The 57,671-nt window shown below is 45.4% G+C and carries 49 protein-coding genes (2 of these 49 running past the window's edge); 34 read left to right on the top strand and 15 right to left on the bottom strand.

The window, feature by feature from the left end:
- The 3 genes from ACUTVW_RS10090 to ACUTVW_RS10100 all read left to right on the top strand — a co-directional run.
- On the top strand, nucleotides 1–1,294 hold the 3' end of the coding sequence (locus ACUTVW_RS10090; protein WP_445645666.1) for a GNAT family N-acetyltransferase. Its footprint begins 1,904 nt before the window's first position; 1,294 of the gene's 3,198 nt are visible here — the last part of the coding sequence; its start codon lies off the left edge, out of view; its stop codon occupies nucleotides 1,292–1,294.
- Nucleotides 1,281–2,156, top strand: coding sequence for an amidohydrolase family protein (locus ACUTVW_RS10095; protein WP_445645667.1), 876 nt, complete (start codon nucleotides 1,281–1,283; stop codon nucleotides 2,154–2,156). Before ACUTVW_RS10090 ends, ACUTVW_RS10095 begins: the two co-directional genes overlap by 14 nt.
- A gap of 236 nt (nucleotides 2,157–2,392) precedes the next feature.
- The gene (locus ACUTVW_RS10100; protein WP_445645668.1) at nucleotides 2,393–4,456 is read left to right on the top strand and encodes a methyl-accepting chemotaxis protein; all 2,064 of its coding nucleotides are present in this window, start codon (nucleotides 2,393–2,395) and stop codon (nucleotides 4,454–4,456) included.
- A 146-nt stretch (nucleotides 4,457–4,602) separates the two neighbouring features.
- On the opposite strand, the gene ACUTVW_RS10105 is transcribed toward ACUTVW_RS10100, so the two are convergent.
- The 3 genes from ACUTVW_RS10105 to ACUTVW_RS10115 all read right to left on the bottom strand — a co-directional run bounded on the left by ACUTVW_RS10105 (nucleotide 4,603) and on the right by ACUTVW_RS10115 (nucleotide 7,117).
- Nucleotides 4,603–5,466, bottom strand: coding sequence for a hypothetical protein (locus ACUTVW_RS10105; RefSeq protein ID WP_445645669.1), 864 nt, complete (start codon nucleotides 5,464–5,466; stop codon nucleotides 4,603–4,605).
- Between the two features lie 271 nt (nucleotides 5,467–5,737).
- Nucleotides 5,738–6,529, bottom strand: coding sequence for a hypothetical protein (locus ACUTVW_RS10110; RefSeq protein WP_445645670.1), 792 nt, complete (start codon nucleotides 6,527–6,529; stop codon nucleotides 5,738–5,740).
- Between the two features lie 225 nt (nucleotides 6,530–6,754).
- Nucleotides 6,755–7,117, bottom strand: coding sequence for an iron-sulfur cluster biosynthesis family protein (locus tag ACUTVW_RS10115; protein ID WP_445645671.1), 363 nt, complete (start codon nucleotides 7,115–7,117; stop codon nucleotides 6,755–6,757).
- Between the two features lie 110 nt (nucleotides 7,118–7,227).
- Between ACUTVW_RS10115 and ACUTVW_RS10120 the strand changes: the two genes are divergently transcribed.
- The 10 genes from ACUTVW_RS10120 to ACUTVW_RS10165 all read left to right on the top strand — a co-directional run bounded on the left by ACUTVW_RS10120 (nucleotide 7,228) and on the right by ACUTVW_RS10165 (nucleotide 21,839).
- Nucleotides 7,228–8,100, top strand: a complete 873-nt coding sequence (locus ACUTVW_RS10120; protein ID WP_445645672.1) for a metallophosphoesterase family protein — start codon at nucleotides 7,228–7,230, stop codon at nucleotides 8,098–8,100.
- A gap of 90 nt (nucleotides 8,101–8,190) precedes the next feature.
- Nucleotides 8,191–9,219, top strand: a complete 1,029-nt coding sequence (locus tag ACUTVW_RS10125) for a LacI family DNA-binding transcriptional regulator (protein ID WP_445645673.1) — start codon at nucleotides 8,191–8,193, stop codon at nucleotides 9,217–9,219.
- 222 nt (nucleotides 9,220–9,441) lie between these two features.
- Nucleotides 9,442–10,938 (top strand): glycoside hydrolase family 30 protein, encoded by a 1,497-nt coding sequence (locus ACUTVW_RS10130; protein ID WP_445645674.1) that lies wholly within the window; start codon nucleotides 9,442–9,444, stop codon nucleotides 10,936–10,938.
- A gap of 113 nt (nucleotides 10,939–11,051) precedes the next feature.
- Complete coding sequence (locus ACUTVW_RS10135; protein WP_445645675.1) at nucleotides 11,052–14,111, top strand: beta-galactosidase; 3,060 nt, start codon at nucleotides 11,052–11,054, stop codon at nucleotides 14,109–14,111.
- 386 nt (nucleotides 14,112–14,497) lie between these two features.
- Nucleotides 14,498–15,835 (top strand): AbfB domain-containing protein, encoded by a 1,338-nt coding sequence (locus ACUTVW_RS10140; protein ID WP_445645676.1) that lies wholly within the window; start codon nucleotides 14,498–14,500, stop codon nucleotides 15,833–15,835.
- Between the two features lie 111 nt (nucleotides 15,836–15,946).
- Nucleotides 15,947–17,791: an RICIN domain-containing protein gene (locus ACUTVW_RS10145; protein WP_445645677.1), complete on the top strand. Its 1,845-nt coding sequence runs from the start codon at nucleotides 15,947–15,949 to the stop codon at nucleotides 17,789–17,791.
- A 289-nt stretch (nucleotides 17,792–18,080) separates the two neighbouring features.
- Complete coding sequence (locus tag ACUTVW_RS10150) at nucleotides 18,081–18,638, top strand: GNAT family N-acetyltransferase (RefSeq protein ID WP_445645678.1); 558 nt, start codon at nucleotides 18,081–18,083, stop codon at nucleotides 18,636–18,638.
- Between the two features lie 121 nt (nucleotides 18,639–18,759).
- Entirely contained in the window at nucleotides 18,760–19,515 is a 756-nt protein-coding gene (locus tag ACUTVW_RS10155) for an exodeoxyribonuclease III (RefSeq protein ID WP_445645679.1), read from the top strand.
- Nucleotides 19,516–20,053: 538 nt separating this feature from the next.
- Nucleotides 20,054–20,629 carry a hypothetical protein gene (locus ACUTVW_RS10160; RefSeq protein WP_445645680.1) on the top strand — a complete coding sequence of 192 codons (576 nt, stop codon included), beginning with the start codon at nucleotides 20,054–20,056 and terminating at the stop codon, nucleotides 20,627–20,629.
- 232 nt (nucleotides 20,630–20,861) lie between these two features.
- Complete coding sequence (locus ACUTVW_RS10165) at nucleotides 20,862–21,839, top strand: diaminopimelate dehydrogenase (protein WP_445645681.1); 978 nt, start codon at nucleotides 20,862–20,864, stop codon at nucleotides 21,837–21,839.
- 85 nt (nucleotides 21,840–21,924) lie between these two features.
- On the opposite strand, the gene ACUTVW_RS10170 is transcribed toward ACUTVW_RS10165, so the two are convergent.
- Nucleotides 21,925–22,785 (bottom strand): pentapeptide repeat-containing protein, encoded by an 861-nt coding sequence (locus ACUTVW_RS10170; protein WP_445645682.1) that lies wholly within the window; start codon nucleotides 22,783–22,785, stop codon nucleotides 21,925–21,927.
- Between the two features lie 218 nt (nucleotides 22,786–23,003).
- On the opposite strand from ACUTVW_RS10170, the gene ACUTVW_RS10175 reads away from it, so the two are divergent.
- Nucleotides 23,004–23,468, top strand: coding sequence for a GNAT family N-acetyltransferase (locus ACUTVW_RS10175; RefSeq protein ID WP_445645683.1), 465 nt, complete (start codon nucleotides 23,004–23,006; stop codon nucleotides 23,466–23,468).
- A gap of 114 nt (nucleotides 23,469–23,582) precedes the next feature.
- Here the strand turns inward: ACUTVW_RS10175 and gdhA are convergent, their stop codons facing one another.
- Nucleotides 23,583–24,971: an NADP-specific glutamate dehydrogenase gene (gene gdhA, locus ACUTVW_RS10180; RefSeq protein ID WP_445645684.1), complete on the bottom strand. Its 1,389-nt coding sequence runs from the start codon at nucleotides 24,969–24,971 to the stop codon at nucleotides 23,583–23,585.
- A 390-nt stretch (nucleotides 24,972–25,361) separates the two neighbouring features.
- Here gdhA and ACUTVW_RS10185 point away from each other — a divergent pair, with 390 nt between their 5' ends.
- The 5 genes from ACUTVW_RS10185 (at nucleotide 25,362) to ACUTVW_RS10205 (ending at nucleotide 29,564) form a co-directional block, all read left to right on the top strand.
- Nucleotides 25,362–25,889: a GreA/GreB family elongation factor gene (locus ACUTVW_RS10185; protein WP_445645685.1), complete on the top strand. Its 528-nt coding sequence runs from the start codon at nucleotides 25,362–25,364 to the stop codon at nucleotides 25,887–25,889.
- A complete protein-coding gene (locus tag ACUTVW_RS10190) occupies nucleotides 25,879–26,385 on the top strand; it encodes a cation:proton antiporter regulatory subunit (protein WP_434749919.1) in 507 nt (168 codons plus the stop codon). Before ACUTVW_RS10185 ends, ACUTVW_RS10190 begins: the two co-directional genes overlap by 11 nt.
- 3 nt (nucleotides 26,386–26,388) lie before the next feature.
- Complete coding sequence (locus tag ACUTVW_RS10195) at nucleotides 26,389–27,594, top strand: cation:proton antiporter (protein WP_445645686.1); 1,206 nt, start codon at nucleotides 26,389–26,391, stop codon at nucleotides 27,592–27,594.
- A 212-nt stretch (nucleotides 27,595–27,806) separates the two neighbouring features.
- Entirely contained in the window at nucleotides 27,807–28,523 is a 717-nt protein-coding gene (locus tag ACUTVW_RS10200) for an expansin EXLX1 family cellulose-binding protein (RefSeq protein ID WP_445645687.1), read from the top strand.
- Nucleotides 28,524–28,616: 93 nt separating this feature from the next.
- Complete coding sequence (locus ACUTVW_RS10205) at nucleotides 28,617–29,564, top strand: alpha/beta hydrolase (RefSeq protein ID WP_445645688.1); 948 nt, start codon at nucleotides 28,617–28,619, stop codon at nucleotides 29,562–29,564.
- A 99-nt stretch (nucleotides 29,565–29,663) separates the two neighbouring features.
- Here the strand turns inward: ACUTVW_RS10205 and ACUTVW_RS10210 are convergent, their stop codons facing one another.
- Nucleotides 29,664–30,542, bottom strand: coding sequence for a PhzF family phenazine biosynthesis protein (locus ACUTVW_RS10210; protein ID WP_445645689.1), 879 nt, complete (start codon nucleotides 30,540–30,542; stop codon nucleotides 29,664–29,666).
- A 210-nt stretch (nucleotides 30,543–30,752) separates the two neighbouring features.
- On the opposite strand from ACUTVW_RS10210, the gene ACUTVW_RS10215 reads away from it, so the two are divergent.
- Together ACUTVW_RS10215 and ACUTVW_RS10220 are read left to right on the top strand one after the other, a co-directional pair.
- On the top strand, nucleotides 30,753–31,679 hold the full coding sequence (locus tag ACUTVW_RS10215; RefSeq protein WP_445645690.1) for an NADP-dependent oxidoreductase: 927 nt from the start codon (nucleotides 30,753–30,755) through the stop codon (nucleotides 31,677–31,679).
- A gap of 525 nt (nucleotides 31,680–32,204) precedes the next feature.
- The gene (locus tag ACUTVW_RS10220; protein WP_445645691.1) at nucleotides 32,205–32,801 is read left to right on the top strand and encodes a hypothetical protein; all 597 of its coding nucleotides are present in this window, start codon (nucleotides 32,205–32,207) and stop codon (nucleotides 32,799–32,801) included.
- Between the two features lie 53 nt (nucleotides 32,802–32,854).
- Here ACUTVW_RS10220 and ACUTVW_RS10225 read toward each other — a convergent pair whose 3' ends face one another.
- The 3 genes from ACUTVW_RS10225 to ACUTVW_RS10235 all read right to left on the bottom strand — a co-directional run bounded on the left by ACUTVW_RS10225 (nucleotide 32,855) and on the right by ACUTVW_RS10235 (nucleotide 34,352).
- Nucleotides 32,855–33,457, bottom strand: coding sequence for a lysozyme (locus ACUTVW_RS10225; RefSeq protein ID WP_221790292.1), 603 nt, complete (start codon nucleotides 33,455–33,457; stop codon nucleotides 32,855–32,857).
- A 342-nt stretch (nucleotides 33,458–33,799) separates the two neighbouring features.
- Nucleotides 33,800–33,955, bottom strand: a complete 156-nt coding sequence (locus tag ACUTVW_RS10230) for a YvrJ family protein (RefSeq protein ID WP_221790291.1) — start codon at nucleotides 33,953–33,955, stop codon at nucleotides 33,800–33,802.
- Nucleotides 33,942–34,352 (bottom strand): sigma-70 family RNA polymerase sigma factor, encoded by a 411-nt coding sequence (locus ACUTVW_RS10235; protein WP_221790290.1) that lies wholly within the window; start codon nucleotides 34,350–34,352, stop codon nucleotides 33,942–33,944. Before ACUTVW_RS10235 ends, ACUTVW_RS10230 begins: the two co-directional genes overlap by 14 nt.
- Nucleotides 34,353–35,037: 685 nt before the next feature.
- Between ACUTVW_RS10235 and ACUTVW_RS10240 the strand changes: the two genes are divergently transcribed.
- Nucleotides 35,038–35,775, top strand: a complete 738-nt coding sequence (locus ACUTVW_RS10240) for a cyclase family protein (protein WP_445645692.1) — start codon at nucleotides 35,038–35,040, stop codon at nucleotides 35,773–35,775.
- 105 nt (nucleotides 35,776–35,880) lie between these two features.
- On the opposite strand, the gene ACUTVW_RS10245 is transcribed toward ACUTVW_RS10240, so the two are convergent.
- Entirely contained in the window at nucleotides 35,881–36,081 is a 201-nt protein-coding gene (locus ACUTVW_RS10245) for a hypothetical protein (protein ID WP_154887772.1), read from the bottom strand.
- 215 nt (nucleotides 36,082–36,296) lie between these two features.
- On the opposite strand from ACUTVW_RS10245, the gene ACUTVW_RS10250 reads away from it, so the two are divergent.
- The 5 genes from ACUTVW_RS10250 (at nucleotide 36,297) to ACUTVW_RS10270 (ending at nucleotide 41,019) form a co-directional block, all read left to right on the top strand.
- Entirely contained in the window at nucleotides 36,297–36,776 is a 480-nt protein-coding gene (locus ACUTVW_RS10250; protein WP_445645693.1) for a hypothetical protein, read from the top strand.
- A gap of 151 nt (nucleotides 36,777–36,927) precedes the next feature.
- Complete coding sequence (locus ACUTVW_RS10255) at nucleotides 36,928–38,130, top strand: MFS transporter (protein WP_445645694.1); 1,203 nt, start codon at nucleotides 36,928–36,930, stop codon at nucleotides 38,128–38,130.
- Between the two features lie 232 nt (nucleotides 38,131–38,362).
- A complete protein-coding gene (locus ACUTVW_RS10260; protein WP_445645695.1) occupies nucleotides 38,363–39,370 on the top strand; it encodes an ROK family protein in 1,008 nt (335 codons plus the stop codon).
- Between the two features lie 183 nt (nucleotides 39,371–39,553).
- Nucleotides 39,554–40,357, top strand: a complete 804-nt coding sequence (locus ACUTVW_RS10265; protein ID WP_445645696.1) for an HAD-IIB family hydrolase — start codon at nucleotides 39,554–39,556, stop codon at nucleotides 40,355–40,357.
- A 23-nt stretch (nucleotides 40,358–40,380) separates the two neighbouring features.
- On the top strand, nucleotides 40,381–41,019 hold the full coding sequence (locus tag ACUTVW_RS10270; RefSeq protein ID WP_445645697.1) for a sugar O-acetyltransferase: 639 nt from the start codon (nucleotides 40,381–40,383) through the stop codon (nucleotides 41,017–41,019).
- A gap of 67 nt (nucleotides 41,020–41,086) precedes the next feature.
- On the opposite strand, the gene ACUTVW_RS10275 is transcribed toward ACUTVW_RS10270, so the two are convergent.
- The 3 genes from ACUTVW_RS10275 to ACUTVW_RS10285 all read right to left on the bottom strand — a co-directional run bounded on the left by ACUTVW_RS10275 (nucleotide 41,087) and on the right by ACUTVW_RS10285 (nucleotide 46,050).
- Nucleotides 41,087–42,907 carry an ABC transporter substrate-binding protein gene (locus ACUTVW_RS10275; protein ID WP_445645698.1) on the bottom strand — a complete coding sequence of 607 codons (1,821 nt, stop codon included), beginning with the start codon at nucleotides 42,905–42,907 and terminating at the stop codon, nucleotides 41,087–41,089.
- Between the two features lie 242 nt (nucleotides 42,908–43,149).
- Entirely contained in the window at nucleotides 43,150–44,661 is a 1,512-nt protein-coding gene (locus ACUTVW_RS10280; RefSeq protein ID WP_445645699.1) for an ABC transporter permease, read from the bottom strand.
- Nucleotides 44,662–44,673: 12 nt separating this feature from the next.
- Entirely contained in the window at nucleotides 44,674–46,050 is a 1,377-nt protein-coding gene (locus ACUTVW_RS10285; protein WP_445645872.1) for an ABC transporter permease, read from the bottom strand.
- 212 nt (nucleotides 46,051–46,262) lie between these two features.
- On the opposite strand from ACUTVW_RS10285, the gene ACUTVW_RS10290 reads away from it, so the two are divergent.
- Nucleotides 46,263–48,014, top strand: a complete 1,752-nt coding sequence (locus ACUTVW_RS10290) for an ABC transporter ATP-binding protein (RefSeq protein ID WP_445645700.1) — start codon at nucleotides 46,263–46,265, stop codon at nucleotides 48,012–48,014.
- Between the two features lie 55 nt (nucleotides 48,015–48,069).
- Here ACUTVW_RS10290 and ACUTVW_RS10295 read toward each other — a convergent pair whose 3' ends face one another.
- Together ACUTVW_RS10295 and ACUTVW_RS10300 are read right to left on the bottom strand one after the other, a co-directional pair.
- Nucleotides 48,070–48,849 carry a hypothetical protein gene (locus ACUTVW_RS10295; protein ID WP_445645701.1) on the bottom strand — a complete coding sequence of 260 codons (780 nt, stop codon included), beginning with the start codon at nucleotides 48,847–48,849 and terminating at the stop codon, nucleotides 48,070–48,072.
- A 162-nt stretch (nucleotides 48,850–49,011) separates the two neighbouring features.
- Nucleotides 49,012–50,076, bottom strand: a complete 1,065-nt coding sequence (locus ACUTVW_RS10300; protein WP_445645702.1) for a suppressor of fused domain protein — start codon at nucleotides 50,074–50,076, stop codon at nucleotides 49,012–49,014.
- A gap of 147 nt (nucleotides 50,077–50,223) precedes the next feature.
- On the opposite strand from ACUTVW_RS10300, the gene ACUTVW_RS10305 reads away from it, so the two are divergent.
- The 6 genes from ACUTVW_RS10305 to ACUTVW_RS10330 all read left to right on the top strand — a co-directional run.
- Nucleotides 50,224–50,517 (top strand): antitoxin Xre/MbcA/ParS toxin-binding domain-containing protein, encoded by a 294-nt coding sequence (locus ACUTVW_RS10305; protein ID WP_445645703.1) that lies wholly within the window; start codon nucleotides 50,224–50,226, stop codon nucleotides 50,515–50,517.
- Nucleotides 50,518–50,849: 332 nt separating this feature from the next.
- Nucleotides 50,850–52,307 carry a glycoside hydrolase family 1 protein gene (locus ACUTVW_RS10310; RefSeq protein WP_445645704.1) on the top strand — a complete coding sequence of 486 codons (1,458 nt, stop codon included), beginning with the start codon at nucleotides 50,850–50,852 and terminating at the stop codon, nucleotides 52,305–52,307.
- Nucleotides 52,308–52,487: 180 nt separating this feature from the next.
- Entirely contained in the window at nucleotides 52,488–54,167 is a 1,680-nt protein-coding gene (locus tag ACUTVW_RS10315) for an S-layer homology domain-containing protein (protein WP_445645705.1), read from the top strand.
- Nucleotides 54,168–54,244: 77 nt separating this feature from the next.
- Nucleotides 54,245–55,669 carry a glycoside hydrolase family 1 protein gene (locus ACUTVW_RS10320; RefSeq protein ID WP_445645706.1) on the top strand — a complete coding sequence of 475 codons (1,425 nt, stop codon included), beginning with the start codon at nucleotides 54,245–54,247 and terminating at the stop codon, nucleotides 55,667–55,669.
- A 230-nt stretch (nucleotides 55,670–55,899) separates the two neighbouring features.
- Nucleotides 55,900–56,751 carry a BglG family transcription antiterminator LicT gene (gene licT / locus ACUTVW_RS10325; protein WP_445645707.1) on the top strand — a complete coding sequence of 284 codons (852 nt, stop codon included), beginning with the start codon at nucleotides 55,900–55,902 and terminating at the stop codon, nucleotides 56,749–56,751.
- A 128-nt stretch (nucleotides 56,752–56,879) separates the two neighbouring features.
- Nucleotides 56,880–57,671 carry the beginning of a beta-glucoside-specific PTS transporter subunit IIABC gene (locus ACUTVW_RS10330; RefSeq protein ID WP_445645708.1) on the top strand. Its footprint extends 1,116 nt past the window's final position, so the window shows 792 of its 1,908 coding nt (coding positions 1–792); the start codon lies at nucleotides 56,880–56,882; the stop codon falls past the right edge of the window.

Raw genomic sequence — 57,671 nt, forward strand, 5'->3', positions numbered from 1 at the left:
GGAAGCCGGGGCTTCGGTAACCACGAAGGAAACGGTATTTGCGCTCAACACGTTTGCCAAATGGTCGGATTTCCGTGCATTTGCTCGTAAACAACCTAATGGAGTTATTCCGATGTTGGATCGTCATCTGGATTTGACGCTGAATGGTGGTAATCCATTTGCTGCGGATGTGCTTCAGGCTGAATTAGTCGAGCGTAAACTTGTTCCGCTTGCAGGTACGCTGGAACTGCATGTACAGCGGGGGGATGAATCGGAGACTAAGGCAGGTACGATGGTATTTGATGCGACGGAGCATCTGGACGCCGTTAAGCTGGAGTTTTCGCCTGAGGACACCGGAATGGGAACAGCAGACGAGTTAGACAAGGCGGAGAGCGGCTGGAAAGTCCGTGGTGTGTATCAAGGAGAAGACCGGATTCAAGAGCGAACCGGACTTTGGTTCCCGCAGACACGATCCGAGGTGCAGCTGCGGATGGAAGAGGGAGCAGAAGGGTCAGGGACGTTATATACCGTAAACAATGGTGTGTTATCGATCACAGCTGATCCGGCATTTGCTGGTGTTATACACTCTCTGAAAGTTCAGGGAGAAGAGTGGCTGGACAGCTCATACCCTGAACCTGCTGCTCGTTCGTGGTGGAATCCTTGGTATGGCGGGATGGCTGTCGATATTCCAGGCATGAACGGATTTAGCCGTCAATTGGAGCATACGAGGTTATCGTGGTCGGAGCAGAAGGATCAATTCGGCAATGTGTGGAAAGGCTTGAAGGTGACCACCCGCATCGAGGAACATGAAGCGAACCGGGGAATAACGGTTCAACAGCATGATCTGATGCTGCCTGGCGTTCCCGTACTTTGCACCTTACTTGCTGTGACCAACAAGAGCGGTCTGACACGGACTAATTATGTTCTTACAGAAGGTCGTTTCTTCAAGCCTTCGGAAGTATATACAGAAGGCTGGATCGAGCAACCGGGTCAAGATCGTTTTCCGCTCGGCAAAGTAGACATTGGCTTGCCTTTGAAGCAGATTTTCCGAATAGGGTCGCTATCTCGTCAAAACATGCTGCATGCGGTGAATCGTTACCCGAACCAGAATGCCTGGGCGTTTGCCAACAATCTGGTAACAGGACATCATGTATCACATGAGCTCACGATAAAAGATGGCGAGACCGTCTGGACGGAGCCGACCTATCTTGTTCTGGGGCCGATCCCGCTCCATGCGGCGGATGTTCATGATCTGTTGAAGTTGAATTTTGTAACCACCAGAAGCGAAGAGGAGGCCGACGATGCCCATCATTGATATTCACATCCATCTATCGGACATCGACAGCTTTCACCGTACTGCGATTGACCTGTCCAAAGTAGACTACAGCGCGGCGGGTCTCAAGGCAGAATTTGACCGCAATGACGTTATTCTTGGCATCGGCATGGGCGTAAGCGAGCAGACGAAAGGGGCTTTCCCGGATTCCAGTTCCCCTAACCCGATGGGGTTAGACTTGGAAGAGCAGGTTCCATCGTTTCTAATGGAATGTGTAGGCATTAACCCTAACCGACTTGATGGTGAACAAGCTCAAGACGAGCTGGACCGGATCGAAGCCAGATTGCAATCGCCCGAAGTTGCGGGAATCAAGCTGTATGCCGGTTATTATCACCACTATGTGTATGACAAAATCTATACCCCGGTCTATGAGCTGGCGGGAAAATACAATCTGCCTGTAGTCATCCATACGGGAGATACCTACTCGATGAACGGACTGCTCAAATATTCGCATCCGCTCACGGTGGACGAGCTTGCCTTGCAACAGCGCGGGGTAAACTTCATGATCTGCCATCTCGGGGATCCCTGGGTGATGGATGCAGCCGAGGTGGTGGCGAAGAATCCTAACGTATACGCAGATTTATCGGGGCTTGTGGTCGGGGATCGTCCACACTTCGAACGGTTTATGAACGAACCGCTGTTTATGGATCACTTCCGCCGGGCTTTGGTTTACTCGGATCATTATGAGAAAATGCTGTTCGGCACCGACTGGCCGCTTGCGCCGATCGATCTGTATGCCGAATTTGTCCGCAGACTTGTGCCAGAGCAGCATCACGAGAAGGTGTTTTACGAAAACGCATTTAGCCTGTTTCCACGTATTCGTCAGCGTATTGCAAAGCCGTAGCAACCCCAAACAAGCTCTTGCTTCTGCTGGCAGGAGCTTGTTTTCTTTTGGAATCAGAGAGACCGCTGTTCATTGAGTTCACTACCATTACTTCAAATTTGTAATAAATTTAGATCATTAAAAATTTTTTTGTGCAAATGCTCCATTCCCTGTCAGATTATTGGATTCATGCCGATATTAAAATATCAAACATTATATGGGCTCATACAAAATCAGGACGGATGGTGGAGGTATTCATGTTTTTTGCAAAAGCAGGACAGCGCCTAAGGAATATGTCTTTTCGAATCAAATTACCATTAATGATCAGTCTTCTCGTGTGTATCGTACTGACCGTAACGGCTGTGCTGTGTTATAAGATAGCTGAAGGTATTACACAGGATAAAAGTAAAGATGAGATTCATGCCAATTCGGATCGGATTGGATCGGGGCTGCTTACCTCCCTGCAGTTATCCAAACAAGCCGCATATTTAATAACGAAACATAAAGCCTTTGAGCAGTTGTTAGCGGTTCGAAGTGCAAATAACGGGCAGGATGCCAAGGCTTTTTTTACTGAGAACCAAGCCCTGGTCAATGAATCGAGTGATATATTAGCTAAAAGTTTAGAAGGCATAGAGGGTGCCGTTGTACTCATGCTAATTGACAAGAATGGCACGGTTGTCGCGGCGAATGATCCGAAGTCATTGGGAGGAGATCGAGCGGATCGAGCGTATTTTAAAGAAGCGATTCAAGGTCGTCAGGTCATCAGTGAAGGCATCATTTCCAAAACGCTGGGTACGCTCGGTACAGTCTTTGCCTCCCCAATGTATGATGAGAATGAGCAAATAAACGGAATTGTTATTGCTACGATATCCACTTCATTTTTCACGAATCAACTGGAGGACGTCAAAATTAACGACGAAGGTAAAGTGATTGTTCTGGATCGGGTGGGTAAAGTGATGTATCACTCGGCAGATGCTAAACTGGCAGGGAAACCGCTGGAATCAGGAGAGTACAAGTCTCTTGTGGATCTGGCTCCAAGTGATGAATTGCAACAGGGCGAAGTAAGTACAGAGGAGAAAGTCGCGTTTTATTCCAAAATCCCACAAGCGGATTGGACGATTATTGTTGAAGATTCCTATGTAGACGTCAATCAGCCGTTAACGAGCATGGCGAATAAAATGTACATCGTTCTATTCAGCTCAATAGCGTTCTCGGTCCTTGTTGGCATTCTACTCTCACGAGTGATGACCAGGCCAGTCACGTCCATTACTACGTTGTTTAAACAACTGGCGGGGGGCGACTTGACAGTACAAGCGAAGGATAAATATAGCGGAGAATTCAGTGAACTGGCGGATAGCTTCAACACTATGGCTGAAGGAAACAGACAACTGATTGCCAGCATGAACGCTTCTATCGGTGTCTTGAATAAAAGTACTGCGGAACTGGATCGGTCTGCGCAGCAGACATCTACATCGATAACGGATACGACAGCCACTGCACTTGAGATATCACGGGCGATGGAATCGCAGGCGAATGATACCGAGGCAATCGTGGATCAATTTATGAGCGTGGGTAGCAAAATTGTGAATGTCAACGAGATGTCTCAGTCCGTCATGGCTCAGGCTGATGAAATCACGGATGCATTCCAAAACAATCATGAAGTGATCGATGCCCTTATTGCCGTTAATGATCGGAATGAAGCAGAGGTTCATAACATCTCCAAGATCACCGTTCAACTTGCAGAGAGCTCATCTGGTATTCAGCAGATTACAAGTACCATTACCGAGATCGCGAATCAGACCAAATTACTTGCGCTCAATGCATCTATTGAAGCGGCACGGGCAGGGGAACAGGGGCGTGGATTTGCCGTGGTGGCCTCCGAAATACGCAAGCTGGCAGAACAGACAACGGCACAATCCGAAGACATTAATCGCATCGTTATGCAAACGATTGAACATGTGGAGCAAAATAATCAGAGTGTGCGAGCTATTGAGGCCATTGCGGAGCAGCACAAGAGCAGCGTGATGCAAACCAAAGAAACCTTTAACTTTGCAACCCGGAACATGCAAGATATGATGAATCAGGTGCAGGCCATCGCCTCCGAGATTGAGTCTATTGAACGGGACAAAGACGAAGTCCTGGGTGCTGCACAGAACTTGTCCGCTTCAGGTGAGGAAGTGTCCGCATCCATTGAAGAAGTCACCGCCACGATGGAGGAGCAATCTTCAATGACCGGGCATTTGGCGGAGCTGGTGCAGACCATCGATGCTTTGACCAACAAGCTGGCTGCGGAATCGGCACGGTTCAAAACGGGTTCGTAAGGATTGATTGAAGCGAACCTAATTTCAAAAATTCAATGATCTCATTAAAAACATTAAACCTCCTATCCCAAATAGTGGATTGGGAGGTTTTTATGTGTTGATGCTCACACGGCAAGAATATTTATTATTGTTAAAGGGAGATATTATTATTTTTTGCCTGGCTCCGATATCAGCGTGAAGTTATTAATGAACCCTTCTTTTTGCAGAAAAACAGTCTCTATCTCATCCGTTTTCATATCATAATAATAGATACCTCGTGCGGTGCTTCCATTTCCTTTTTCCCCAAGAAAATAACATCCGTTACCGTTTTTATCCAAAAATAATTCACTACTGGCCTTGATCGGCAGATGAAGTTCCTTCCTTTGTCCTGTCTTCAGATCCACTAGACTGTATCCGATGGGCATTTTGTTAATGTATTTGGCAGTTGCTATGAGAAGCAGGTTTCCTCTGGCGGATAAAGTGAGAATCTGTTCATCTTTGAGTCTGATGATTGTACGAGTTTGCTTCGTTACGGGATCAACTTCAATAATCGTATGACTCGGTGGAACCATCGGTTTTTGGGTCTGATTTGATTTTTCCATCTGCTCGTATTGTTCTTCCTCAGAGTATTGGATCGCGTAGGCTTTTTCTGTTTCTGGATCATAAGCGATGTCCCATGTGGTCGTATCTGAATCTTGCTCATTTAATATCGAGATTTTTTGTGCTGCTTTATCCAGAAACATGACTTTGACAGGGCGTTCTCCTTTTTGCACAGCAGCCATCATTAGTGTATTCTCAGTGACATCCGGGATAATTGCATTAATCGCAAATAAATTAGAGCTTAATTGCTGTGCCTGATGAGTTTCCATATCATAAGCGAATAACTGGTCCCCTTTATTTTTACCTTCGCCCGAATAATACGTAGTGTCTTCCGCCAACGAAACTACGGTCAACGGATATTGAGAGTTATATGGCAAGTCAGTCATTTTGTTGAGAGTTTTGGACTGTAGATCATAAGTATATACATTCATTTTCATTCCATCATTGGAATCCGTTCCATTGACGTATTCGGTATTAGTAATGGAAAGGTATTCGCGGGGCTGTTCAACCGGTTTTTTTATGTCGACAGAATGTTCTTTGAACTTTGTTGACTCATTACTGCATCCAGAAATTATAATGAGTAAAATAAACAAGAAGAGAAAAAAATTATTTTTGACGAATGATTCTTGCATAAATAATCACCCTTTTTAGAAATTCAGTAAGGAGGCGAAGAATTTCGCCTCCTTTATTAGTACGTTAAATTTAGAATGAGTAGAAGTATCTACCTTTAAATGAAAGAGAAGAAGACCATTTTAAATCAAATAGTTCTACACCTGTTTTCCAGATATCTAGTGTGGCATCAGGGAGTGCTCCGTTATCTCTTTTGGTGACATTAGCGAATACGTTATTATCCAAGTTTCGAGCATCCAGCACTTGTTCATATTTCGGATTGTCTATATCTCCTCTCGTTGCAGCATCGCCCTTTTTGAGAGTGTTGCTGTTTTCTCCAGTCGTATCTGTAAAATTAGTAAAACGACCTTCTCCAAGAACAGTACTTGATGTAACTGTAATTTTATTATTGTTACTACCATAAGTATAAGTACCTGCTGCTTTTCTAGTACCTCTAGGTAGCGCTTTATATGCTGCCAAAGCAAAGGTGGTTTCCTGAGGGTATATAAATTCCTTTATGTAACCTTCAGCATCGTATAAAACTCTCAATCCTGGTTGAGGAAGAGGATTTTCTATTTTGTATACAGGCAGATTTTGAGCTTCTTCTTTGATATTTTTAACAAATTCTTCTTCTGATTTTAGTTGTTCGGCATCTACATTTGAGGACTTGAATTGTGTTACTGTACTTTGATATACAGAAGGAAGTGTTACTAGTTTACCTTGGTCTATAATAATCATTTGGTTGGATTCATCATATTCTACTACTGATCCGGGATTCATTTTAGTAGGAATTGTATTTGAAGAATCTATAGAAGCTGCAAAAGATGAAACACTACCTAAAAATAAGGATGCTGTAACCAATAAAGTTGTAACTACTTTTTTCATTGTATACTTCCCTTCAAATTTTAATATATTTGAAAGCTGGCCAGCTACTCAAAACGATGTTTCACGAAAGGAATAATTCTATGTGTTAAATAATACATTTTAATTCCAATATAAGTAAATATGTATACATATTATAATTTATATATGTAAAAATTACCCCATTCCTCGATGTTTAGAATGGGGTAATTTTACATACTCGTGACTCCTGATTAAGGAGCAAACTGACTATTGAATAGACCAATCTGCAGATTCAGGCGTTACGTTGGTCACATCCCGCAGATCATGCACTTTAATGTTGCTTCCGTAAATCATCGAATCACTGCTCAGACGGAAGGAAGGGAAGTTATTTTCGGATTGCAGACGTAAACAGGGTTCAAAGTAAGTCTGTTGCTGTTTATTAATCACAAACGGAAGCGAACCCGCCTCAACAGACACGTCCTCACTGTCCCGCTCATTTAAGATCAAAAGTACCGTAATTCCGTCACAGCCGCAACCATCCGTATCATAAAATAATTTGAAAAAGCCAGGCCGGTCATCCAGTTGTTCAACCAGTCTGGCTTCTGCCTGCGGACTCACTTGAATGATCATGGCGTCGTCACGCTCCTTTGCTTCCCAATGAATTCGCTTACAATTTAATATATGGACCATAATTGCCGATTAGAAGGTAAGATCATATATAAGGAAAGGAGAGATGCAATTTGGAAATACGGCTACTGAACGATGAACTCATTGAACAATATCCATATTTGAATGTGATTCCTGGCGGTGAGGTCATTCAAGCTCAGCTTCCAATTTATCATGGTACACTAGCTGGATTGCCAGAAGGCATCGATGCACTGATTGTCACGTCAGATTTGCAGGGAATTGTACCTGTAATGGAGAAGGAGTCTGGTGCCGCATCTGACACGGAATCTGTGGATAAGCTTTTGGGTGAGATGTTGCCTGACTATATTCGCCTTTTGATGGAGGTGGAGTGGCCTGAGCTTGATCCGCAGAAGACGGGTGTGCTGTTATGTGGAGATATGTATGCCCTGCGCGGGAAAAGGGGAGCAAGCGGCAATCCGGTTCCCGTCTGGCTTGCCTTCAGGGCAGCCTTCGGCTGGGTTGCCGGTGTCCACGGCAACCACGATCTCACCGATGACGCAGACGCTCATCGGTTGCACCGCAGCGAGGGCATCCATTGCATGGATGGCCCAGCTGCGATCATTAGCGCTGGCCGCCCGCCGGGTGGCCTTGCGCCCCATGCCGCAAGGCTCGGGCAGCTGCGCATCGCGGGCCTTGGCGGCATCATCGGCAGGCCGGACAAGCCGAACCGGCTGCCGGCAGAGCCGTACCTGCAATCCGTACGCAAGCTGCTGAAGCAGCAGCCGGATTGCTTGCTTTTGCACCAAAGCCCGGGCATAGCCGAGCTTGGGCTTAGAGGGGAACCGCTCATCCGGCAGGCCTTGGAGGCCGGGCCGGAGACGCTGGTGTTCAGCGGGCACACCCATTGGGATACGCCCTTGGTTCAACTGAGCAACGGCACACAAGTGGTGAATGCCGATAGCAAGTTGTTTATTTTCACCCGCTAAGCAGCATGTGTGAATGAAATGCATTTCATTCGTGATATCTTATCTGGTATGATAAGCAGGAAAATAGAGAGAAAAGGAAGGTTCACCCCTATGACAGCGATCACCATATATGATATTGCGAAGGAAGCAAACGTATCTGTATCGACCGTCTCCCGGGTGTTGAATGATACGGCTCCTGTTCGAGCCAGCACGCGAGAGAAGATTATGTCGATTATTGAGAAACATCAGTTTCAGCCCAACGCACAGGCACGTAGCCTGATCAAGAAAGAGACGGGCACCATCGCGATCATCCTGCCAGATATCACCAACCCTTTTTTCCCTGAGGTATTCTGGGGGGCAGAGAATGAAGCGCGCGGACTCGGGTATACGTTTTTCTTGTGTAATACCGCAGGGGACTATAACCGTGAGTCGGAATATCTCTCCATTTTGCGGGAGAAACGGGTGGACGGTATTATCTTTCTCGGCGGCCGAATTAACATGCAGGTCTGTCCAGACAACATGGCACAGGAATTGATTGATATGAGCAAACGGATGCCGATTGTGCTGGTCAATGGTAACATTGCCAAAGGTGGGTTTCACCGCGTCTACACAGACGAAGGGGCCGGAGCGGCCATGGCAGCCGAACATCTGCTGGAGCTTGGACATCGGGAGATTGCTTTTGTCGGAGGATTGAAAGAGTTATCCACTACGATGGTCAAGGTTAAGGCAGTGCAGAAAAAACTGCGTGAACATGGACTTGAGATCCCGAAAGAACGCCAGTTACTAGGCAGTTTCTCCATCGACGACGGTAAAAGGGAAATGTCCAAGCTATTGAATCAGGACAATCCGCCAACAGCAGTAATTTGTGTGAATGATAACACGGCGATTGGAGCGATCAAATCAACGCTTGAGCATGGGCTGTCGATCCCGAATGACATATCGATCATCGGTTTCGATGATACACCACTTGCGAGTGCCGTGATCCCTGAGCTGACGACAATATCCCAGAATACGTATCAACTTGGCAAACAGGCTGTGGATGTATTGCATGAGCTGATTAACCAAGGCAAACCGAAGAAACAGAACGTATTGGAACCGAAGCTGATTATCCGCCAGAGTACAGGACCTGTTGCCCGGTAAGGGGCCTGTATTTCAAAAAAAGAAAGCGTTGACATTTCCTTGAAGCGTGAAATATAATGAGGGCGTCAATGAGACCCTTTTCATCATGTGGAATGGGTTTTAGTTTTGATTTCAATGAAACCGATTTCATGAAATGGGTTTCAAAAAGTAAACAGAATAAAATATTCAAACTAACAACATCAGCTTAGAATATCAATTGGATCATGGAGGAAGGAAACTACGATGGCGGATCATGAGCAGCGCTTCAGAGGCAGACGAGGTTTGATACTTGCAGGCACAGCCTTGCTGGCCTTGGTGGCCGCAGGAGGAATGGTTGTCAATCATTATATGAATAAATCACCTGAGACACTTGTTTTTCAGGGAGATCCGGTACATCTCAAGCTGGAACAGTCGTACAATCATTTTGAAGGCTGGGGTACCTCGCTGGCTTGGTGGGCGAATGATCTTGGCGGTTGGAAGGATCAGAGCAAGGTTGATGAGGTTATGGATTTGATATTTGACCCGGCCAAAGGTTTAGGGCTTAACATCGTTCGTTACAATATTGGGGGCGAAGAAAATCCCGAGATGAAGGAGCTTCGTCCCGGTGGTGACGTTCCAGGTTTTCAGCCTGAGCCGGGCAAGTGGGACTGGGAAGCGGATGCGGGTCAGCGTTCCGTGCTGCAGGGTGCGATCAAACGCGGGGTCAACATCACCGAGGCATTTTCCAACTCCCCTCCGTACTGGATGACGATTAGCGGCTCGGTCACTGGAGCTGAGGATGGCGGCAACAATCTGCGTGAGGATCAGTATGATGCGTTTGCCGACTATTTGACCGAAGTGGTGAAGCATTACCGTGATACGTGGGGCATTACATTTCGTACCCTTGATCCGCTGAATGAACCTTCTGCGAATTGGTGGAAAAAGGGGAATCAGCAGGAGGGAAGTCATTTTAGCACGGAGAAACAAGCCGAGATTATTAAGAAAACAGCGGCTTCCCTCCAAAGCAAAGGGCTGGATGGAACGGTAATCAGCGCCGCAGATGATAACAGCATAGATGAGACCGTATTTAATTTCAGCCTGTATGACCAGGATACGATTGATGCGGTGAAGCAGATGAATACCCACTCGTATAACGGTAGCAAAATGGAAGAACTGCGTGTTATGGCTGATAAACTCGGCAAAAAACTGTGGATGTCTGAATACGGAACGGGTGGCAGTGAGCCGCACAACCATGAGGATATGACTTCGGTACAGGAGTTAGCAGACCGGATTATGTTTGATCTGAAAATCATGCAGCCATCCGCCTGGGTATACTGGCAGGCCGTTGAGGATGAAGGAGCGAATAACAACTGGGGCTTCATCCATGCGAATTTTAACGGGGATGAACAATACGGGATGACCAAGCAATATTACGGTATGGCTCAGTTTACCACATTCATTCGTCCTGGCGCGGTTATTATTCCGACAGATAAAGGCAGAACACTTGCTGCTTATGATGCCAAGGCACAGAGACTTGTGCTGGTGATTCGCAATGAGTTGTCTGCGGAAAATAAAGCGTTTGACCTGACCGGCTGGGAATATGCAAAAACAACTTCTGCCCAGGTGTACCAGACATCACCGGATCGCAATATGGAGAAGCTGGAGGATATCCCGGTATACGCCAATGGCATTGAAGTGCCTACCGCAGATAACTCTGTCACAACTGTAGTGCTGGAAGGTGTCATGCCATCAGTAGAGTAATAGCGCGCAATAAAAGCGATCTGTAAGTTATTCTGGCATCGGAGTGGTCCGTGTAAATTCGTAGTTCACTTGAGATCGTTCTTTATCTATAAAAAGAGAAGGAGGGGATTACGTTGACAGAACAAACGTCCCTAATGTTTCAGGAACAAGAGAATAAAAATCTCAGTAGCAAAAATGAGTTACATTCTGAGCTGACATATGATGCACGCAGCTTTTATCTGAACGGTGAACGTATCTTTTTGAATAGTGCGACCATTCATTATTTCCGCATGCCAAAAGAGGAGTGGCGTGATGTCTTAATGAAGGCCAAGCTGGCAGGCATGAACTGCATCGATACTTATTTTGCATGGAACGTACACGAACCGGAGGAAGGACAGTGGTCCTTCGAAGGAGATAACGACTGCGGCGCATTTCTTGATCTGTGTGCAGAGCTGGGCATGTGGGTGATTGCACGACCAGGACCGTTTATTTGCGCGGAGTGGGATTTCGGCGGGTTTCCGTACTGGCTAGGAACAAAAGACGGCGTGAAATTTCGTGAAAATAATGAAACGTACCTTCATTATGTACATCTGTACTTCGACCAGCTCATCCCGATAATCCGCAAGCGTCAGTTGTCTGCTGGAGGCACGGTGATCCTCGTACAGGTCGAAAATGAGTACGGGTATCTGATGGATGACGAAACAGCAAGCGCACATATGACCAGGCTGAGGGACGGTATACTGGAACGAGGAATAGACGTCCCGCTTATTACTTGTGTTGGCGGAGCAGAAGGCACGATTGAGGGAGCGAACTTCTGGTCTGGCGCTGATGGACATTATGTCAACCTGCGGACGAAACAGCCGGATACACCGAAGATCGTTACTGAGTTTTGGACCGGCTGGTTTGAGAATTGGGGAGGGCCTTCGGCAATCCAGAAGACCGCTTCCCTGCTGGACAGAAGAATCATGGAAATCCTGCGAGCCGGGTATACCGGAATCAGTTATTACATGTTCTATGGGGGGACTAATTTCGGCGGATATGGTGGGAGAACGCTGGGTGACAGCGATATTTTCATGATCACATCGTATGATTACGATGCGCCGCTGAGTGAATATGGACGCGTGACGCCGAAATACGCGGTAACGAAAAACCTGTCTTATTTCGTGCGTGCATTCGGATCCCTGCTGATGGAATCCGAAGAAATTGTGGCTGAACAGATTCAGGTTCGGCATCCGGGCGGTATTTCCGTGCGCGGAAGACAGGCAAATCAGGAGAAAATCTGGTTTGTAGAAAGTCATAAGGATGAACGTGAGACGGTGAACATTACGCTTGAGGCAGGCCGTACGTTGCCGATATCGATTCATCCGGGACAGATTGTTCCATTGCTGGATCGTGTGCAAATTGCTGATCAGGTGTACCTGACCGCAGGTACGATGATTACCGGTAATGAAATGGTCAATGGAGAACTGACCTTGTTCATCACAGCTGACAGAGGACAACGCTCGGTAATTGAACTGGAACTGGGATCGAAACAGGCATCGGACGCTGGGGATTTGATTCTGAAGGACAGTACGGTGCAAATTCTGGTTGAACAGGATGCGAAGAGAAATGCATATCGTTTTGACCTGTTTCACTTTCAGGAGCCGGGAATAATGCGTGTGGAAGCCAATGGAATTGCTATTCGTTTCATTATTCTGGATCGTGACACGATGAATCGCACATGGCGAGTGGAATCGACCAATCATGAAAGCTTGCGTTATGCCATCGGTTTTGACGATGTGGATCTCATGGCGTCCGGGCAAGTGAAGGGAATGATCTCTGATCCGGAGCGTACAGTGCTGTTGCTAGGTGATTGGCAAAATGGCGAACAGACATGGACTGGACGTGAGTTTTTTACTCAAGAAGTGAACGCACAGCCCGAATCGTCATCTATTGCAGTTAATGATCAGCGTACTTGGGAGAGTCTTGCTGCGCCGATGGCGCCAGTGCTGTCCAGATCTCCCGAGTTCTCTCGTATCACATTAGCAGCGAAGCAACGTTCTTCGAGCGGGCAGCCTATGGGTTTTTCCGAGTATGGTCAGGATTTTGGTTATCTGTTGTATGAATGTCACTTTGATAGTACGGTGCAGGGAACAATAAATCTCATTCTGCCGGATATTCAGGACACAGCGAGAATTATCGTGAACGGTGCCGAGCAAGCGCTTGTGCGTAAGGTTGGAGCGGCGGCTGTTCCGGTTCAGGTGATTCTTGGGCAAAATACATTACAGGTGCTGGTGCAGCACATGGGCAGACTGAACTTTTCTCCGTATCTGGGGGAATGTAAAGGCGTAGCCGGAGCGGTGTACCTTGGTGGTCAAGTACAGGATATTCGCCGCGATTGGCAGATGGAGTCAGAGAAAGAAACAGAAACAGGAACTATTCATCTGGATGAAGTGAACTCCATTCAGGGAGGCACGGTACTCCGTCGGAACTTTACACTGGATGGTATGGATCGAGCGGTACTTGTCGGTGCCTTGAGCAAAGGCTTGCGTATTAACGGCATCGAAATTCCGATGGCTGCTTATCAAGACTGGTTTGCGTTCAAGACGGTGGATCTGTCCAGCTATGTGAAGCCATGGGTTGTAAATACACTGGAGATGCCATATAGCCGTTCATCTCTCAGTCGACTTGAGCTGATCACTTACCTTCATGAGCGTGAGCTTCAGGATTGGCGAATGGCAGGTACAGATGCGCTGCTTCCTACGTCATGGGAATCCTTTGTTACGACCGATCGTTCTAGCTTGGGTGCAACACAATTGGAAGAATTACATGTTGGCAAAATGCCAGCTGCATCAAGTCCGATCACGGTTGATCGTACCAATCGCACACGGGGATTGATTTCACCGGGAACTTCTTACGGCCAGCCGATATGGTATCGTTGGCGTTTTGCCAAGCCCGTCACAGGCGCACACCACAAAGTAAATCTGATGCTTCGCTTAACTGGCATGAGCAAGGGGACGATCCATGTGAACGGTCATCATCTGGGCCGATACTGGCAGATTGGGCCGCAGGAGGACTACAAAATTCCGGTTGCATGGTTGAAGGAAGAGAATGAACTACTCCTTTTTGATGAAGAAGGCAGAACACCCGAACGGGTACGATTACTACTGGATGAGATGTCACGATATCCGTGGGTTACGGTGGGTCAGCAGTAGCTATACGTCACCGTAAATTCCCTCATTCTTATATATACCTGAATCATAGGAGAGCTTGGTACAGATAGCGAATCTTGTATGAACTGGTTTTAGGTTTTTATATGAGAATGAGGGCATTTATGCTTATTGTGAAAGAAAAAAAGAAAGTGAAAAAGTAGTTATGCCTGATCGCGGTGATCATGAAGAGCAGATGTGAAATTTATTTTTGTAAGCGCATACACGATAAACGTATTTTTGGCGAAGGGGGTGATGTTTCATGTAAATGGGACGGGAGCAGATACCGTAAGGTGCTGCTTGGCTAATGGAAGTATGTTTAAGCACAGACACGCTTCGTTCAGTCAGAAGGCAGTCCAATATGATTTTATGCAGGATAAGGAGTTGGATTCATGTTAATGAAAGGGAAAGGCACACCGAAGAAATGGAGCAGACATAAGACTGCACTTATACTCACACTAGGATTGTTGATGATATTCACTGTCGCATTCCCGAATACAGTCAAAGCAACAACCAGTGTCTATACGATGACGGCCTTTACTAACACGAGCGAGTCCAACATGTATATCTATGAGTCATATAACGCGACACACTACGGTCTGATGAAAGGTCCGGCGTATACACCACCTGCGGCCGATTTGATTCGCGATCCCAGCATCATGAAACACACCGATGGCTTGTATTATGTGGTGTACACCACGAACTGGTCAGGCAATACAATTGGCATCGCGTCCAGCCCGGACAAGATGAACTGGACGTTTGTCCGCAATATCACGCTGACTACTACAGCCCCGGTCGCCCATACCTGGGCACCGGAATGGTTCAAAGACACGAACGGCAGTGTGAACATCATCGTTTCGCTCTCTCCTGGCAATTACGAGAACTTTAAGCCACATGTCATTACCGCATCGGGCAGTAATCTGGCATCCACATCCTGGTCTGCACCTGCGGTGCTTACAGGCCTTGCTCCCAACTATATTGATACCTTTGTTGTGAAGACAGGTTCAACCTATCACGCGTTTACGAAGAACGAAACGACCAAATACATTGAATATGCCACCTCCAACTCCTTGAAAGGACCATATACCTTTAAAGGCTCAGGGAATTGGGCCGGCTGGGGTTCATGGGTAGAAGGACCGGCACTGATCCAACTGGATAACGGTTCCTGGCGCATTTATTTTGACGGGTATGCAGATCACAAATATTATTACAGCGACTCGGCGGACAACTTTCAGAGTTGGGGTGCCAAGCAGGAGATTACGGGGTTGTCCGGTATGGTTCGCCATATGACAGTACTGAAGGAATCCGGTCAGCCTGGTGATATCCGCAAGCTCGAATCGTTTAACGTACCGGGCAGTTTCATTCGTCACTATAACTATCAAGCTCGTATTGATGCAAGTGTGATTCCGGCAGAGGATGCTCAGTTTCGTATCGTTCCTGGTCTGGCAAATGCGATGGGCATCTCGTTTGAAGCGATGAATTATCCTGGTTATTTCCTGCGCAATAATAATGGCAATATCGTGCTGGTGAAAAATGACGGCAGTGCTGCATTCCGAAATGATACAACGTTTAAACGCGTAAACGGGCTGGCGAATGCAAGCTGGACTTCGTACACCTTATTTAACAATCCAAGTCTTTATCTAAGGCATTACGACCAAGTGTTGCGGCTGTCCCCCGTCGTTACGGCTCTCGATAAATCGGATGCCACTTTCAGGGAGGCCACTCCATAGCTCCATGACAAGTATCAGGACTGAGCAGACGATTTCAATTTAATTGTATTTGATTGTACCAGTACATTTTCATCAAATGGATTGATCTAAAATGTCTAAGGAGTGAAGAATATGAAGTGGTTGAAGCGAATGAGTGCATTGTTATTGAGTGGAACGTTACTGGCTGGCAGCTTGGGTTCAGGGGCAGAAGTATCGGCTGCGGGAGCTTACACGGCTGTGGCTGATCCGTCGAAACAGTATCAGACCATTGAAGGTTGGGGAACATCGCTGGCCTGGTGGGGAAAGGTGGTTGGTGAATATTCGAATCGCGATGAGTATGTAGAGAAAATGTTTAACCCGGCGACAGGAATTGGCATGAACATTCTGAGATATAACATTGGAGGCGGAGATGATCCATCGTCCAACGTTCTTGAATACCGCAAAGCCGTTCCTGGTTTTCAACCTTCTCCCGGTGTGTACGACTGGACTGCCGACGCGAATCAGCGTTATATGCTGCAAGCTGCCAAGGCACAAGGGGTCAACATTATCGAAGCTTTTGCTAACTCCGCACCTTACTGGATGACAATCAGTGGCAGTGTTTCGGGTGCAGCGAATGGCGGGAATAATCTCAAGCTGGATTACTATGATGATTTTGCCGATTATTTGACGGAGGTTGTGAAGCATTTCCGGGATCATTGGGGCATTACATTTGATACGGTGACCCCACTGAATGAACCGATCTCGAACTGGTGGAAGCTCGGCAATGATCAGGAGGGCATGCACTTCGGCCGGGCAGAGCAGAACACGATTCTAAGTCAGGTCCAGGCATCTCTGAATGCCAAAGGGCTGACCACCAAGCTAAGTGCGCCGGAAGAAAATAATCTGGATGATAACAACATCTCTTTTAAAAGTTACAGCAATGCCGTTCAATCAGCGATCAGCCAGATTAACACACATACGTATAATGGCAGCAACCGGGCAGCTATGCGTAATACCGCGGCGTCAGCAGGCAAACATTTATGGACATCCGAATACGGAGATGGGGATGCGAGTGGGCTTACGATGTCACGTATCATCTTAAAGGATATGCGCAACATGGGGGCTACGGCTTGGGTGTACTGGCAGGCTGTAGATAGTGCGGAAGGCTGGGGATTTTTCAAAAATGTGCTCGACAATACGAAAACGACCAGTTATACGGTTAATCAGAAATATTATGTAATGGGGAATTACAGTAAATTTATCCGCCCGGGCTATAAAATCATTGGCATGAGTGATGCGAATACTCTTGCGGCCTATGATGCCACATCTGGTAAAGTTGTACTGGTTACGACAAACTCGGAATCTACGGATACATCGGTGACCTATGATTTGAGCCGTTTCTCAAGTATAGGCTCGTCCGTGCAGGTGTATCGCACTTCGGCAACGGAGAAATTACAACAACTCACCAACATACCGGTTCAGAACAAAAAGTTCACAACGACGGCTAAAGCGAATTCGGTAACCACTTATGTGATCTCTGGCGCAGCCTACAGTGGCAGCACAGGGTATGAAGCAGGGGCAATCTACAAGCTTGTTAACCGGAACAGTGGTCTTGTACTGGATGTGAATGGTGCTTCGTCAGCCGGAGGAGCGACCATCATTCAGTGGAGTGATAACGGAGCAGCCAATCAGCAATGGAAGCTGGAGCCTGCAAGCAACGGATATTACAACATTCGTAACCTGGGCAGCGGGCTGATGCTCGATGTAAACTCAGGCTCCACACAGGGCGGTGCAGCACTGATTCAGTGGCAGGCCAACGGAGGGTATAACCAGCAGTGGCTGCCGATTGATGTAGGTGGATATGTTGTACTGGCGAATCGTAACAGCGGCCTTACCGTTGATATTAATCAAGGATCGATGACTGCAGGAGCTTCTACGATTCAATGGGAGGATAACGGCGGAGCGAATCAGCAGTGGAGATTAGTTAAGGTGAACTAGAATGTAATCTTCTTGTAGCAGCAGGAAGAACGAAGAACAGCTTGCTTATAGCAGGCTGTTTTTCATTTTAGAGGATATACTGGATTAGCGATTTCGGGATTGAAACAAAAGGAATCTTCCTTACTTTCCCGTCAAGGAGAACGAAGGCAAGCTCTTGCATTGCTGTATGCATTAAGGGCTTGTTTTCCATGGAATACTTGGTAATGCAGTAATGACGTAGTAAAATAACATAGGGTAGCGTAACGTCTATTTTTACTTCATAGATTACTTAAGATAAGGAGAGTACTACATGAGCGAACTATTCCTGTTTGACACATTTCCAATACTACATACCGAACGTTTCATTCTCCGTGCAGCAACAGACAGTGACAGCCGGGATTTACTGGCGCTATACTCGGATGCAACGGTTGTCGAATATATGCCCCTCGATCCCTTCGAATCCGAACAGGATGCCCTTGACGAGATGAGCTGGTATAGGAAGATTTTCAAGGAGCATACCGGTCTGCGCTGGATGATTGAAGATAAGCAATCTCATCAAGTGATTGGAACATGTGGATATCTGGGTTACGAAGAGCAACATCACCGGGCAGAGATTGGATATGACCTGCTTTCATCGTGTTGGGGCAAGGGCGTTATGACAGAAGTTGCCCGGGCTGTGCTGGATTTTGGATTCAACTCGATGCAATTGAACAAAGTCGAAGCGAAGGTAGACCCGGGGAATGAGGCGTCCATTCGTTTACTGCATAAGCTGGGTTTCCAGCAGGAAGGTCTGCTGCGGCAGCATGAGTTAGAGAAAGGAAGATACGTGGATCTCGCCGTCTTCTCGAAGCTGCAAAGCGACAACTAACAGATTTCTTCCATTTCCATGTTTACCCCCTTCTCAATTGCACTTCTCCAGCCCTAATCATGATGTCTTGTCCAGTTAATTAGGCTCATGTTATATTGGAGAGATGTGAGGAGATGAGAATATGAAGCTGGTGTCCTGGAATGTGAATGGACTTCGAGCGTGTGTGAATAAAGGATTTATGGATTATTATCATCAAAGTGAGGCCGATATTTTCTGTCTTCAGGAGACCAAACTGCAGGCTGGACAGATCGAGATGGATCTGGGAGAAGACGTCTATCAGTACTGGAATTACGCGATCAAAAAAGGATACTCCGGCACGGCGGTATTCAGCCGCATCAAGCCATTGTCTGTTTATTATGGTATGGAAGAGGATAGCGAGCCGGAAGGCCGAATGATTACGCTGGAGTATGATTCCTTTTATCTGATTAATGTATATACACCCAATGCCAAACGTGATCTGACCCGTCTGCCTTACCGTCTGGAGTGGGAAGACCGCTTCCGGTCATATGTCCTGCAGTTAGAGCAGACGAAACCCGTGATCATCTGTGGAGACTTGAATGTGGCTCATCAGGAGATCGACTTGAAGAATCCGAAGCCAAACATGGGCAATTCCGGATTTACGGATGAAGAGCGCGGCAAGATGACCAACCTGCTTGGTTCAGGATATGTGGATAGCTTCCGTCACCTGCATCCGGATCAATCTGATGTGTACAGCTGGTGGTCGTACATGCCTAAGGTCAGAGAGCGGAACGTGGGCTGGCGTATTGATTATTTTCTCGTGTCCAATCAGCTGGCTCCAAGTGTGGTCGACGCTTATATCGACTGTCATGTGATGGGGAGTGATCATTGCCCTGTAGGGGTCAAGCTGGAACTGTGAGTATAGCAAACATAAATGAATAACCGTCTGTTTCCTAATGGGGATGCAGGCGGTTTTTACGTCAAAGGGCATGACAGAGGTAGGGGGAGAGTACTGGACTTTAGTTGGGGAAACGACTAGACTCTGGATTGTTTCACACGGGGCATTTCTTGGGTACGATTGAAACATACATAGATTATAAGTTGAATGGTTCATGGATACAGAGCGGAGAAAAAGCATGGGATTGTCCCATGTGAAAAATATGATGTTCAAGCGTAAGCAACCTGCATACAGAAGGAGGAGGGTTGTATGAAAAGGTTCAAAGTCATCACCCGATTCCTATCCATACTTGCGGTAAGTTGCCTGTTATCCTTGACAGTGTTATCGTTATCGGTTCTCTGGATTGACATACCGTAGAAGCGGCATCCGTTATTGAGCAGACACTGGAATTCGACTAAATGAAGGAGGGATGTACAACCTGCATACAGAAGCAGCATTCGGATGTAAGCGTGTGATCTGGAGAATGACAACATAAAACAACGAGAAGGAGTGATTTTTAATGGCAAAAAAGAAGAATTATCTACTGGCCTGCGCTGCGCTGGCTATGGTGGTTGCATTAAGTGCGTGCAGCAGTGCTGCCGATCAACCGAAAGGCGAGTCTGAAAAGGTGAATAGTGAAGCGACATCCGGAACCGCTGATCCGGCTGTCTCAGAAAATACAAGCGAAACGGCAACAGGTACAGACACGGAAACGACTTCTACGCCGGAAACTTCTGAATCTTCCGCAAATAAAGGTGACATCAGCGCAGTGGAAGGAATGCCGGAATACTTGCCTAAAGATTTCCCATTACCGGACGATGCCAAAATTACTACAGCGAATTCCGGAGAGAATGATGGGAAAAAGTCGGCAATGATGGTCTTCACCACCGAACAGGACATGAAGACCGTATCGAAGCTGTATAAGGATTATTTTGAAGCCAAAAAACTGACAGATTCAGGACAGATCATTGACGCGAAAAATATCGTTATTCAGGGGACTGAACCGGACACAAAACAGAGCTGGTCCCTAATTGGCGGGGCACTGGCAAGTCAGGAAGGTGTCGTTGAATTGACGATAACCTGGTCAGAGTCTTAACAAGCTGCATCAGTGATGCAAGAAAATTATCTTTGGACGCTCGAAACTTGACCGAAACAACATTTTTATACAAGCTATTGTTTATTTATCCATGCCTTGCAGGGTGCGGCTTTAACGCTGTACCGTTGCAAGGTATTTTTGATTTACATCTGGAAACCTGACAAGTTACATGGTATGTTATATCCTTAGATAGACTTATAGACAAAAGATTCAGACAGGGAGAGGATTAAACATGATTAAAGTTGGAATCGTAGGTTACGGTAACTTGGGCAAAGGTGTGGAAAAAGCAATTACCCAGAACGATGATCTGGAGCTGGTTGCTGTATTTACACGTCGTGATCCGGAACAGATGGTAGCGGAAGGTACAGAAGTTCGCTTTGAGCATATTTCTGCGGCTGAGCAGTATATAGGCAAAATCGATGTCATGATTTTGTGTGGGGGCTCTGCAACCGATTTGCCGGAACAGACACCTGTGATCGCCAAGCTGTTTAATACCGTAGATAGCTTTGATACCCATGCCAAAATTCCTGAGTTCTTCGAAACGGTGAACGCGGCAGCTGAGCAAGGTGGACATGTAAGCGTGATCTCGACAGGCTGGGACCCAGGTTTGTTCTCCATGAATCGTTTGCTTGCACAATCTATTCTACCGGAAGGAAAAGAGTACACGTTCTGGGGCAAAGGTGTTAGTCAGGGCCACTCGGATGCGATTCGACGTGTATCAGGCGTTAAAGCCGGTGTGCAGTATACAGTACCTGTAGAAGAGGTCATTAATAGCATTCGTTCAGGCGAGACCCCGGAATTGACCACACGCGAGAAACATCTTCGTCAATGTTATGTTGTGGCAGAAGAAGGTGCGAACCAGGATGAGATTCGTGAAACGATTGTGAATATGCCGAACTATTTCTCGGACTACGATACGACAGTTACCTTCATCAGTGAAGAAGAACTGAAATCCGAGCATGCAGGCATGCCGCATGGAGGTTTTGTCATTCGCAGCGGAGTTACAGGTAACGGGCAAAAACAAATTATTGAATTCGGTTTGAAGCTCGACAGCAATCCGGAATTCACCGCGAGTGTACTTGTGGCGTATGCCCGTGCAGCACAGCGTTTGAGCAAGGAAGGACATAAAGGGGCGAAGACGGTATTTGATATCCCGCTGGGCCACCTGTCGCCCAAATCGGCTGCGGATCTTCGTCGTGACTTGCTGTAATCTGAGTCTGTACTATACTTTGAAAAACTTTGAAAAAAATAGCTCGTCCTTCGGTGGAAGGACGAGCTATTTGCATTGTGCGCCTTTAACGCCAATGAGAAGGTTTGCTCAAATGGTCAGGCAGCAAGGTATCCGAGTTTCCCATAGCAGCGTTCAGCTGGGATTGTGTCAGAAAAATCCCGCCCCGCAGGTCGGCTCCGCCAAGCTCCGTATCCCGCAAGTCCGCTCCAATCCAATCGGCGTTTCGTACATCGGCATTACGCAGATTCGCTGCAATCATGAGCGCACCCCGGAAACTTGCGCCTCTCAGATCTGCTCCTTGCAGATTAGCCCCCAGAAAATCCATGCCGCTGCGTTTCTTCCCTTTGGCCTTACCTTGAACCTGTGTTTTCGCCGGAGCGCTGCTGCGTACAATCTCACTAGCCTGGATTAGCAGGGTGTTCACGTTTGCACGATGGCTTGTGATGTCCAGTTGCAGCAGAGCTGCTGGCTCCAGATCACTCAGGCGCGCCACATCGGGATAAGTTTTTTCAATTGAGGCATGGAGCGAAGCAGTATCTGGCCGCATTATAACCTCTCTCATATAACTGATCAGTTCATGAATCTGACGCAGTACAGGTAGACAGTCATACATTTCACGGGCCGTTTCGGGGTGCGTACGCCAGCTTCTGTCCGCATACGTCACCTGTGACAGCTTCTGACCTGCACCAAAGCAGTCATAGACGGTGCAACCTTTGAAGCCTTGTTCCCGAAGCTGGGTGTGGATACCACATCGGTAATCCTCCCGCAGATTGGGGCAGGGGGTGCCGCTGGACTTGTCAAAAGCAAAATCCGAGGATTTGCCATAAGGCAAGGCCACACAGCATAACCCGTAACACTGCTCACAGTCTGCTTGAAGATGGGGATTCCCAGTGTAGTTTAATGATTGGTTAGACAAAATACACACTTCCTTATCATGGTAAGAACAATTCCATTTTAAAATGTACGGATCACATCATGTCAATATCACTTTACCATTGGATGGAATTCACTTCAATCACATTGAATGGATGGCATCTATACCTTTGTGAGACCAATGACAATGAAAAGAACCATATGTTAAAATGTGAATTGAATTATAAACAAGCAGCAGTACTGGCGGATAGTGGATGGAGGTAGCAGAAAGTGGATGAGTTAAAGATGCGTCAGGCTACTCTGGAAGATCGGGAGCAGCTTGCGGATTTACGGGCCGAGGTGTTATATGATGATTTGACACGTTTGGGTCGATACGACGAGATTCGGGTGAGGGAGCGTTTCCGAAATACGTTCCAGCCGGAACATACACAAATTTTGGAACTGGAAGATGTTTTCATTGGATGTGTGTCGTTAAAACCGGGTGACGGGGAGTTTCTACTGGAGCACTTCTACATTGATCCGGACCACCAAGGCAGGAAACTAGGCACAAAGGTGCTAAGCATATTGTTTGAACAGGAAGCAGTCAAGGGTAGACGTGTGACCTTAAACGTGTTGCAAGGAAGTCCGGCAAAGCGTTTATATGAACGTTTCGGATTTAATATAGATCATGAAGATGAAGTGGACGTGTTCATGTCCAGAAACCCTCATGGGGTTGGAAACCTCTCGCATAGTTAAGGGTACAGCATAATACAAAGAAGCCTCTCCTTGGCATGGTAGCTTGTAATGACCATTGCACGAAGGAAAGGTTTCTTTTGTATGAACTATTTTAAGAATGCGGTAAAAGAGGAATTACACGACGCCTTGAGCAATCATGGAATCGGCTACTTTGAGGAAACCGGCAATGTTCGCTCCAGCAAGCAAGTTGCCTTCACAGCCGTATTCTTCGGCAGCTTCTACACAGCTTTTATAAATGTTTTTCATAATGTCATGCAATTTGGCATCCACTTCTTCAAATGTCCAGGACAACCGCATGCTGTTCTGTGACATTTCAAGAGCGGACACGGCTACACCGCCAGCGTTTGCAGCTTTCGCAGGGCCAAACAGCACGTTAGCACCTAGGAACACATCAATGGCAGCCAGCGTGGAAGGCATGTTTGCACCTTCACCAATCGCCTTAACGCCACCTTGAACCAACAGGGTCGCAGCTTGCTCGTCGATTTCGTTCTGCGTTGCACATGGCAGAGCGATATCACAAGGGATAGACCAGATCCCCTCAAAACCCTCGGTATACGTCGCATGCGGGTGTTCTTTGACGTATTCGCTGATCCGCAGACGCTCAACCTCTTTCAGACGTTTGACCGTATCGAGATTAATGCCTTGCGGATCATGTATGTAACCACCAGAGTCGCTGCATGCTACCACGCGGGCACCAAGCTCCTGTGCCTTCTCAATGGCATAGATGGATACATTGCCGGAACCGGAGACAACAACGGTGCTGTCCTTGAAGCTGAGGCCTTTGGACGCAAGCATTTCGTTAACGAAGTATACACAGCCATAACCGGTTGCTTCCTTGCGTGCGAGACTTCCGCCGTATAGCAGACCTTTGCCTGTTAATACGCCTGCTTCATGCCCGCCGCGAATACGTTTGTATTGTCCGAACATGTAACCGATTTCCCGCGCACCTACACCAATATCACCCGCAGGGACGTCTGCATCTGGACCGATGTATTTGTACAGCTCCGTCATGAAACTTTGCGTGAAACGCATGATTTCCTGATCCGATTTTCCTTTGGGATCAAAGTCAGAACCGCCTTTACCGCCGCCGATTGGCAGGCCAGTCAGTGCATTTTTGAAAATTTGCTCAAAGCCTAAAAACTTGATAATACCCGAGTACACCGATGGGTGGAAACGAAGTCCGCCTTTGTAGGGACCAATAGCACTGTTGAATTGTACCCGGAATCCGCGATTCACCTGCACTTTACCTTGATCATTCACCCATGGAACACGGAAAGTGATGACCCGTTCCGGCTCAACAAGCTGCTCTAACAGACTGTGGTTTCTGTATTTGGGATGTGCTTCGATGACGGGGATCAGTGAATCCAGGATTTCCTTGACAGCCTGATGAAATTCACTCTCGTTCGGGTTTCTCGCGATAACCGACTCATAGACGGAATGAACATATGCTGCGGCAGTAGTAGCTTGAGATGACGTTGAACTATCTTTTGTAATCGTGGACACTTTTTCAATGCACTCCTTTATCGTGTTAAAGTCTGTGGATACCTATTTGTATAAATTGCATAAAAGTTTGTAGTTAAATATACATGAAAGAAAATAAAAATACGAGATGGAAATCCATAAAATGTTTTTTATGTGGTAATTAAAATGTTCTATAGATCTATCATTATATGTAAAGAATATCGTGAAACTCTGGATAATATAACCAAAGTATAGAATTAAACTCCAAGTTAGCAGAATTGATTGGATTAATAATTTCATTTTGGTAAGATGGTAAGAAGGGCTCGTAATTCGGGCCCTTTTATTATAAGAAGGAGGACAACAGGATGATGATGGGTAACAACAAGCGAATCAACGTGGAGAACAAGGCGTGTATAGGAGGTGAGATCTACTATGAACCGTAGAACTCCACTTGACAACTGCAGAGAAATGCTGGTGAGTCAGCTGTTGATCCTGGGCGAAGAGAAAAGGACTTTTCTTGACGCTTATTTTGACGTGCGCAGTCCTGAGCGTGTGCAGCTGGATAAGCAGTTGATGGCTTATACAGAGCGAGTCGAGCAATTGCTTGCTGGACCGGATGAGCTTCTGAGTTCCGTTGTGCTGATCGGCAGTCAGATTGAACTGGAATATGTTGATTTTCATACATTGGATAGGTTAACGATTGTTATGCCAGAAGAAGCAGATCCAGACGAGGGACAGATTTCATTCCTTTCTCCTGTGGGACGTCAATTGCTTCTGGGTAACAAAGGTGAAATACGAGCGATATCAACTCCTTCGGGTTCCATGAAAATTCGTATAGCGAGCATCGGATGGGCTTCGGAACTGAACGTAGAGCAGGTGCAAGAACCTGATCGGTTGGATGAGACGAATGCCAATACCTTGCAAGATTTGTCTCGGGGAGGTGCGGATCATGCACTTTAAAGAAACAGATCTGCCAGGCATTGGTCGTAAATACTGGCTGCATACCCGCAGCGGGGAGCATCTTGTCATCGTGGTTCATAATGATGAACGACGTGATTTGTTCCATATGGAATCTGGGGATCAAGCGGAAGATCTCGGAGATATGGTCTCTCTGGTGACCCTTGACGATGATGAGGCAAGAGCCGTAGCTGCTATAGTCGGTGGCATGACGTATAAACCCCAGTTCCAGAACGAACGGGAAGTTATGCTGGAAGGGCTGCTGATTGAGTGGCTTCGCATCGAACCCCATGCGGCTTGCATCGGGAAGACGATTGGAGAGATGAACATCCGTCAGGTTACCGGTGTGGCGATCCTGGCGGCGGTGGACAAAGAGAAACAGAAACAATTCAACCCCGGGCCAGAGTATGTGTTCACCAGTGGGGCAACAATTGTTGTTGCCGGTGAACGTGACCAACTCAAGCAGCTCAAACACTGGTTGACCGATGGGCGGATGTAGCGTATGGATATGCTCATATTTGAAGTGGGGGTTGCCATTGCGCTGATTACACTTACGGGATTGATATCTGCACGACTACGATTTTCGGTTATTCCATTTTACATTCTGATTGGTATGGCCGTTGGACCACATGCACCACAGTTTGGTATTGTGGATTTACGATTTATCGAAAGCTCGTCTTTTATTGAATTTATGGGCAGGCTGGGTATTTTATTTTTATTGTTTTATCTGGGATTGGAATTTTCGGTCTCACGGTTATTAAAATCGGGGAAAGCCATCCTAACCGGTGGCATATTCTATGTGGCTCTCAATTTTGTCTCAGGCTTGTTGCTTGGCTGGTTCATGAATCTGCCGCTTCAGGAAACGATGGTCGTATGCGGGATCATGACCAGTTCATCTACGGCTATCGTAGCCAAAGTGCTTGTGGATTTAAAACGTACCGCGAATCCCGAGACGGAAATTATTATGGGCATGATTATGTTTGATGACTTATTCATTGCCATTCATATTTCCATTCTGACTGGACTTGTGCTCAGCGGGGCAACTTCATTCGGAAGTGTGCTGCTGGTGTCTCTCTCTGCTTTGCTGTTTATTGTACTGTTCCTGATTATCGGCAGGAAGAGTATTAAATATATCGATAAAGCATTGAACATCAAGTCCTCGGAGTTATTTTTGCTTACGATCATGACATTGCTTTTCCTCGTGGCCGGATTCTCGGAAACCTTACATGTAGCTGAGGCCATTGGCGCGTTAATGATTGGACTAGTGCTTGGTGAATCCAGGCATGTCAGCCGAATTGAGCAGCAGATTATGCCGTTCAAAGATTTTTTTGGTGCCCTGTTTTTCTTCAGCTTTGGCCTGACCATTGAGCCATCCTCTCTCGGGGGAGCTGTAGGCATGACGATAATTGCTGTGGTTCTAACGATTCTGAGCAACTACGGAGCAGGCATGATTGCAGGGAAAATGGCTGGCATGTCGACCAAAGCTTCGTTGAATGTGGGCTTTACGCTGGTATCTCGGGGTGAGTTCTCGATCATCATGGCGAACATCGGCAAGGCCGGAGGCCTGATGGCCTCCATTCAATCCTTCGCTGTGTTATACGTGCTGATTCTGGCCGTACTGGGGCCTATTCTGACGAAAGAATCTCCTCGTCTATATGCGAGGTATGAACGGTTCCGGAATCGGGGGAAACGCAAGGAAACGGGATAAGGGTTAGAGAAGTGCGTCGCACGATGCTGGAGAACGAACTTTCTCCCAAGTGCGGCGCTTTTTTATGCGTGATAAAGCAGGACTTTAGATGTGATTTTGCAGAAATATATTTAAATATTTTAAAAATTATGTAAAATAATGTTATTTGTTATCTGTGACAATGAAGATCTATATTTTGAATCACAGCCAAAATGATAGGGAGGAATAAAACAATGAGCAAGAAAAGTAGATTTCAACGTTTCAGATGGTCTGCCACAGGTATACTGCTCGGTCTTGTCTTATTTGCTTTACCTGCATCTGCTGCCTGGAATGATACATATCAAGGGTACGCTACGTACACAGGGTCGGGTTACTCGGGTGGTGCTGTATTGCTCGATCCGATTCCGGCAGACATGAAGATTACCGCACTCAATCCATATCAGCTTAATTATAACGGTGTCAAAGCTGCTTTAGCTGGAGCTTATCTGGAAGTACAAGGGCCCAAAGGGAAAACCGTGGTATATGTAACCGATTTATATCCGGAAGGAGCCAGTGGAGCACTGGATCTCTCACCAAATGCGTTCAACCAGATTGGTGATCCCCAGGCAGGGAAGATCAACATTAGTTGGAAAGTGGTTAAAGCTCCGATCCAAGGGAACGTATCTTATCGGATTAAGGAAGGCAGCAGTCAGTGGTGGGCAGCCATTCAGGTTCGTCATCATAAATATCCGGTGCTCAAGTTCGAAGTGAAGCAGAAGAACGGCTCATGGCTTAATCTCGAAAAGCAAGATTATAACCATTTCCTTGGCACGGGATTAGGTAAGGAAGAATTAAGTATTCGGATCACCGATATTCGTGGTAAAGTGGTGTATGATTCCATTCCGGCTCTGCCAAACGATGGATCAGGTGGTGCATACATTGTACCGGGGAACGTGCAGTTCCCGGATTAATGTGCATATGTGAATCAAAATAGTATGATCATAGATGAGTTTTAAAAGTCGTACATCGTACGGCTTTTTTGATGTAGAAAAAGGAGCGTACATATGCGGAAAAGCTTGCCTTCTTATAGAACAACCCATTTATATTGGAAGCAGTATCAGTCATTTTTTCCTGAAGAAGTCAGGTTGGATGAAAACAACTCCCCGGAGGAGGAGTGGTGGGAAAGCCATGGAATCCATCTTCACATTGACCGATTTGCGGTACCAGAGTCACCTGTCAAAATACTGTTTATTCATGGCGCCGGGGGGAATGGCAGGTTACTCGCCCCTTATGCACGGATGCTGCAGCAACATGGATACGAGGTCATATCACCTGATCTACCGCCATACGGTCTAAGCTACGCATTGCATGGCACGCGCTTGAACTATGAGTTATGGATCACACTGTTAGATGCCCTTATGGAGAGGGAGTATAAGAAAGACGGCATACCTTTTGTTGTATTGGGCAGCAGTATTGGAGGAATGTTGGCCTATCACGCCAGTGTACGAAATAAACAGGTGAAGGGATTAATTGCAACGACATTTGTAGACACAAGTAATCCAGATCTGCGTGATCAGATTGCTCCGAATCAGTTCGTCAGTCGTGTAGGTAAACGCATGATGGATATTTTCCCAGGTGTATTAGATGTTGTACGAATCTCGGTTAAACGGGTTTCTCGAATGGAGTTAATTACGAACAACAAGGATCTGACCCGTCTCATTATGAACGATCCACAAGCGGCGGCTACGTCGGTGCCTTTGGAATTATTAAGAACTTTCCTGAATAAAACACCCGAGGTGAGTCCGGAACGATTCAGTCAGTGCCCGGTTTTGCTGGTTCATCCTGAGATAGACCCGATGACTCCGTTACAGTTCAGTCAATCTTTTTATGATCGTCTGGAAGTGGAGAAGGAATGTGTCATTTTGGAGGGAGCAGGTCATTTTCCGATAGAGCAACCGGGTCTGAGACAATTGAAGGAAGCGGTTCTAAGATTTTTGCGAAAAATTCATTAGCTTTCATAACGTGCCCTGATTTATGGAATGAAGGATATGATATTGCATGAAATACATAGTTCACTGTGCTTATTACAGATAAACGGATAACACCTCCCTTTAAGGGAGGTGAATGATAATGTTTTTGATATGAATTGCGTTACCGCCAACCTGAATCTGAGTAATTTTATTGAAGCTGTCCAAAGTTAATCTGGCTCGGATCTCGGAGGGACAGTTCATAGTGTACCCCTGTCTAATTGTGTACGTGTGATGAAGAGGAACTGTAAGCTGGTTGTAAAGATATAAATAACAGAGCATGGCGCCATTGGATGTACCCGTTGCGCTCTCTTCCGGTATATCATACAGTGGTGCAAAATTACGACATTCTGTCAGAACGTCCATAACATTTGATCCGAGTGTAAACACGTGATAACCGATGGCATGATGAGCCTTGCTAATTTCTGTGATACGCTGGAAGTCAGGATCAATTTTGGTCAGAACATCAATATCTTTAACGGCTATCATGATATCGGGTAGTCCAGTAGACACAATCTGTACAGGTAGTTCAGAATGCAATTCTTCCGTAGAGATACGTAACGAATCGGCAATCTGCTGTCGATCGACAATCTCCCCAAACTCCGGCAACGTCTGAGACAGGTAGACTTCTCCATTGACTTCAATAATGACTCTAAGAATTCCGGCTAATGTCTCCAGTGTATATGTACCAACATCAACGAGATGCTGTGTCTTCATTAGATAAAATAAAGCAATCGTGGCATGTCCGCAGAGATCAACTTCGTCACTTGGTGTAAAGAAACGCACTTTGAAATCTGCCTGATCCGATGGCATAACAAACGCAGTCTCTGAAAATCCGACTTGTCTGGCGACCTCTTGCATCTGGGATTCAGACAAATGCGCTGCTTGTAACACAACCCCTGCGGGGTTTCCACCAAGAGCTTTGTCCGAAAATGCATGTAATGTATTCACTTCAACCTCCATATGGTTACCTCGCTTCTTCAATTTTTGGATTGAGTAATGGACTACGGTTTAACATAATCGGTAATCGACATTATATCACGATTGTTGAACTGAATAGTGAATCCCGGATTGTTATGAATTTTTGAATGAATAGGTCAAGTGATCAATGGGAAGGGGTAATGAAGGGAGAGATAGCATAATGATAATCTAATGGAAAGGCTGGGATTTTTAATGAAAGCAATTGTGATTGAGGAATTTGGTGGAGCGGAACAATTGAAGGAACAAGAAGTAGCCAAGCCATCCTGTGGAGTCAATCAGGTGCTTATCCGAACACATGCTACGTCTGTAAATCCAGTTGACTTCAAAATAAGACAGGGTCACTTGAAAGAGGCAGCGGATCAGCTGCCGATGATTCTGGGCGGTGACGTGGCAGGGACTGTGGCTGAAGTAGGTTCGAATGTCACGCGGTTCAGAGAAGGAGATCGCGTATTTGCTCGCCCACGTCAATTCGGAACCTATGCCGAATATGTTGCTGTCGATGCGGATATCGTTGCTCGCATTCCTGAACAATTGAGCTTTGAGGAGGCAGCGGCGATCCCGCTTGCCGCAATGACAGCTTGGCAAGCACTCGTTGATCATGGTCGTTTGGGCAAAGGACAAAAGGTGCTCATACATGCCGGTGCAGGTGGGGTAGGCACATATGCCATTCAAATTGCCAAATCGTTGGGCGCTGAGGTTGCTTCCACCGCGAGTGCAGCGAACGAAGAACTATTACGCTCGTTGGGCGTGGATCATTTCATTAACTATAAGGAACAGGATTTCTCGCAGATCCTCTCAGATTACGATGTTGTATTGGATACAATGGGTGGTAACATCCAGCGAGACAGCTTCAAGGTATTAAAGTCTGGAGGACGCCTGGTATCTCTTGTAGAACAGCCGAATGAGCAACTGGCGAAGGAAGCTGGTGTGACAGGTAACGTGTTCATGATGGAGCCGAAGGGAGATCAACTGGAACAGTTGGCCGAACTTGCGGCTGCGGGAAAACTGAAATCAATCATTGATGAGACGTATCCGCTCACGGAGCAAGGTTTGCGCGATGCTCACGAAAAAAGTGAATCCCACCATACACGGGGCAAACTGGTCATTATTGCGGATTAGTCTGGAATGGGTGAGATAACCGAGTGAGCCGAAGATGGACATGGGATTAAATATCAGAGGAATTAACGTTCTGTAGCCTGTATATCACTCGCCGTTCTCCAAACAGGAGAGCGGCTTTTTGTCTTTTTTGTTTGGTTATATGTATTTTTCAAACCATATTTTCTACACAGAATCAATGCAACATGGGGAGCAAATATTTTTCAGTGAAGAGGAAGGCAGCTAATAGTTTGAAATTCAATCGGACATTGGATTTTGTAACAATTGATTATGGAAGAGGACGAAATGATGAAGGGGAAATAGGTTTACTTATGCCGAGATAAAGAAACTAAATTTGAGAAACAGTGTGAATGGCGAAGTTTCATTGCTACTGCATCATGAACGATCCGTACTGTTTGAGCATTTTAATCATTGCGGTCATAAAACATAAAATTAACTTTAATCGTAAATAATGTTAATGTTATGTCATTTTTAGGTTCATTTGCTCTGATATAATTTCTGCTAGGTAGACGAAAGGAGATTTTAGGATTGAAAAAAGTACTCGGTGTATTGATGGTGTTGAGTTTCATCTTGCTCTCAGGATGTGGTGGACCAGTTAAGCCTGCAACCGATACGCAAGGTTCGGGCGAGTCTCCCAGTAAACAAGTAACAACGCAGCAAAATAGTGATTACTGTTCTGTAGCGCGTACAAGTTTGGATAGTGAAACTGAAATTTATTTCTATGGAACTTGGAAAGTTGAGAAGCTTTTAGGATTTGCAAATTCATATAATGATGCCTCTGAATATCCAACAGGTCAAAAATTTATTGGGGATGAAATCCTTGTCAAAAAAGACTTATTTTCATCAAAAGGAATTAAAAACTACAGTCAGTATCAAACTGAACTAAGAAACCCAGTATATGAGATTACAGCGACATGCAATAATAAAGATTCCTTTTATAGATCATATAAAATAGATATTCCAGACTTAAATGAAAATGATGTAGTAAAAGCAATAGATGTAAGTAACCCCTCTACAAAAATGAGTATACCTGTAAGTTTAAGTTTTTTTGTTGTTAATAATGAGAGGCTTATCTTGTTATCAGAGGCAACTATTTTTGAGCTTAAAAAAATTTCGGAGAAATAAAGAATGTCAGCTTTAAAGGCTGACATTCTTGTTTATATCGTAAAACGGTTAAACTATAGTGTATATACAGGATATTTGTGAGTATACCACTGACCTTTACAAAATAAAGTTGCTTCCTCATTTCTTCGTCTTTGTAAATTTCGATCATATGAAAATGCTTTGCTGACCAATTTTGAACATTGATCAATCTCATCGTTTGAAAGAGGGCCATAAAATGATGGATATACTTGGTTATATTCAAGCAGTTTTTTTACATCATTGGTGTTTAACACCCCAGCGCCTCCATTAAAAACAAGCGAAACGAGCGCATCAAATTGGGATTGTGAAAAATACATGCCTGTAGGAAGTGTCAAATTATTTACTGCTGCTACAGCACTTGCGGTATCATTGGTGAAAAATGTATTTGCCTGAGACTGAGAAATTGGAGAAGTGTAATTCAGCCCCAAAGAAGTTGATAGAGCATTCGCTTGTGCTTGGGTTAGAAGAGAATCATTTGGATTACCCGTTGTATTTTTAGTATATGTTTTAGTCTTTGTTATCAAATGTCCCCATCCAACTGTTGGATACCCATATGGATCTCCATAGAATTTCAAGGAAAAACCCTCATGCGATTTGATAAGGTCAGCTCCGCCACTACCTAAAGATTGATTAGCCATAATAATCACTCCTTGAATTAGTTTGGTAGAAGAACAATAGGGAGGAATCATAGCCAGAACACCATTCCCAAGTTTTCTGCAATGCCGTATTGGCCTTCACATCTATATAAAGAGAAATGAGTTTCTTTTTTTACAACCACTCTCCAAATTTTATCTAATATTAAAAGTTTGTATGACCTCAATCATTTTGACATAGAGTTCCTGTTTTAGATCCTCTCGATGATCGCTAGGTACTTGTCGTAAGGAGGCTTTAATCTTTGGTGTGAAAGATTCTAGAATATGTATGTCGCCTCCTGATCATGGTGCTGCTGTGCTTGTACTAAAAGTTCGGCCAACATAAAATCACCTCTTTACATTTTTTTGTATTTCATTCTTTAAGCCATTAATAGCATCGCTTAGATCAGATATTTTTTTTTCAAATCGAATAAGTAGAAACAGAGTAATTGTAATCGGGAAGCCTAAATTAGCAATAATAGCAGCAATGTCACCCTCCATCATAATTCATCCCTTCCGTTATTAAGTTGCGCAATTTAGTTAGAGCTTTTAAGCGGTGTTTCGAGACATTTTGCTGGGATACTCCCAATATTCTGGCTATTTCCTTGTCATTTAGTCCTAGTACGTAAGCAAAAGATAAAATCTGTTGTTGTTGTGCTGAGAGGGATTCATAAGCTTGATAAAGCGAGTGATCCGCAATGTGATCTTTTAAATTTGGTGGCACAGATTCTGAGTCAAAAACTGCAAGTAAGGCAGAATCTATCTTCTCATCGGTATCTAAAGTTAGCTGGAATCGGCTGTCTTTCATTCGTCTCTTTTTGTCATAATTAATAGAGTTGTAGTATATAAGATTGGCCATATACGTGATAAAACGACGATTCAAGTCATTATCCGTTTTCAATATAATCCCCCCGTTCTTTTTAAAGAGATCATTCCTACTCTATAAAGAGAAATGAGAATCATTTTTTACAACAAATTTCCAAAAAAAATAACATTTACCAAATAAAAAAGAGGTTTGATATGTGTTAACAAGTTCTTGGCTTCGTATGCTCAAAAAATGCAAGAACTCCTCCTAACAGTGAAGTGGATGTTGTTTGCGATAATAGTGGGTAAACCATCTTTAAAATGTGAATTAAATACGAAGTTATAGCAAGTTATTTTAAATCGTTATAATAACGTAAATAAAAAGGTCGCTCATGTGAGCGGCCTTTTTGTATTGGAGGGAAGAGTATGGAAGGTCACTTTTACAGCAGAAATGAACCGGCTATTCCGAGGTCTTCAGAGAAACAACCTGAAAAATGGATGCTAACGTGCAATATGTATGTGGCATTTATTGACACCGCCGCTATCTCTTTATCGGAATAAGTGCTGAACTCTATGTTAATTTTTGGAGGTGAAACAATGTCTATTAAAAACTATCAAAAGATTATTCCAGTGTTGGGTTCCTTGGTAATATGTAAAGAATTCGCTTCCTAGGATAGGCAAGGCATGTACCTACTAACAAATTAACTCAGCTTCTTCACCAATGTGCAACGTTGATATATAATAGGAGAAATTTATTCCATTCTGCATATGAGGTGAAACGGATGACCAACGAACTTATTCAAGCCATTCAGCTGTTGAAAGAAAAGAAATGGGTAGATCTGACCCATACCTTCGGTCCGGCATCGCCGCATTTTTCTGCCTTTGATGCTGCGGAGTTTGATACCCTGTTTAACCACGATCAAGGTTTCTTCGCTCAAAGCTTTAAGTTCCCAGGCCAGTACGGTACCCATCTGGATGCACCGATTCATTTTGTGCGTGATACACGTTACCTGGACGAATTGGGACTTAAAGAACTTGTGTTGCCGCTCGTTGTAATCGATCAGTCTGCGGCTGTGAAGAACAATCCCGATTTCTCCTTGGAAGTAGACCATATTATTGAATTTGAGAGAGAGCACGGCAAGATTGAAGCAGGCAGCTTCGTAGCCCTGCGAACCGATTGGAGTAAACGCTGGCCGAATCATGAAGACTTTGACAACAAGGATGCCGAAGGGAACAGCCATGCACCCGGATGGTCTGTTGCGGCCCTGACGTTCCTCTTCGAAGAACGCAATATTCAAGCGATCGGTCACGAAACGTTTGATACAGATGCCGCGGTAGATTATCAGAAGAACGGTGCCTTGTTAGCAGAATATTATGTGCTTGCACAGGACACATATCAGGTAGAATTGTTAACAAATCTGGATCAGGTTCCCGCTAAAGGAGCCGTCATCTTCAATATCGTTCCGAAAGCGGAGAAAGCATCAGGATTCCCGGTGCGCTCGTTTGCTATTCTGCCTTAAAGTTCTACAGACCAAAACGTAAGTGCAAGCTGCTATAACAATTGAAATATATGTAGTGAATCAAGGGAGGCTTAACAAGCCTCCTTTTTTAAGTTTGAATTCTATCTATTTATGACTTGAAGAGGTATCAGAGCTAAATCGCTCAGAGATGTTTTTCTTAGTCTTTCGCCGCCGCATCCATCGCTTTACCAAACCTTCCTCTTTGCGTTCCTGTAATGTTTCCTTCATGCCCTGAATCATGAACTCAGAGCGGCGTCTGTCGTCGCGGCTGATCTTACGTAATTCCTTGATAAATTTGTCGTCCATCGTATTATGCCTCGCTCATTCAGTGTATAAAACCATTATACCGAACATACGTTCTTTTATCAAGTTTTACCATATAATGAATTGATATTGATTAGGTTAACTCTGCCAGTGAAAATAAGCACAGGTTTATCCCCCTATTTGTGAGAAAATGGTACAGTAAGTCTATTTATTTCAATGGCCTATGCAAATAGAGAATACGAAGGGAGCGGTCCGCAATGACAGAGCGATCAGAAAACTCAGGAAACTCAAACAACTCAGATAAATCATATCTTCTTGCAGCGATGCATGGCTTGTTGGGTCTTGGAGCAGTGATTGGAGGATTCATGCTGATCTTAGATCCGTCGGGGAAATTGTTGAATATGCCTGTTTCTCTACTGGAACGCTCTCCTTTTTCCGATTTTTTAATTCCTGGAATGATCTTGTTACTGGTCCTTGGTTTATTCCCTATCGTTATTTGCATGGCTCTCCTGAGACGAATTCATTGGACATTAGTGGAAAAGCTAAATCTTTACCCTAAACGCTACTGGGCGTGGACGTTTTCCTTGTATACGAGTTATGCTCTGCTCATCTGGATCATCGTGCAACTGTACATTATTCAAACCGTTTCCCTCATACATCTGTTCTATTTTGCCTGGGGACTGGGTATTCAGATGGTTACTTTACTGTCTGACATACAACGAAGATACAGCATATAATCAGAGGACAAGGCGGTACTTAGTCTAAATGATGAGGTTTATTTTTCATATTGACAAGGAGATGTGATGTCTGCATACTTACGATATAAACTTTATAAAGTATATTTATTAAGTTCTGAAAAGTATTCGCATCTTGAGAGGAGCAATGCAGTTGGCAACCTGGTTCTTATTGATCATCTATTTGGCATTTATCAGTTTGGGGCTTCCGGATTCTTTGCTCGGTTCTGCATGGCCGGTCATATGGCCAGAGATTGGCTCCTCGGTTGGAGCAGCAGGTCTTGTATCCATGATTGTTGCAGCTGGAACGATCGTCTCCAGTCTCGCAAGCGGTCGGATGATCCGCAAGCTGGGTACAGGCAACATTACATTACTTAGTTGTTTGCTCACTGCCGTTTCTCTGCTTGGATTTTCCATGGCTCCCTCCCTGGTCTGGTTTATTATGCTGGCTATTCCGCTGGGACTGGGTGCGGGTGCGGTAGATGCGGCGTTGAATCATTATGTGGCAGAACATTACGGGGCTCACCATATGAACTGGCTGCATTGCTTCTGGGGTGTAGGTGCAACAACGGGACCGTTCATCATGGCTGCTTCTATTGCAGGTCAGCACTCCTGGAGAGGTGGGTACGCAGCCGTTGCCGCTATTCAATTTAGTCTGGTCATTGTGCTCCTACTTACTTTGCCATTGTGGAAACGAGTGGCGGCGACCCGCCAGACTCCGAATCTGCTGGACAGCAAAGCGGTGGATGAAGCGGACGAGACCTTAACGACAAAGCTCCTGAATATAAAAGGGGTTAAACCTACACTTTTGGCTTTTCTGTTCTATTGTGGGGTTGAAATGACTGTTGGACTCTGGGGGGCTAGTTATCTTGTCGGTACAAGAAATGTTTCGGCAGAAGTGGCTGCAGGATGGGTTTCGCTCTATTATGCGGGGATCACATTCGGAAGGCTCATTACAGGCTTTATTACTTTAAAGGTATCTAACCTGCTGCTCATCCGCTACGGTCAATGGACCACCATTATCGGTGGAATTGTCTTATTGCTGCCCTTGCCTTCCGGGTTTGCTGCTGGCGGTTTGGTACTGATCGGCCTCGGATTGGCTCCAATCTATCCTGGACTTTTGCATGAAACCCCCACCCGTTTCGGTAAAGGCAGTGCAGCGAGACTAATGGGTTATCAGATGGCAGTTGCTTATACAGGCACCACATTGCTACCGCCGCTTTTTGGATTGCTGGCATCGAAAGCAGGAACGGCTTCTTTTCCGATTGTTGTGCTTGTACTACTTGTTCTTATGCTGGTTTGTGCAGAAATTGTCAATCGCTTAGTCGTGAGACCACAACAATTACGCAAGAATTAAGGAGGAGGAGAGAAAGATGGCTTATTTAATTATGGCTGTTGTCATCTGGGCAGGTGTTTACGCGAACATGGCTTTGTCCAAACAGTCGATGGACGTACAACCTGTACGATCTATAGATGATCTGTTTGAATGAGCATTATGTGCAAAGCAATGTATAATGTTATGATATGGAGTACGATAACATGAATACGATTGCTTTGGTCTTTTGAACCAGAGTGGAAACGAGAGGGTTATGAAAAAGGCAAACGCTACAATGATGAAACACATCAATATGAATAATGTGCGTGAAGTCATGCAGCAGCAGGAAACCGCAACGAAACCGCAGCTTGCTTCATTAACGAATCTTAGTGTAGTTACCATTAACGCTCTAATTCAGGAGTTATGTGATGGCGGAGAGCTGATTCAAGATCAAATCGTTCCCTCGAACGGCGGTCGCCCTGCCCAAGCATACCGATACAATTACAATTATAGACGTGCGCTGGTTTTGTCCATGAAAGAAATGAAAGGTCAGGGGTTAATCTCGGCCACGGTATTCAATCTCGAGAATGAGATTGTGCTGAAGGAAGAGAACATGCTACCTGTTTTTGATAAACAGCATGTGCTGCAACTTATAGCACGTTTCATTGCGGCACATCCTTCCATCCATATGATCGGAATAGGTATCCCGGGTCAGGCTGTCGACGGGGATATCACGGTAAGTAGCCATGATGAGCTTATTCATTCCCATCTGATTCGGGAGATTGAGCGTGAATTCCAGTTACCTGTAATTGTAGAGAATGATGTCAATGCAGCGGTTAGCGGCTACTACACACAACATATGCATACAAAGGGGCAGGATGTAGCGGGCATTTATTTTCCAAATCGTTACCCGCCTGGTATGGGCATGGTGCTGAACGGACAAATCATCCGTGGCAAAAACGGGATGTTCGGTGAGATCAAGTATCTTCCGTACTCACCCGACTGGAAACAGGAAATGAGCAACGAAGACTATACGGGTCATGTGTGCCGGATTCTACAAACGGTTAATGCGGTTGTTGCTCCTCATCAGATTGTCATCTATCAGGAGCGAGTGGAGACAGAGGTGCTCGACGCGGCGTGGAGACAATATGTAAAGGAGAATATGATGCCGACACTGCCTGAGATTGTATACCAGAACTCGTTTCAGGATGACTTTGATGCAGGGTTGAGAGGTGTGGTTCTTCAAGCTTTGAAATCCTCCATATTATCTGAAGTGTTATGATCCGCAGGACGAGTTCTGTGGATTTTTTTGCTGACATGAGTCCACGAATTTCTCTGGAAAATTTCTTGTTGACATGGAACCAGTTACACGGGATACGATTCTATTACGGCAAAGAGAACTTTTTGCACACTTTATAAATATTGTTTATAAACATCACCTATCAATCAACTGGAGGGACACATCATGATTAAACTGGTTGTAACCGATTTGGACGGAACTTTTCTAAACAGTAAAGGATCATTTGATATGGAGTTATTCAACGAAGTTCATGAGGGGATGAAACGTAAAGGCATTACTTTTGTAGCATGTACCGGAAAGCAGTGCGAGCGTGTTGAAAAATTATTTGGTGAGCACGGCAAGGGAGTTTGGATACTTGGAGACAGTGCGGCCAGAATCAAGAAGGATGGGCAGGTGGTTCGGGAGTTTAGCATGGAGCCTGCACTAGCATTGCAAGCTATTCAGGAAATTCAATCATTTGATCCCCAAATGACCATCATCGTTTGTGCAAGTGATGCCGCTTATGTGCATTCTTCCATATCGGATGAGATGTATGACGTTGTGAAAGGCTCGTATGAGCAGGTCATCAAAACGGACTCTTTTGCAGGTATCAGCACTTCTTTTATTAAAATTACGGTATTCGATACCGAGGGACGTTGTACAGCACTGCGAAAACATGTAGAACAGACCATGGAAGGACAAATCTATATTGTTGATTCTGAACCGAGGTGGCTGGATATTACGGCACTGCATACACACAAAGGTGAAACGGTCAAAACATTGCAGGAGATGCTGGGCGTAACTTCACGTGAAACGATGTCCTTCGGTGATGGCGAAAATGATGTGGAACTGATGGCTATTGCCAAATACAGCTTTGCTGTGAGCAATGCATGCGAAAATACCAAACGTGCCGCGCAATTCATAACGAAATCCAATGATGAAAATGGTGTATTGCGAACGATTCAGGCGATCATGGATTTGCAGGAATAATCTATAGATGAGGGGGAATCGAGATGCGTGAAGAAGAGAGAATTATGAAGGGCATGTTATTCAGTCCGGCTGATCCGGAACTGAAGGACATCAAAAGAAAAGCTCATCATCTCAGTCAGCGTTATAGCCAAACCTTTGAAGAGCAGACGGAGGAAAGGCAGCAGATCGTACAACAGTTACTAGGGGAGATGGGAGAGAGCGGATTTATGCAGGGTCCCATTTTCTTTCATTATGGCGTGCATACCCGGATTGGGCATCACTTTTTTGCGAATTACAATCTGACCATACAGGATGATGCACAAGTGACGATTGGAGACTACACCAGCTTTGGTCCCAATGTTACTATTGTTACTCCTGTTCACCCTTTGATTGCGAGTGAACGGAGACAGATGCTGAATCAACATGGTGAGCTGAAATCACTCTGTTATGCCAAACCGGTTACCATCGGTAACGATGTATGGTTGTCTGCAAACGTTACCGTGTGCGGAGGCGTTACGATTGGAGACGGATGTGTGATTGGAGCGGGAAGTGTGGTTACACGTGACATTCCACCACATTCACTTGCCGCAGGTGTGCCGTGTAGAGTAATCCGCAGCATTACAGAAGCGGATAGCATGCGGCATTATCCCGACATCTTGGCAGATTGCCAAGTGCCGGAATGATGGATAGGAAAAGGCTGTCACCGATGGATCTGCATGATCCTGGTGACAGCCTTTTGTGTTCAGGCAATTATTTTGACGCGTTATACTTGCTCAGGAATTCTTTCACTTTGGCCGGATCGGCCTTGAGTTCATTGCCCGTTTGTACAAGTGGGCTGACGGTGGAATAAGCTTTCAGTTTGTTGTTTTTGTAAAATTGCAGAATCTCATCCTGATTAATGGAATACAGTACCGCTTTTCTCAGATCACTGCTCTTGGCCACTTCACGATTGGCTGTGTTGAATAACAGATACGATACGGCATTGCTTGGAATGCTTTGCAACTGCAATTTGCTGTCATTCTGGATAATGTCGTATTTCGTCTCAGGCACCCCGTAGTATAGGTGGATTTCACTGCTGCGAAGGGCTGAGAGAGCACTATCGGCATCTGCGATGAAGCGTACGTTTACTTGATCAATCTTCGGTGCGAAGTCGGAACCTTTGCGGTATCCCGGGTTTTTCAGGAAGACGCCTTCGTAATCATTTTTATAAGAAAGAATGTAAGGGCCGCTTGTGTAAAGGGTATTTTTATAGTTGGCACCCTCGGTCACGGTGTTCTGATCGCCATAAGGAATATCTTTGTTCACATCGAAGGATGCGACATCATAGGTATTAATGCTTTCGACTTGTTTCTTGGATACGATCCCTGCGGATTGGTGCGCCAGATAGTTCAGCACTTGCGGGAACGGTTCAGTTGTCGTTACTTTAACCACTTGGTATTTGCCTGCACCGTTATTAGCTTGTTTTTTATCGCTAACCAGTTCCTTGATATCACTGTCGAGTCCTTGATTCAGAGCTTCCAGCACAGTTCCGTTGCCCCCGGATTGTTTCGCAGACTCCAGTGCGCTCAAGTCTGTCACGAGTTCCGCTTGCTTGATATGTTCATGCAGACTGTATGTGCGGTGATCCGGAACGGAATCTTTATTTTTGGCACGGTCGAGGGAGAAAATGACGTCATCTGCGCCTACACGTTCTCCGGTATCGACCGCTTTTTTGTTTTCGATTTTAGCAAAGTTGATATCGTCACGAAGTACAAAATAGTACTCAGAGTTACCATCTGCAATCGTGAAATTCCGTGAAAGTGATCCATCAGCAGTTAATTGATCGTCATCCGTCAGATTCACCAAACGCACATACATATTGGTATTGAGTTGGTTGATGGAACCGTCGTTTCCTTTAATCGGATCGAGGGAAGTCAGTACAGATGCTGCTTGTGTCAGAATCAACGGGTCTTTACTGTTTTTGGAGCTGTCCTTGAACTCAATCGGTTCCCACGCCATGGCACGGGATTTGGACAGACGAACGGTATCGACATTCAGAATGTCCTTGTTCACCGCCTGACTTTTCAGTGAAATGTAGAGTGGAGCGATGTACGCTTGGTCGGTAACCAAACGGTCTTCCAACTTTTTATACGTTTCTTTGTATTCATCAGGTGTCTGAGTGGCGGCTTGATCGATCAGCTTATCGATCTCTTGATCCGCAAGAATGCTATAATCCCCGCCTGTTTTGAAAAGAGAGCGAACCGCATAGTCCGGATTGCCCGTTACCGTTGTCCAGCTGGACAATGCGATATCGTAGTTGCCTGCGTCCTGCTGGGACTTAAAGCTGCCGTAATCCGGTTGTAGATTCAGCTTCACATTGAAGCCGTTTTTGGTTAGCTGGTCACGAATGATGTTGACATCATTTTCGGAAGAGCTCATAGCGAGCAATTCGATGTCTACCGCTTTGGCTGTAGTCTCCGACGTATCGGAAGGTTTGTTCTGCTCCTGGGATTCGGTTTTGGTTTTCACATTGCAGCCGGAGATCACCAGCACGAGAATCAGCAGCAAGGCGACAAGTGTACGTTTTTTCACGAAAATACCTCCATTTTGTTAATAGATGTGATATATGATTTTTTTTTTTGAACTATTTCATTTACACAAAAACGGAGAGGACAGAAAAAACCTGGAAAAACGGAGTGCTCGCCTTTATAACCGGATTTTTCCCTTGAGAAAAGGGAATCAAAAAAATCTGGGGATAACAGCGATTGCAAGGTTATTCTGTCATCGGAGTGCTTCGTGTAAACCTCTTTTAGTTCAACCTAATAAATCCATCGTCACGCCTTCTCAAGCTTGGGATCAAGGGCATCCCGTAATCCATCACCGAGAAAGTTAAACGAAAGAACAAGCAGAATAATGGCTAGTCCCGGGTAGATCGCCAGATACGAATGAGTCTCCAGATAGGTGCTGCCCAGCTTAAGAATGTTGCCCCATTCCGGAATATGTGGTTCCACACCCAGCCCGAGGTAACTCAAACTGCTGGTTGCAATGACAGCTCCGCCAATCGTCAGCGTGGATTTGATAATCATCGGTGCGAGCGAGTTGGGAATGATGTGTTTGAAAATGATTGTACGATTGGTATATCCCAAGGCACGCGCCGCCTCGACAAACTCAAAGGTAGATACATATAGCACACTGGCCCGCATCGTTCGGGCATACGTTGGAATGGAACCCAGGCTTAATGCGATGATTAGATTCACGGTGTTGGCGCCAAAAGCTGCAATGATCGCGATGGCGAGCAAGATACCCGGAATGGCGTACAGGATATCCAGCAGACGCATGATGATGTTATCCGTATGTCTCCCGTAGAACCCCGAGAAGGCACCCAGTACACCGCCAATCACAACCGGAATTACCGTTGACATCAAACCGACAATCAAGGAGATTCGTGCACCAAACACGATTCGGGAAAACAGACATCGACCGAAATCATCCGTTCCTAGCGGATATGCCAGAGAAGGTGACTGAAGCAGGGCCGAGTAATTATTTTCCACCGCCATGCTGTAGTCGAAGGTAAAGAAACTGCAGATGGAAATCGAGAACAGGAAGATGATGAAAAAAAGTCCGGACATCGCGGTCATATTCGGAGCAAGACGCTCCCACAGATCATTCCAGAAATTCGTACCCTGCTTCTCTTGTCTGCGAATCCGGCGAAGGATCGAGATTCCCAGTAGCAACGCGAAAACATTGCCCGTAATCACGCTAAGAATCATCACTCCTCCTACAACCGTCATCCAGCGAGGCAGAGGAGAGGCATCATACCTGGACACGATGATTAATACGACCAGATCAATGACCAGAATACATAACAGCGCCGCCATGGAAGGCAGAAAGGTATCGGCAACATAAGGTTTAAACACATTCAGAGCCGATACACCAATCACAAAAAGCTGGGTTAACAGTGCATATACAGCAAACGTATATTCAATGCTTTTTCGTTTCCGAATCAGATGAAAGGCAGCTGTTACGACAAAGATATTACCTGTGAAAACAGCCAGCATCTGAATCCAGGCTAATCTGCGTGTCAGATCATGTATTGCGCCTAACCGAATCAGATTCTGCCTGATTCGAATGACGAGCAGACTTTGAATGAGTGTAAAGAACAGATAAATGCCGGTCACCCCGGCTATAAACGGTTTGAACGCCTGCCCGCTCCAGTCATAACTGTTCAGCAGCAATAACAGGGTCAACAGAACCGAAGTGATCCATGCGAAGCTGGCTTGACTATATTCCTGCGAAGACTTGAGCCGGAAACGCTTTTCCTGCGTAAGGGAGCTTGATTTTGTCATAATACACCTGCTTTAATATTGTTTCATTTTGGAGCGAACCCTGGGATCGATGAATGCGTAAAACAGGTCAACCACCACATTCACAATGGAGATCGTGATTGCTGTGTAGATTACTCCGCCCATAATACTCGGAATATCCGGGATGAATTGTTTATCGACTATATAACTTCCCAGTCCGCTGATGTTAAACACCTTCTCTGTTACCGCTGCTCCGCCAAGCATAGCTCCGAATTGAAGCCCCACGACAGTGATGATGGGAATCAGTGCGTTGCGTACCGCATGTTTCAGTATGACTTGCCGCTCACTTATACCTTTGGCCCGGGCAGTCATGACATAATCCTCATGAATGACCTCAAGTGTGGATGAACGGGTCATTCGCGCAACGGCGGCCGTAAGCCCTGTACCCAGTACGATGACTGGCATAATCATGGATAGCCAGTTCTGTGGATTAAAGGTGGCGGGAAGCCATTGCATTTTAATCGAGAAATTCAGAATGAAAATCAGTCCCTGCCAGAAGTTCGGGATAGACAGTCCAATTAGAGCGATGAACATAAATGTGTAATCAAACCAGGAATTAGGCTTGATCGCCGAGATGATGCCAATCGGCAAAGCGATAACAATTGCTAACAGCAGGGAAATCACGGCGAGTGTCAGCGTAATGGGGAACTTTCGGGCAATGGTATCCGTTACGATCTCATTCCCTGCAAAGGACTTGCCGAGATCAAACATCGCAACGCCCTTGATATTGTTCCAAAGCTGGGTCAGATAAGGCTGATCCAGGCCATACACATGATTAAAGGCTGCAATCTGCTCTTGTGTCGCCGTTACCCCCAGAATATTGGCAGCCGGATTAAAGGGAGACAAGTACAGAATCGTAAATACCAGCGTTGCTACGCCCAGAATGACAAAGATTGTCATGAGCACTCTTTCAAATATGTACTTAAGATACGCATTACCATAGAGGAACAGGATGAGATACATCAAACAGCCGGGTATGACAGAGAGGGCCAGAAACCAGGGCTTAGCGATAAACATACCAAATATGTCGTGCAATCCGAGGCGATGACGTCCCTGTTCTTCCAACTTGCGAGAGGTTCGTTCCAGCAGTTCGTTCTGAAATGTTTCCTCAAGCCAGCTCTCAGCCTGTTGTCTGAATGCCGCCTCACCGACCTCTTGCTTGAAGAAACGATGCTTGCGTCTCAGTTGTTCTTCCAGTTCTAATCGTATGATGTCACGGTAGGAAGAATGGTTCATCTCCTGTTCAACCTGTTGTTTAACAGCTGACCAGCCATCTTGTTTACGTTTGGATTGCCAGACCATATAAACGATCAGGTTAATGGGTAAACCGAGAATGATCAATACATATCGATAGACGGGATGAAGCAGCATTTTGCCATAAATAAAACGTAGATGATTCACCAGATGGGAGGTGTTGCGACGCTCTACTCCAGAAGTCAAACGGTAGTACCTCCTTTCGCTAATGTTTAAATTGCATTATTCCGATCAATATAGTATATATTATTTAGGGTGTGCTTAATTGTCAAGGTTAAGAATTGGTTACATATAGAAGATGGAGTAGGCATGAAAGGAATGGTGCATACGTGGAGCCATTGTTGAAAGTGAATGATTTGTCCGTCTCTTTTTACACGGGAGAGAGTGAGTTTCAGGCGGTCAAGCAGGTCAGTTTTGAACTGCGAAAAGGGGAGACATTGGGTATTGTCGGGGAATCTGGCAGTGGTAAAAGCGTCACGGCGCGCTCCATTATGAGATTACTTGCTTCTCCCCCTTCACAGATGAAATCGGGTGAGATTCTGTTTAAAGGTGTGGATCTCGCCGGTAAATCACAAAAAGAGATGGAGCATATTCGCGGCCGGGACATCGGCATGATCTTCCAAGACCCCATGAGCTCGCTTAATCCGACTATTAAAGTGGGTCAACAAATCTCGGAAAGTCTGATCAAACACCAGAAGTTGTCGAAAAGGGAAGCGAAAAAACAAGCCATCGCCATGATGGAACGAGTAGGCATCCAACAAAGCGCTATCCGCTATAATCAGTATCCTCATGAATTTTCCGGTGGCATGCGTCAGCGGGTGATGATTGGGATTGCCCTTGCCTGCCGTCCGGAACTATTGATTGCCGATGAGCCGACAACGGCTCTGGATGTAACGATCCAGGCTCAGATTTTGAACTTGATGAAAGATATGCAGGAGCAATTGGGGACGTCCATTATTCTCATTACACATGACTTGGGTGTAGTTGCTGGCATGTGTGACCGGGTGGTTGTAATGAAAGAAGGAGAGATTGTGGAGACGGGCACCACGGCGGAGATTTTTGAGAATCCAAAACATCCATATACTGTCCGTCTGTTGAACGCGCTACCACGCCTGGATGAGAAGAAGAAGCCAAAGCTAGTCTCACAGGTACCCAAAGATCTGGAAGACGATCAGCCGCTGCTGGAGGTCAAATCTCTCAAACAGTATTTTAACCTCGGCAAGGGTAATACGTTAAAAGCCGTGAACGATATCAGCTTTCATATCCGTCAGGGGGAAACACTTGGCGTTGTAGGAGAGTCAGGCAGCGGGAAATCTACCACGGGACGAGCAATTTTGCGATTGCATGAGCCAACGGGAGGCGATGTGCTGTTCAAGGGCATTCCGTTGCAGCGACTCTCGCCTGGAGAGATGAAAACGATGCGACGACATATGCAGATCATTTTCCAAGATCCGTATGCCTCACTGAATCCGAAAATGAGAATCATGGATATCATTGGCGAGGCGCTTGATATTCATCAGCTAGCAGGTAATGCAGCCCAGCGAGAAAAGAGAGTGGAGGAACTGCTGGAGATGGTGGGCCTTGATTCATCCCATGCGCAGCGTTATCCTCATGAGTTCTCGGGTGGGCAACGTCAGCGGATCGGCATCGCAAGGGCGCTGGCGGTAGAACCGGAGTTTATCGTTTGTGACGAACCGTTGTCTGCACTTGATGTTTCTATTCAGGCACAGATTGTACAATTGCTTGAAGAACTGCAGCAACGCCTGGGTCTGACCTATTTGTTCATCGCGCATGATCTGTCGATGGTGAAACATATCAGTGATCGGGTCGCTGTCATGTATAACGGCAAAATAGTGGAGCTGGCCGAGAGCGAAGAGCTTTACGCCAATCCGCAGCACCCTTATACGAAGGCGTTGCTATCGGCAATACCGGTTCCTGATCCGGCGGTGGAGAGAAATAAGCCACGTATTGCCGTGGTGGATCAAGAGAAGGAGACCGGAGACACGGGAGACCGATATAATCTCGAACATTCCCGATGGGTCGAGGTAAAAGCAGGACATTGGGTAGCTTTATCGAGTTAAACGAGAACAAAGAACCCCGGCGTGATCTGTTCAGATCGGTGCCGGGGTTTTGGTTTTATTTGAATTGAACCGACTTTTTAATGTTGTCGATCTCGGCCTTGGTTTGATCATCAAGATATGTGAAGATAAAGTTGAACGCATAACCTTCTTTAATGGTGCTGTAGTACTCTTGGGTGATTGTGGTCCCGTTCCCTGCATCCATCGTGATCTGCATCAGATCCATCTGTTTACCACCGATGGTTTCCGTTGTAAAGTCCTTATACTCATAAGGGAAGTTACTATCCTCCATGAACTTCTTGGTTGCTTTCAAGTAGTCCTTCCCTGTAAGGATACCTTGCAGCAAGCTGACTTTCTCGGCAATTGCCATTGCAGAAGGACCCACTTGACCGCCATCCAGCGGATATTGAGAAGCCATGAGCAGGTTCAATGTTTTGGTCTGAGACAGTTCCATCTGCTTTTTCTTCTTTTCATCGTCACCGGCAATCGCTTCTGAGGAAGCACTTGTCAGTTGGTTCATGCCCTCTGCATCTTGAACCTCCCATGTCTCCGGGAATTTCAGCGATACGCCAAAATAGTCATTGGTATAGGAGCCTTTTTGTGTGGTTCCCAGCTCTACTTTGGATGTGTTGTCGTTCTCTTTACTGTCTTCGCCGGATGTTTCCGTTTTGCCGGTAGCATCGGTTTTGGCTGTGCCAGCATCTGCGCCTGTGGATGTTTCAGTAGTAGCAGACTCGTTTGATTTTGCATTGTTATCCGCTTTGTCCCCGCAGGCAGCGACTACAAGCATCATCATAATGAGCATAGCGAATACAGATGTTTTTTTAGTAATAGACATAATAACCTCCTGAGATGTGTGTGTTGTTCTCTCTCTTTGTTGTGCGCATCAAAATTGTAGTACATGCGTTCTTTATTTCCACCTATAGGAAACTACAGGGACCTACTATAAATAAGACAATTGGTTAGATCTTGAAACAGCTACTGTGCTGGACCTGCGTTATTATCCGATCGTTTTGATCACGTTACCTTCTTGATCTTTAATATGTGTTGGCAAAATCTCAATCTGAAGCTTGTCCAGTGAAGTAACCTCAAAGGAACCGGCTTGCGGGCGGAGTTTCGATGCAATCTCTTCTACCGCTTGTAGATTCACTGTCAACCTAACTTCCCGATCTGCTTCTAACAGAGATGGCTGATCTCCGGCTTCCAAGACGATATTGACATCTGGCCCGATCAACGACAACGTTGCCTTTTTGGCGATTCGACTGCGCAGGATACTGCTCAAGAGGGTTGTCTGTTTGGCTCCAAGCTGAAGCTTGGCGGGCATGTTCTTCTGTAACAGCTTTTTGCGCGGAGACTCCCAGTTCAGTTGTTGTATAAATAAAAATGCCGTGCTTGAACCGTCTTCCTCAATGCCGAGCTCAGTCGCCTTGATCACTGAAGGGATATCTGCGTAGGAATTTCTCATTAGATCCGTTACATACTTGGGCATATAGCTTTCACAGGAAGACAGAAAACTGCGGGTATTCCAGCTCTGAATCATCTCCAGCTCCCGGCAGGTCATGCCGACCATTTGAATAAATTGAACGGAGCCATTCGGTGTACGGAGTTCAGACAGATCTGGATCTTCTATAAAGGCAAGTGCAGTTAGCAGTGTATCGGAGTTCAGGCAGATCGGGCCGTTTGCATCCAGATAATCTCCAGGCTGAAACAGATTGCCACTGTTAAAGACATATCTCGCCATATTTTGTAGCAGATTGAGTGCCCATGCTGGTGGCTCTAATTCAGTTTCACAGCGTGTAAGGCGAAACGTAAGTTCAAAACCATATCCGCTTCTGGAGGCATCATCCGATTCTTTGTCATAAAGTTCCGAGAAACCGTACGTTACAAAATGCCAGTGAGGCATCGGCGTATCCGCAGCATAGACACTGATGCCATCCAAAGGATCCGGGCCGCCAAGCATGTAAGGAATGGCCGTGCCATAATGTTTAGGTTCCTGTTCTCCGTACAGTTGCCGCATGGCTTGGTCAATGGCATCCCAGCCGGATGTATTTTCTTCTTGCGTCATGTTGAATTCCTCCCTGATTGTTCTCTCCCTGAAAATCATTTAAAATTAAGTCTACTAATTACAACAGAGGCTGCAAGCGGCTTAAGGATGAATTCTCTGAGATAGGACCAGGGAGTTACATATCCTAAAGAGAAGGAGAAATGTTACATGAGTATGCAAGATATGTATTTGTCTGCATTTAAACAGGAGCATTGGGATTCGTTCGTCATACTATTTGATGAATGGTACGCTACATTACCCAATGAATGGAAAGAAGCGGCAAGATTAAAAGGAATTCCGGAAGATATAAGCCGGGTGCTTTTGTGTGAAATGAAAGACTCTGCGTTGAAATGGATAGATAAAAAGGTTCCAGCTCTGGGGGACCAAAGTCCTGCAAGTTATCTGGAAACGGAGCAAGGAGCCGATGCGCTCAGAGCGGCGATCCTGCGAATGCCACGTTAGAATTGATATTAGAAATAAGATGTTATTCATTAAAAAATCAGTTGTTAGGTGAGGTCAAAGAGGATCGGGACCGCATGCTTTTGATGAATTTGATTTTATAAAATGAATATGTTACGCTTACATCACAAGAGCAAAACAACAGAATATGTTATAACATCTTTTGATGGATTGTAACTGTGCAGACAGGCAAAACCTAAACTGATGGTGAAATGTAGGCCCTTTTTTCCGGAGCCATTTTACCCTGAGTTTAGGTTTTTCTTGTTTTCTGCCCTGTTTTAAGCTGCTCTTAGGTATGGAAAAACCAAAAACTATTTCGAAAAGAGGTTGTTATAATGACCACGGCAAAAAAAGGATTCCCTGAAAACTTCCTGTGGGGCGGCGCTACAGCTGCAAACCAATTGGAGGGCGCATTTGATAAGGACGGCAAAGGTCTTTCTACAGCGGACATGATTGCTCATGTGCCAAAAGAAAAGCGTACGGGTGGACATGCCATGGAAATTTCCTCTTCCCGAATCGAAGAGATTCTTTCTGGCAAAATTGAAGAACGTTTCCCGAAACGTTTTGGTATTGATTTCTACCATCATTTTAGAGAAGATATTGCCCTGTTTGCTGAGATGGGCTTCAAAGTATTCCGTCTGTCGATCCACTGGGCGCGTATTTTCCCGAACGGTTATGATCAAGAGCCGAATGAAGCAGGTCTGAAATTCTATGATGAAGTATTTGATGAATTGCATAAATACGGCATTGAACCACTCGTTACGCTGTCTCACTATGAGACTCCGCTGGGTTTGACGCAAAAATATAACGGCTGGGCGGGTCGTGAAGTGATTGGTCACTACGTACGCTACGCAGAGACGGTATTTAATCGTTACAAAAACAAAGTGAAATACTGGCTGACATTTAACGAGATTAATGTGATGGTGTTCAGTCCGTACACTGGCGGCGGTATTTTGATTGATAAAGTGGACAATAAGTTGCAAACAACGTATCAAGCTTTGCATCATCAATTTGTAGCAAGTGCACTGGTAACCAAACTTGCGCATGAGATTATGCCTGGCTCCCAAGTGGGCTGTATGCTTGCACGTATGGAAACATATCCAGCGACTTGTAATCCGGTAGATGTTCAACTGGCTCAGCATGAGAATCAGCTTAACCTCTTCTTCACGGACATGCATGCTCGTGGTAAATACCCGAACTACATGGCGCGTTATTTCGATGAGAATAACATTGTGATTCAAAAAGAAGCAGGCGATGACGAGATTTTGTTGAACAATACGGTTGATTTCATCTCCTTCAGTTATTACATGTCCGTGACCAAATCGGCTTCTGCGGATGCGGCTGAAACAGCAGGTAACTTGACAGGCGGCGTGAAAAACCCTTATCTGGAAGCGTCTGACTGGGGCTGGGAGATCGACCCGATTGGTCTGCGTGTAACGTTGAACAACTTCTGGGATCGTTATCAGAAGCCACTCTTTATCGTTGAGAATGGTCTGGGTGCGTATGACAAAGTGGAAGAGGATGGTTCCATCCATGACTCATACCGTGTAGATTACCTCAAAAAGCACATCGAGCAGATGAAAGAGGCTATCAAAGATGGGGTTGAACTGATCGGTTTTACCGCATGGGGTCCGATTGACCTTGTGAGCATGTCGACGTCCGAGATGTCCAAACGTTACGGTTTTATCTACGTTGATCTCGATGACGAAGGCAACGGAACACTTGCACGCTCCAAGAAAGATTCGTTTGATTGGTATAAGAACGTCATTGCAAGCAATGGTGAGCAACTGTAAACACCTGAAATAAAGATCGGAAATTCAGTGATGACATTCTTAGGATTGTTACCGTACAGGAGCGGGCAAAACCTGACTTTAAAGTGTGATATGAGCTTTCGCTTCATACACCCCTTTTGGTTGGCGTTTGTCCGCTTTTTACTTTGGAATCATAACATCATATGAGCTGGAGGGGTTCTTTTGAAGAAGTGGAATCAAGGCATTAAACATGTTTCTTGTATGTTAGCATTAACGCTAAGTCTGAGTGTGATCTGGCCTGGGACAACAGGTGCAGAAAGCGCACAAGTGTCGCAGATTCAGGCAAATACGTATGTTGGTGATCCGGGAGAGATGGTCGAATCGTTCGACATTACGGTTGCAGACGCGGAGAAATACAAAAATCTGAAGGCATCGGACTTCGATATTACAGGGAATTATGACGGTTATCCGTTAAATGCTTCAGGAGAAATTGTGCAAGACAATTACGAAGACGATGGCATCACGTTGTCCATGAAGGATCATACGATCCACATGACCGTGAAACCTTTCAAATATCCTGGAGGTCTGAAATCCGAGTTTGCCGTAACCAATAAAACGTATCCAGAGCTTTCTTTTGATAAAAAAACTGTAAATCAGGTGAAGACACGTACCGTGGATGAGTTTGAAAAAGCACAATTTACAGCCAGCAACGGTGTAACGCTGACCTATAACCTGAAACGCAGTCCTTCCAAGGAAGCGAAGCCGCTTATGGTATGGCTTCACGGCGGTGGTGAAGTTGGAACAGACGGGCGTAATCATCTGACCGCGAATCGCGGTGCGGTAGTCTGGACCGAATCGGGGTATGATACTTCTGTATTGGCCGTGCAATATCCTGAGAATTACAGCTTCAAAATTTACAACAACGCAGAGCAGTTACCCATTATGCAGGCCTATTTTGATGCTCAATATGAGTTGATCCAAAAGCTGGTTGCCGAAGGTGAAGTAGATCCTGAGCGGATTTATCTGTCGGGTGTATCCAGTGGCGGCGGTGGTGCATTTCGTTTCCTGACGCAGTATCCTGACCTATTTGCTGGAGCTATGATTGTTGCGGCCAAAGATACCGTTGCGGATTATACAGGTTCCGTTGACGCATTCAAGCAAGAACTCAAAGGTATTGTTGATGTGCCAATGTGGATTATGCATGCCCAAAATGATCCAACGACAGACAGTCGTACCAGCTCACTCGCTTACCAGGCGCTGACTGAAATGGGAGCCAAGAAGGTGCATTTGACCTTATATGATGATACTTATATGGATAGCCACAGATTCTACGGTGGCTTGAAACACTGGTCTTGGGTACCTGCCTTCAATAATAAAGAGGTTATCGCAAGTCTGTTCAAACTTCATAAAGACACAGCTGGAGAGCAGAAAGGTCCCTCATCAGAGAAAGGCGTACAACCTACGGAACCTGTAACTCGTGCGCAGATCGCAGTCGTTCTAGCTGATGCTCTGCAACTTCCAGCAGTAACTGAAACATATTCTTATGTGGACAGCGCTCCGGACTGGGCGGCTCAAGCCATTGCGAAGGTGACCAAGGCGGGACTGATGAAAGGCATCGGCAATCAAATGTTTGCTCCAGATAGCCAAGTTACACGTGCGCAGATGGCAATGATTGTGGATCATATTTTGGCCCGTAAAGACTGGAAGCCTGCAACTGATTCGGCAGAGCTTAAGTTCGGAGACGTCAACAGTAAACACTGGGCATATGAAGCGATTCAGAATAGCGCCCGTGCAAATGTAATAACAGGTGTGAGCAAAGGCAAGTTTGATATGACGCAAACTGTGACAGGTTCACAGCTTGAGCAAATCATGCAGCGACTAGAGCAAGTGGGCACAAAATAAAGCTTGGAACGGATAGAAAATAAATTCTATTTAAGTTGAACTATTTATTTACAGCTGAACGGAGAGGATGAACGCAAATGACTACACCATTTCCGAAGAATTTCCTATGGGGCGGCGCAGTAGCGGCCAACCAGCTTGAGGGAGCGTATAATGCCGATGGCAAAGGTTTGTCTGTACAAGATGTTATGCCACATGGTATTACAACACCAAGAACAGAAGGCCCTACTGAAGATAATCTGAAATTGATCGGCATTGATTTTTACAATCGCTACAAAGAGGATGTTAAACTGTTTGCCGAGATGGGCTTTAAGGTGTTCCGTACATCCATTGCTTGGTCCCGTATTTTCCCTAAAGGTGACGAACTGGAGCCGAACGAAAAAGGTCTGCAATTCTATGATGATCTGTTCGATGAGTGCCACAAATACGGTATCGAACCTCTAGTAACCATCTCTCACTACGAGACACCGCTGCATTTGTCCAAAACGTATGATGGCTGGGTTAATCGTAAAATGATCGAGTTTTATGAACGCTATGTTACGGTGCTGTTTAACCGTTTCAAAGGCAAAGTGAAATACTGGTTGACGTTTAATGAGATCAACTCCATTCTGGAAGAACCGTTCATGAGCGGTGGTATCTATACACCGAAATCTGAATTGTCCAAGCAGGATCTGTACCAAGCGATCCATCATGAATTGGTAGCCAGTGCGCTTGCTGTTAAACTCGGTCATGAGATTATGCCAGAAGCGAAGATTGGCTGTATGGTACTGAGCATGCCAACGTATCCGCTCACACCGAATCCAGATGATGTGGTTGCAGCGATGCACGCAGAGCAACGTAATGATATTTTTGCCGATATCCATGCACGTGGTTATTATCCGAAATACATTAATCGTTATTTTAAGGCGAATAACATCAACATTAAGTTCGAAGATGGGGATGCGGAAATACTCAAACATACCGTAGATTTCATTTCCTTCAGCTATTATGTAAGTATCTGTGAGACCGGTGATCCGGAAAAACGTAAAGAGGGCAAAGGAAACCTGTTTGCAGGCGTGCAAAACCCGTACTTGAAAGCGAGTGAATGGGGCTGGCAGATCGACCCTCAGGGATTGCGTGTAACCCTCAATAAATACTGGGACCGTTATCAAAAACCGTTGTTTATTGTCGAAAATGGTCTGGGTGCCGTCGATGAGTTGATTACGGATGAGAACGGCAATAAAACAGTCCAAGATGACTACCGGATTCAATACTTGAATGACCACTTGGTGCAAGTTGGAGAAGCACTTGAAGACGGTGTCGAAGTGATGGGGTACACGTCTTGGGGCTGCATTGACTTGGTAAGTGCATCTACGGCAGAGATGAAGAAACGTTACGGTTTCATCTATGTGGACCGCAACAATGACGGTTCCGGCACGCTGGAACGTTACAAGAAAAAATCCTTCCACTGGTATAAAGAAGTTATTAGTACGAATGGCGCAAGTCTCAAAAACAATAACGCATAGTCCTGATTCCAAAGACCTTGTTATATGAGTGCATTTTATATCGCATTGACGCACATTAACCGCTTTCAGAAAAACATTGTCACAAGCGATTTAATATGGTAAGATAGGCCCAAGGCTAATGAATACTGGATTGTTACTGTTCAATCAGGCAAAACCAGAGGCAGGAATTTTTTTCGTCCTGTTTTGGTTTTGCCTTTTACTACTTTGACGGTGCAAGGTGATGTGAAGAAATGAAAATTGAGAAGGTACTCAACAACAATGTAGTCACTGTAATTGACCCGGGAGGTAACGAACTGGTCGTTATGGGACGTGGAATTGCCTTCAAAAAGCATACAGGTGAATCAATAGACGAGAGTCTCGTTGAAAAGATATTTTCGCTCGAAAGCAAGGAAGTATCCCAGAAATTAAAGACGCTTCTGTCCGATATTCCGGTTGAATATATGGAGTGCTCGGATGAAATTATTCGCTATGCCGAGACGGTACTAAGTGAGAAGCTTCATGAAAGCATCTACATTTCACTGACGGATCATATCCATTTTGCGATTGACCGGCATCGTCAAGGATTACAGATTCGTAATGCGTTGTTTTGGGAAATCAAGCGTATGTACCGCAAGGAATATGCGATCGGTCTCAAGGCATTGCAGATTATTGAAGAGACGCTGGGTGTTCTGCTTCCCGAGGACGAATGTGCATTCATCACTATGCATCTGGTTAACGCTCAGATGAATGGCGAGATGAGAGAGACGATCAGTATTACGAATATCGTGAAGGATATTCTGAACATCGTTCGGCGCAGTTTCGTAATTGAACTCGACGAAGATTCACTGAGTTATTATCGATTCCTGACCCATTTAAAGTTCTTTGCTCAACGCGTATTACAAGGTACAGCGATTGAAGACAAGGAAGAGGATAATCCGCTTCATGATCTGGTGAGCAAACAATATCCGGAAGCACATGCTTGTGCAGTCAAGATTAACGATTATACACGTAAAATATATAATCGCGTCTTATCGAAGGAAGAAGTGTTGTATCTCACGATTCATATCGAACGTATTGTCCGAAATGAACAAACAATCGAATAAATTTGGGATTGTTACTGCAAAAAAGGCAAAACCTAAACGTTGAATGATGATAAGCTATTATGCTTTGTCATTGTTCAGTGTTTAGGTTTTTTTTAAACCTTCAATACACATAAAAGGAGCAAAACACAATGGATAAACAACAATTGTCCAAAGATATTCTGAAGCTTGTTGGTGGCGAAGAGAACATTGATCAAGTGACCCACTGTATGACAAGACTCAGATTTAACTTGAATGACAACAAAAAAGCAGACAAAGCGACGCTGAAAAATACACCGGGCGTTATGGGTGTCATGGAAAACGGCGGTCAGTTTCAGGTGATCATCGGTAACGATGTACCTGTGGTGTACAACGCTTTAGTAGGCAACATGTCCAAATCCCCGAACGCAGATGCATCGTCAGGTGCGGCTAGCGGAGAAAAGCAAAAGAAAAATGTGATAAGTGCCCTGTTTGACTTCATTTCAGGCGTATTCACACCAATCCTGCCGGCAATCACGGGTGCGGGTATGATTAAAGGGATCGTAGCTATCCTCGTAGCTGTGGGATGGTTATCTGATAAAAGCTCGACATACACAATTCTATCTGCAATTGGTGATGGTGCTTTCTACTTCCTGCCTATCATCTTAGCGATTAGTGCAGCACGTAAACTGGGCAGTAACATGTTTATCGCTGCAGCACTTGCAGCCGGTATCATGCACCCGACGATTACGGCACTTCTGGCTGCAGGGGACACCACATTCATCGGAATTAAGGTTATTGCGGCAAGTTACTCATCAACCGTAATTCCAATTATTCTTGCAGTCTGGATTGCTTCATATGTGGAGAAAGCGATCGATCGGATTACACACGCTTCGCTGAAGCTTCTGGTTGTTCCGACAGTAACACTTTTAATCATGGTTCCTGTAACATTGATGACGGTTGGA

Source organism: Paenibacillus sp. TSA_86.1 (assembly GCF_052691815.1).

Coding starts and splice junctions, on each gene's coding strand:
- ACUTVW_RS10095 (WP_445645667.1), top strand. CDS start 1,281: ATGCCCATCATTGATATTCACATCCATCTATCGGACATCGACAGCTTT.
- ACUTVW_RS10100 (WP_445645668.1), top strand. CDS start 2,393: ATGTTTTTTGCAAAAGCAGGACAGCGCCTAAGGAATATGTCTTTTCGA.
- ACUTVW_RS10105 (WP_445645669.1), bottom strand. CDS start 5,466: ATGAATGTATATACTTATGATCTACAGTCCAAAACTCTCAACAAAATG.
- ACUTVW_RS10110 (WP_445645670.1), bottom strand. CDS start 6,529: ATGAAAAAAGTAGTTACAACTTTATTGGTTACAGCATCCTTATTTTTA.
- ACUTVW_RS10115 (WP_445645671.1), bottom strand. CDS start 7,117: ATGATCATTCAAGTGAGTCCGCAGGCAGAAGCCAGACTGGTTGAACAA.
- ACUTVW_RS10125 (WP_445645673.1), top strand. CDS start 8,191: ATGACAGCGATCACCATATATGATATTGCGAAGGAAGCAAACGTATCT.
- ACUTVW_RS10130 (WP_445645674.1), top strand. CDS start 9,442: ATGGCGGATCATGAGCAGCGCTTCAGAGGCAGACGAGGTTTGATACTT.
- ACUTVW_RS10140 (WP_445645676.1), top strand. CDS start 14,498: ATGTTAATGAAAGGGAAAGGCACACCGAAGAAATGGAGCAGACATAAG.
- ACUTVW_RS10145 (WP_445645677.1), top strand. CDS start 15,947: ATGAAGTGGTTGAAGCGAATGAGTGCATTGTTATTGAGTGGAACGTTA.
- ACUTVW_RS10150 (WP_445645678.1), top strand. CDS start 18,081: ATGAGCGAACTATTCCTGTTTGACACATTTCCAATACTACATACCGAA.
- ACUTVW_RS10155 (WP_445645679.1), top strand. CDS start 18,760: ATGAAGCTGGTGTCCTGGAATGTGAATGGACTTCGAGCGTGTGTGAAT.
- ACUTVW_RS10160 (WP_445645680.1), top strand. CDS start 20,054: ATGGCAAAAAAGAAGAATTATCTACTGGCCTGCGCTGCGCTGGCTATG.
- ACUTVW_RS10165 (WP_445645681.1), top strand. CDS start 20,862: ATGATTAAAGTTGGAATCGTAGGTTACGGTAACTTGGGCAAAGGTGTG.
- ACUTVW_RS10185 (WP_445645685.1), top strand. CDS start 25,362: ATGAACCGTAGAACTCCACTTGACAACTGCAGAGAAATGCTGGTGAGT.
- ACUTVW_RS10190 (WP_434749919.1), top strand. CDS start 25,879: ATGCACTTTAAAGAAACAGATCTGCCAGGCATTGGTCGTAAATACTGG.
- ACUTVW_RS10195 (WP_445645686.1), top strand. CDS start 26,389: ATGGATATGCTCATATTTGAAGTGGGGGTTGCCATTGCGCTGATTACA.
- ACUTVW_RS10200 (WP_445645687.1), top strand. CDS start 27,807: ATGAGCAAGAAAAGTAGATTTCAACGTTTCAGATGGTCTGCCACAGGT.
- ACUTVW_RS10205 (WP_445645688.1), top strand. CDS start 28,617: ATGCGGAAAAGCTTGCCTTCTTATAGAACAACCCATTTATATTGGAAG.
- ACUTVW_RS10210 (WP_445645689.1), bottom strand. CDS start 30,542: ATGGAGGTTGAAGTGAATACATTACATGCATTTTCGGACAAAGCTCTT.
- ACUTVW_RS10215 (WP_445645690.1), top strand. CDS start 30,753: ATGAAAGCAATTGTGATTGAGGAATTTGGTGGAGCGGAACAATTGAAG.
- ACUTVW_RS10225 (WP_221790292.1), bottom strand. CDS start 33,457: ATGGCTAATCAATCTTTAGGTAGTGGCGGAGCTGACCTTATCAAATCG.
- ACUTVW_RS10230 (WP_221790291.1), bottom strand. CDS start 33,955: ATGATGGAGGGTGACATTGCTGCTATTATTGCTAATTTAGGCTTCCCG.
- ACUTVW_RS10240 (WP_445645692.1), top strand. CDS start 35,038: ATGACCAACGAACTTATTCAAGCCATTCAGCTGTTGAAAGAAAAGAAA.
- ACUTVW_RS10245 (WP_154887772.1), bottom strand. CDS start 36,081: ATGGACGACAAATTTATCAAGGAATTACGTAAGATCAGCCGCGACGAC.
- ACUTVW_RS10250 (WP_445645693.1), top strand. CDS start 36,297: ATGACAGAGCGATCAGAAAACTCAGGAAACTCAAACAACTCAGATAAA.
- ACUTVW_RS10260 (WP_445645695.1), top strand. CDS start 38,363: ATGAAAAAGGCAAACGCTACAATGATGAAACACATCAATATGAATAAT.
- ACUTVW_RS10265 (WP_445645696.1), top strand. CDS start 39,554: ATGATTAAACTGGTTGTAACCGATTTGGACGGAACTTTTCTAAACAGT.
- ACUTVW_RS10270 (WP_445645697.1), top strand. CDS start 40,381: ATGCGTGAAGAAGAGAGAATTATGAAGGGCATGTTATTCAGTCCGGCT.
- ACUTVW_RS10280 (WP_445645699.1), bottom strand. CDS start 44,661: ATGACAAAATCAAGCTCCCTTACGCAGGAAAAGCGTTTCCGGCTCAAG.
- ACUTVW_RS10285 (WP_445645872.1), bottom strand. CDS start 46,050: ATGCTGCTTCATCCCGTCTATCGATATGTATTGATCATTCTCGGTTTA.
- ACUTVW_RS10295 (WP_445645701.1), bottom strand. CDS start 48,849: ATGTCTATTACTAAAAAAACATCTGTATTCGCTATGCTCATTATGATG.
- ACUTVW_RS10300 (WP_445645702.1), bottom strand. CDS start 50,076: ATGACGCAAGAAGAAAATACATCCGGCTGGGATGCCATTGACCAAGCC.
- ACUTVW_RS10305 (WP_445645703.1), top strand. CDS start 50,224: ATGAGTATGCAAGATATGTATTTGTCTGCATTTAAACAGGAGCATTGG.
- ACUTVW_RS10310 (WP_445645704.1), top strand. CDS start 50,850: ATGACCACGGCAAAAAAAGGATTCCCTGAAAACTTCCTGTGGGGCGGC.
- ACUTVW_RS10320 (WP_445645706.1), top strand. CDS start 54,245: ATGACTACACCATTTCCGAAGAATTTCCTATGGGGCGGCGCAGTAGCG.
- licT (WP_445645707.1), top strand. CDS start 55,900: ATGAAAATTGAGAAGGTACTCAACAACAATGTAGTCACTGTAATTGAC.